49 protein-coding genes and 1 tRNA gene (2 of these 50 only partly in view) are annotated in these 57,245 nt (G+C 65.0%); 18 read left to right on the top strand and 32 right to left on the bottom strand.

Annotated elements, in window-relative coordinates:
* From ACVCNR_RS05020 to ACVCNR_RS04985, 8 genes are all read left to right on the top strand, one after another.
* On the top strand, positions 1-33 hold the end of the coding sequence (locus tag ACVCNR_RS05020) for a GMC family oxidoreductase (protein WP_447074002.1). The gene continues 1,569 nt to the left of window position 1, outside the view; the window shows 33 of its 1,602 coding nt (coding positions 1,570-1,602); its start codon lies beyond the left edge, outside the window; the stop codon is at positions 31-33.
* 25 nt (positions 34-58) lie between these two features.
* Entirely contained in the window at positions 59-1,363 is a 1,305-nt protein-coding gene (locus ACVCNR_RS05015) for an MFS transporter (RefSeq protein ID WP_447074001.1), read from the top strand.
* Positions 1,364-1,535: 172 nt separating this feature from the next.
* Positions 1,536-2,483 (top strand): LysR family transcriptional regulator, encoded by a 948-nt coding sequence (locus ACVCNR_RS05010; protein WP_354194068.1) that lies wholly within the window; start codon positions 1,536-1,538, stop codon positions 2,481-2,483.
* 135 nt (positions 2,484-2,618) lie between these two features.
* Positions 2,619-3,404, top strand: coding sequence for a 5-formyltetrahydrofolate cyclo-ligase (locus ACVCNR_RS05005; RefSeq protein WP_354194070.1), 786 nt, complete (start codon positions 2,619-2,621; stop codon positions 3,402-3,404).
* A gap of 52 nt (positions 3,405-3,456) precedes the next feature.
* Entirely contained in the window at positions 3,457-4,473 is a 1,017-nt protein-coding gene (locus ACVCNR_RS05000; protein WP_354194072.1) for a BMP family protein, read from the top strand.
* Between the two features lie 88 nt (positions 4,474-4,561).
* Entirely contained in the window at positions 4,562-6,094 is a 1,533-nt protein-coding gene (locus ACVCNR_RS04995; RefSeq protein ID WP_354194074.1) for an ABC transporter ATP-binding protein, read from the top strand.
* Entirely contained in the window at positions 6,091-7,215 is a 1,125-nt protein-coding gene (locus ACVCNR_RS04990; RefSeq protein WP_354194076.1) for an ABC transporter permease, read from the top strand. Before ACVCNR_RS04995 ends, ACVCNR_RS04990 begins: the two co-directional genes overlap by 4 nt.
* A complete protein-coding gene (locus ACVCNR_RS04985; RefSeq protein WP_354194078.1) occupies positions 7,216-8,154 on the top strand; it encodes an ABC transporter permease in 939 nt (312 codons plus the stop codon). It begins immediately after the preceding gene.
* 200 nt (positions 8,155-8,354) lie between these two features.
* Here ACVCNR_RS04985 and ACVCNR_RS04980 read toward each other — a convergent pair.
* Positions 8,355-8,431, bottom strand: a tRNA-Met gene (locus tag ACVCNR_RS04980).
* 227 nt (positions 8,432-8,658) lie between these two features.
* On the opposite strand from ACVCNR_RS04980, the gene ACVCNR_RS04975 reads away from it, so the two are divergent.
* Positions 8,659-9,621, top strand: coding sequence for a Gfo/Idh/MocA family protein (locus ACVCNR_RS04975; protein WP_447074000.1), 963 nt, complete (start codon positions 8,659-8,661; stop codon positions 9,619-9,621).
* A gap of 37 nt (positions 9,622-9,658) precedes the next feature.
* Here the strand turns inward: ACVCNR_RS04975 and mnmA are convergent, their stop codons facing one another.
* Positions 9,659-10,846 (bottom strand): tRNA 2-thiouridine(34) synthase MnmA, encoded by a 1,188-nt coding sequence (gene mnmA, locus ACVCNR_RS04970; RefSeq protein ID WP_447073999.1) that lies wholly within the window; start codon positions 10,844-10,846, stop codon positions 9,659-9,661.
* Positions 10,847-11,140: 294 nt separating this feature from the next.
* Here mnmA and sciP point away from each other — a divergent pair, with 294 nt between their 5' ends.
* Positions 11,141-11,416, top strand: a complete 276-nt coding sequence (gene sciP / locus ACVCNR_RS04965) for a CtrA inhibitor SciP (protein ID WP_183831664.1) — start codon at positions 11,141-11,143, stop codon at positions 11,414-11,416.
* A 287-nt stretch (positions 11,417-11,703) separates the two neighbouring features.
* Here sciP and ACVCNR_RS04960 read toward each other — a convergent pair whose 3' ends face one another.
* Positions 11,704-12,081, bottom strand: a complete 378-nt coding sequence (locus ACVCNR_RS04960) for a flagellar export protein FliJ (protein ID WP_447073998.1) — start codon at positions 12,079-12,081, stop codon at positions 11,704-11,706.
* A 444-nt stretch (positions 12,082-12,525) separates the two neighbouring features.
* On the opposite strand from ACVCNR_RS04960, the gene ctrA reads away from it, so the two are divergent.
* Positions 12,526-13,221 carry a response regulator transcription factor CtrA gene (ctrA, locus tag ACVCNR_RS04955; protein ID WP_035028413.1) on the top strand — a complete coding sequence of 232 codons (696 nt, stop codon included), beginning with the start codon at positions 12,526-12,528 and terminating at the stop codon, positions 13,219-13,221.
* A 72-nt stretch (positions 13,222-13,293) separates the two neighbouring features.
* Here the strand turns inward: ctrA and ACVCNR_RS04950 are convergent, their stop codons facing one another.
* Entirely contained in the window at positions 13,294-13,665 is a 372-nt protein-coding gene (locus ACVCNR_RS04950; RefSeq protein ID WP_447073997.1) for a response regulator, read from the bottom strand.
* A 254-nt stretch (positions 13,666-13,919) separates the two neighbouring features.
* Entirely contained in the window at positions 13,920-14,549 is a 630-nt protein-coding gene (gene chpT / locus ACVCNR_RS04945) for a histidine phosphotransferase ChpT (protein WP_447073996.1), read from the bottom strand.
* Between the two features lie 301 nt (positions 14,550-14,850).
* Here chpT and ACVCNR_RS04940 point away from each other — a divergent pair, with 301 nt between their 5' ends.
* Both ACVCNR_RS04940 and ACVCNR_RS04935 read left to right on the top strand, forming a co-directional pair.
* Entirely contained in the window at positions 14,851-15,432 is a 582-nt protein-coding gene (locus tag ACVCNR_RS04940) for a DUF1134 domain-containing protein (protein WP_354194220.1), read from the top strand.
* 194 nt (positions 15,433-15,626) lie between these two features.
* Complete coding sequence (locus ACVCNR_RS04935) at positions 15,627-16,760, top strand: coiled-coil domain-containing protein (RefSeq protein WP_447073995.1); 1,134 nt, start codon at positions 15,627-15,629, stop codon at positions 16,758-16,760.
* Positions 16,761-16,791: 31 nt separating this feature from the next.
* Here ACVCNR_RS04935 and ACVCNR_RS04930 read toward each other — a convergent pair whose 3' ends face one another.
* The 5 genes from ACVCNR_RS04930 to ACVCNR_RS04910 all read right to left on the bottom strand — a co-directional run bounded on the left by ACVCNR_RS04930 (position 16,792) and on the right by ACVCNR_RS04910 (position 20,580).
* On the bottom strand, positions 16,792-17,610 hold the full coding sequence (locus tag ACVCNR_RS04930) for a TrmH family RNA methyltransferase (RefSeq protein WP_447073994.1): 819 nt from the start codon (positions 17,608-17,610) through the stop codon (positions 16,792-16,794).
* Between the two features lie 122 nt (positions 17,611-17,732).
* Positions 17,733-18,056: an ArsR/SmtB family transcription factor gene (locus tag ACVCNR_RS04925; RefSeq protein ID WP_354194226.1), complete on the bottom strand. Its 324-nt coding sequence runs from the start codon at positions 18,054-18,056 to the stop codon at positions 17,733-17,735.
* Positions 18,057-18,278: 222 nt separating this feature from the next.
* The gene (locus tag ACVCNR_RS04920; protein WP_447073993.1) at positions 18,279-19,067 is read right to left on the bottom strand and encodes a HugZ family pyridoxamine 5'-phosphate oxidase; all 789 of its coding nucleotides are present in this window, start codon (positions 19,065-19,067) and stop codon (positions 18,279-18,281) included.
* Positions 19,068-19,172: 105 nt separating this feature from the next.
* Positions 19,173-19,934 (bottom strand): 3-hydroxyacyl-CoA dehydrogenase, encoded by a 762-nt coding sequence (locus tag ACVCNR_RS04915; RefSeq protein ID WP_354194230.1) that lies wholly within the window; start codon positions 19,932-19,934, stop codon positions 19,173-19,175.
* A 136-nt stretch (positions 19,935-20,070) separates the two neighbouring features.
* A complete protein-coding gene (locus ACVCNR_RS04910) occupies positions 20,071-20,580 on the bottom strand; it encodes a GNAT family N-acetyltransferase (protein ID WP_354194232.1) in 510 nt (169 codons plus the stop codon).
* Between the two features lie 258 nt (positions 20,581-20,838).
* On the opposite strand from ACVCNR_RS04910, the gene ACVCNR_RS04905 reads away from it, so the two are divergent.
* Positions 20,839-21,819: a glutathione S-transferase family protein gene (locus ACVCNR_RS04905; protein ID WP_447073992.1), complete on the top strand. Its 981-nt coding sequence runs from the start codon at positions 20,839-20,841 to the stop codon at positions 21,817-21,819.
* 5 nt (positions 21,820-21,824) lie between these two features.
* Here the strand turns inward: ACVCNR_RS04905 and ACVCNR_RS04900 are convergent, their stop codons facing one another.
* Positions 21,825-22,325 (bottom strand): NUDIX domain-containing protein, encoded by a 501-nt coding sequence (locus ACVCNR_RS04900; protein ID WP_447073991.1) that lies wholly within the window; start codon positions 22,323-22,325, stop codon positions 21,825-21,827.
* An 81-nt stretch (positions 22,326-22,406) separates the two neighbouring features.
* Between ACVCNR_RS04900 and ACVCNR_RS04895 the strand changes: the two genes are divergently transcribed.
* Positions 22,407-23,342: a metallophosphoesterase family protein gene (locus ACVCNR_RS04895; RefSeq protein WP_447073990.1), complete on the top strand. Its 936-nt coding sequence runs from the start codon at positions 22,407-22,409 to the stop codon at positions 23,340-23,342.
* Here ACVCNR_RS04895 and ACVCNR_RS04890 read toward each other — a convergent pair.
* The 17 genes from ACVCNR_RS04890 to rpsU form a co-directional block, all read right to left on the bottom strand.
* Positions 23,332-23,946, bottom strand: coding sequence for a hypothetical protein (locus tag ACVCNR_RS04890; RefSeq protein ID WP_447073989.1), 615 nt, complete (start codon positions 23,944-23,946; stop codon positions 23,332-23,334). The genes ACVCNR_RS04895 and ACVCNR_RS04890 overlap by 11 nt on opposite strands.
* A gap of 100 nt (positions 23,947-24,046) precedes the next feature.
* Positions 24,047-25,753, bottom strand: a complete 1,707-nt coding sequence (locus ACVCNR_RS04885; RefSeq protein WP_447073988.1) for a tetratricopeptide repeat protein — start codon at positions 25,751-25,753, stop codon at positions 24,047-24,049.
* Between the two features lie 133 nt (positions 25,754-25,886).
* Positions 25,887-27,602 (bottom strand): 2-isopropylmalate synthase, encoded by a 1,716-nt coding sequence (leuA, locus tag ACVCNR_RS04880; protein WP_447073987.1) that lies wholly within the window; start codon positions 27,600-27,602, stop codon positions 25,887-25,889.
* 302 nt (positions 27,603-27,904) lie between these two features.
* Complete coding sequence (locus ACVCNR_RS04875; RefSeq protein ID WP_447075641.1) at positions 27,905-28,957, bottom strand: AbrB family protein; 1,053 nt, start codon at positions 28,955-28,957, stop codon at positions 27,905-27,907.
* Between the two features lie 187 nt (positions 28,958-29,144).
* Positions 29,145-29,438 (bottom strand): putative quinol monooxygenase, encoded by a 294-nt coding sequence (locus tag ACVCNR_RS04870; protein ID WP_354194246.1) that lies wholly within the window; start codon positions 29,436-29,438, stop codon positions 29,145-29,147.
* A gap of 122 nt (positions 29,439-29,560) precedes the next feature.
* Entirely contained in the window at positions 29,561-30,484 is a 924-nt protein-coding gene (locus ACVCNR_RS04865) for a cation diffusion facilitator family transporter (protein WP_447073986.1), read from the bottom strand.
* 38 nt (positions 30,485-30,522) lie between these two features.
* Entirely contained in the window at positions 30,523-32,712 is a 2,190-nt protein-coding gene (locus ACVCNR_RS04860) for an anthranilate synthase (RefSeq protein WP_354194250.1), read from the bottom strand.
* 282 nt (positions 32,713-32,994) lie between these two features.
* The gene (locus ACVCNR_RS04855) at positions 32,995-35,175 is read right to left on the bottom strand and encodes a TonB-dependent hemoglobin/transferrin/lactoferrin family receptor (protein ID WP_447073985.1); all 2,181 of its coding nucleotides are present in this window, start codon (positions 35,173-35,175) and stop codon (positions 32,995-32,997) included.
* 472 nt (positions 35,176-35,647) lie between these two features.
* On the bottom strand, positions 35,648-37,327 hold the full coding sequence (locus tag ACVCNR_RS04850) for a formate--tetrahydrofolate ligase (protein ID WP_447073984.1): 1,680 nt from the start codon (positions 37,325-37,327) through the stop codon (positions 35,648-35,650).
* Between the two features lie 137 nt (positions 37,328-37,464).
* A complete protein-coding gene (locus ACVCNR_RS04845) occupies positions 37,465-38,598 on the bottom strand; it encodes a DUF2333 family protein (protein ID WP_354194256.1) in 1,134 nt (377 codons plus the stop codon).
* A gap of 324 nt (positions 38,599-38,922) precedes the next feature.
* A complete protein-coding gene (locus ACVCNR_RS04840; protein WP_354194258.1) occupies positions 38,923-39,966 on the bottom strand; it encodes a cytochrome-c peroxidase in 1,044 nt (347 codons plus the stop codon).
* A 131-nt stretch (positions 39,967-40,097) separates the two neighbouring features.
* Complete coding sequence (locus ACVCNR_RS04835; RefSeq protein WP_354194260.1) at positions 40,098-41,396, bottom strand: DUF6638 family protein; 1,299 nt, start codon at positions 41,394-41,396, stop codon at positions 40,098-40,100.
* A gap of 136 nt (positions 41,397-41,532) precedes the next feature.
* On the bottom strand, positions 41,533-41,946 hold the full coding sequence (locus ACVCNR_RS04830; protein WP_447075639.1) for an endonuclease domain-containing protein: 414 nt from the start codon (positions 41,944-41,946) through the stop codon (positions 41,533-41,535).
* Positions 41,947-42,036: 90 nt separating this feature from the next.
* Complete coding sequence (locus ACVCNR_RS04825; RefSeq protein ID WP_447073983.1) at positions 42,037-43,950, bottom strand: AAA family ATPase; 1,914 nt, start codon at positions 43,948-43,950, stop codon at positions 42,037-42,039.
* A 168-nt stretch (positions 43,951-44,118) separates the two neighbouring features.
* Complete coding sequence (locus ACVCNR_RS04820; protein WP_447073982.1) at positions 44,119-45,264, bottom strand: hypothetical protein; 1,146 nt, start codon at positions 45,262-45,264, stop codon at positions 44,119-44,121.
* A 31-nt stretch (positions 45,265-45,295) separates the two neighbouring features.
* Positions 45,296-46,384 carry a hypothetical protein gene (locus tag ACVCNR_RS04815; RefSeq protein WP_447073981.1) on the bottom strand — a complete coding sequence of 363 codons (1,089 nt, stop codon included), beginning with the start codon at positions 46,382-46,384 and terminating at the stop codon, positions 45,296-45,298.
* 306 nt (positions 46,385-46,690) lie between these two features.
* Positions 46,691-46,957 carry a 30S ribosomal protein S21 gene (rpsU, locus tag ACVCNR_RS04810; RefSeq protein ID WP_354194302.1) on the bottom strand — a complete coding sequence of 89 codons (267 nt, stop codon included), beginning with the start codon at positions 46,955-46,957 and terminating at the stop codon, positions 46,691-46,693.
* 340 nt (positions 46,958-47,297) lie between these two features.
* On the opposite strand from rpsU, the gene ACVCNR_RS04805 reads away from it, so the two are divergent.
* The 3 genes from ACVCNR_RS04805 (at position 47,298) to choV (ending at position 50,526) form a co-directional block, all read left to right on the top strand.
* Entirely contained in the window at positions 47,298-48,242 is a 945-nt protein-coding gene (locus ACVCNR_RS04805) for a choline ABC transporter substrate-binding protein (protein ID WP_447073980.1), read from the top strand.
* A 251-nt stretch (positions 48,243-48,493) separates the two neighbouring features.
* Entirely contained in the window at positions 48,494-49,348 is an 855-nt protein-coding gene (gene choW, locus ACVCNR_RS04800; protein ID WP_354194270.1) for a choline ABC transporter permease subunit, read from the top strand.
* On the top strand, positions 49,345-50,526 hold the full coding sequence (gene choV, locus ACVCNR_RS04795; protein WP_447073979.1) for a choline ABC transporter ATP-binding protein: 1,182 nt from the start codon (positions 49,345-49,347) through the stop codon (positions 50,524-50,526). The genes choW and choV overlap by 4 nt, the downstream gene beginning before the upstream one ends.
* 320 nt (positions 50,527-50,846) lie before the next feature.
* Here choV and ACVCNR_RS04790 read toward each other — a convergent pair whose 3' ends face one another.
* The 4 genes in view from ACVCNR_RS04790 to ACVCNR_RS04775 are tightly spaced (at most 51 nt apart) and all read right to left on the bottom strand, a layout consistent with a single transcriptional unit that may run on beyond the window.
* Positions 50,847-52,925 carry a hypothetical protein gene (locus tag ACVCNR_RS04790; protein WP_354198749.1) on the bottom strand — a complete coding sequence of 693 codons (2,079 nt, stop codon included), beginning with the start codon at positions 52,923-52,925 and terminating at the stop codon, positions 50,847-50,849.
* An 18-nt stretch (positions 52,926-52,943) separates the two neighbouring features.
* Positions 52,944-55,775, bottom strand: coding sequence for a DUF4159 domain-containing protein (locus tag ACVCNR_RS04785; RefSeq protein ID WP_447073978.1), 2,832 nt, complete (start codon positions 55,773-55,775; stop codon positions 52,944-52,946).
* 51 nt (positions 55,776-55,826) lie between these two features.
* A complete protein-coding gene (locus ACVCNR_RS04780; protein ID WP_447073977.1) occupies positions 55,827-56,744 on the bottom strand; it encodes a DUF58 domain-containing protein in 918 nt (305 codons plus the stop codon).
* Positions 56,744-57,245, bottom strand: partial view of an AAA family ATPase gene (locus tag ACVCNR_RS04775; protein WP_354198744.1) — the final stretch only. The gene runs 503 nt beyond the window's last position; the window shows 502 of its 1,005 coding nt (coding positions 504-1,005); its start codon lies beyond the right edge, outside the window; its stop codon occupies positions 56,744-56,746. Before ACVCNR_RS04775 ends, ACVCNR_RS04780 begins: the two co-directional genes overlap by 1 nt.

Genomic DNA, 57,245 nt, shown 5'->3' with positions numbered 1-57,245 from the left:
GGGGAGAGATTGCCCGAATTTCTCAAGGAATAGGTTTCTGGCCAATGGGAGGAGAGCCATGATCAAGAAACAAAGAACCGAAAGTGAAAAGGAAGTAAGGCGAGTCGTATTCGCGTCGCTGATCGGTGCGACCATCGAGTGGTACGACTTCTTCCTGTACGGCGTCGTTGCCGGCATCGTATTCAACCAGCTCTATTTTCCGACCACCGACCCGTTGGTTTCGACCGTCCTGGCTTATGCGACCTTTGCCGTGGGCTTCGTCGCCCGGCCGCTCGGTGGCGTGGTCTTCGGCCATTTCGGGGACAGGATAGGGCGCAAGCAGATGCTGGTCCTCACCATCCTCATCATGGGCGTCGCGACGGTCCTGATCGGCCTGCTTCCGACCTACGCGCAGATCGGGGTCGCCGCACCCATAGCCCTGCTCATCCTGCGCATCGCGCAGGGCATCGGCATCGGCGGGGAATGGGGCGGCGCCGTGCTGATGGCCTATGAGTTCGCGCCGGAAAACAAGCGCGGCTACTATGCCTCGATCCCGCAGATCGGCCTGGCGCTCGGCCTGTGCCTGTCGTCGGGCGTCGTGGCGCTTCTCAGCCTGCTGCCCAACGAAGCCTTCATGGCCTGGGGATGGCGCGTCGCCTTCGTCGGCTCCATCGTGCTCATCGTCGTGGGGCTCTACATCCGTCTCAAGGTGACCGAGACACCCGCCTTCGCCGCCGTCAAGGAGGAGCAGGAGGAGGTCAAGATCCCCTTTGCCGAGATGATCCGCAAATACCCCAGGAACATCCTGCTGGGCATGGGCGCGCGCTATATCGACGGCGTGTTCTTCAACGTCTTCGCGGTGTTCTCCATCGTCTACCTGTCGAAATACGCGAATGTCGAGCGCACCACCGCACTGGTGCTGGTGTGCCTGTCGGCAATCGTCATGGTCGTGTCGATCCCGGTCTTCGGCAAGCTGTCGGACCACTGGGGACGGCCGAAGACCTATGCCATCGGCAGCCTGCTTCTGGCGCTGGTGACCTTCCCGGCCTTCATGATGATGGGCAGCGGCAACCTGCTGTGGATCGGGCTGGCGCTGGTCGTGCCGTTCGGCATCATCTACGCCATGTGCTACGGCCCGGAGGCGGCCCTGTTTTCGGACCTGTTCGACGTGAAGGTCCGCTATACGGGCATTTCCTTCGTCTACCAGTTCTCGGGAATCTTCGCGAGCGGCATCACGCCGATCATCGCGACCTACCTGATCGACTTCGGAGACGGCACGCCCTGGCTGCTGGCGGGCTATGTCGTGTTCGCGGCGCTGGTCTCGATGGTTTCGGCGATGCTGATCCGGCCGCTGGACGTACCGGAACTCGCCTATCAGCGGTGACGCCAGACCTTCGACCCATGCCTGCGGCATTGCCTCCACGGTGATGCCGCAGGCGGTCCTGTCTTGCAGGCTGCTTAGGCAGGTTCCATGCGGGTTGGTGATACGAGTGCGCTTCGCATTGCCATGACCTGGCGGGAGTGTCATTTAGATCGCCAGGCTTTCGGAGACCCGCGTGCTCAAGTCCGAAGACAAGCAAATCGACGCCCGGCAATTGCGCATTCTGCTGACGCTGATCGAGGAGTGCAGCGTCACCCGCACGGCCGAGATCCTGAACCAGTCGCAGCCCTATGTCAGCCTGGTGCTCAAGCGCCTGCGCGAACTGGTCGGTGACCCGCTGCTGGTGCGCAGCGGCGCGAAGCTGGTGCCCACCGAAAGGGCGAGAAGCATGGTCGAGCCCATCCGCGCCGTGCTTGCCGGTATCGAGCAGGTCGTCAGCCCGGCCAGGACCTTCGTGCCGGCCGAAGCGAGCGGGACCTTTCACATCGCCTCCGCCGATTGCATGGAGGCGTTCTTCCTGCCCCGGCTGATCGCGCAGATGCGGACGGCCGCGCCGGGAATCCGGCTGACCATCCGCTCCATCGAGCAGGGCTACGACTATGCGGCGGCGCTGGAGCGGGGCGAGCTCGATGCCGTCATCGGCAATTGGCCGAGCCCGCCGCAGAACCTGAAGACCGTGCATCTCATGGCCGACGACATCGTCTGCCTGATGGGCGAGCAGCACCCGCTCGCGGCGGCGCAATCGCTTTCCATGGCCCGGTATCTCGAGGTGGAGCATCTGGCGCCGGTGCCGATGTCTTCGGCCGATCCGGGACCGATCGACGGGCGGCTGGCGGAACTGGGGCTGAAACGCGATATCCGGGTGATGGTGCCGGAGTTCAACCTCGTGCCCTATGTGCTGCTGTCGTCCGACCTCGTCTTCACCAGCAGCCGCCATTTCGCCCAGCACTATTCGGCCTTCCTGCCGATCCGCACCATCGACGCGCCCGCCGAGTTCGGCAAGATGCGGTTCTACCTGCTGTGGCATGAGCGGGCCCATGCCGCGCCCGAGAACAATTGGCTGCGCAACCAGATCATCGGGGTGGCGCGCGCCCTCGCGACCCGTCCGGCCGCAGTACTATAATCGAATCGATATAAACTTCTTTCGCTGCATGCCACTTTCGATATGCGGGTGGGGGTGCCACCTTTCTCCTGTTGCTGCAGTGACCAATTCGGGCCGTCGGCCGTGGCCTCGACACGATGGAAACAGGAGATTCACATGCAGGTTAGCGAAACGGAGAAGCTCGGCCGATGGGCCGGCCGCAACACCGACAAGGACGTGTTGCGCGAAGAGGTCTGGGGGGCGCTTGAGCGCGGCAACTACAATGTCGGCCCGGTGTGGAGCCGCATCCCCAATTTCGTCGGCGCCGACGAGGCCGCCAAGCGGCTGTCGGAGCTGTCCTTCTGGAAGAAGGCCAAGGTGGTCAAGTGCAATCCCGACCCGCCCCAGATTCCGGCCAGGCTGCGTGCCCTCTATGACGGCAAGCTGCTCTACACGCCGGTGCCGGAACTGGTGAAAGGCTTCCCCTTCGTGCTGCTCGATCCCGAGAAGCTGGCGAAGAACAACGTCCAGTTCGAGCTGGCCGCGACGTCCCAGGGCGCGGTCGAGCATGGCGAGCCGGTGGCGTTCGAGGACATGATGGAGCTCGATGTGGTTATCGTCGGCTGCGTCGGCGTTACCCGGCAGGGCGGACGCACCGGCAAGGGCGGCGGCTTTGCCGACCTCGAGCTCGGCATCTTCCGCGAACTGGGCAAGGTCTCGCCGGACACGCCGATCGTCACCACCGTCCATTCCACCCAGGTGGTGGACGACGACCGCATCATCATGCTCAAGCACGATTCGGCGCTGAACTGGATCGTCACCGAGAAGGAGGTCATCGAGACCCGCTCGCCCTATCCGCAGCCCACCGGCGTGGCCTGGGACGTGGTGCAGCAGGACCAGCTCGACGACATCCCCTTCCTCAAGACGCTCAAGGAGAACCTGCTGGCCCGCCGCGCCGGATAGAAGCCGCTGGAAGCCTGCAGTCTTGCCAACACCAACAAAAGAGGGGTTCGAAATGCTGACACGCAGGAATTTTCTCAAGCACACCGCATTGACGGCATCCGCGGCAGCCTTGGGGCTGGCGGGTTCCGTGAAGCGTTCGGCCGCCGCGGACCCCGTCCGCGTCGCCCTGATCATGACCGGGCCCATCACCGACGGGGGATGGGCCCAGCCGGCCTACGAGGGCCTGACGGCGCTGGGCGAGACCGGGAATTTCGAGGTCGCCTACGCCGAGAACGTCACCCAGGCCAAGATTCCGCAGGTGGTCCAGGGCTATGCCGATGACGGATACGATCTCATCATCGGCCATGGCTTCGAATTCGGCAGTGCGTTCATCGAGATCGCGCCGGACTATCCCGACCAGAAGTTCTTCGCCTCCACCTTCAAGCCCGAGGGCGAGGTGCCGGAGAATGTGCGCTATATCGACCTTGCCTATTTCCCTGCCGCCTATGGCGCCGGCACGCTCGCCGCGCTGATTTCGAAGAACGGCAAGGCCGTCGGCTTCGTCGGTGGCGGCGACAACCCGACCCAGCAGCGGATGATGAAGTGCTTCATCGCCGGTGCCGAGAAAGCCGTGCCCGCCATCAGGGGCCTCGGCGTCGTGACCGGCGACTATGAGAATGCGGCGCGCGGCAAGGAGGCGGCCGAGACCATGGTCGCCAATGGCGCGGACGTCATCTGGCATGGCGCCAACGTCACCGGTCTCGGCGCCATCCAGGGCGCGGTGTCCGGCGGCGCGACGGTCATCGGCTGCTATTCGGACCAGACCGAACTGGCACCCGACAAGATGGCCACCAGCTTCGTGATGAACCTGGCCTGGATGGTCAAGGAAGTGGCCGGCTCGGTCGCCGACGGAAGCTTCGAGGGCGGCGTCGAGTGGAAGCCGAAGGTGACGGAGATGTGGGCGCCCAGGGCAGCATCGATGGGCGACTACAATCCCGGTCTCGTGTCGGATGACAACTGGCAGAAATTCCAGGCTGTATGGGCAGAGCTCGGCGAGGGCAGCATCGACGTGGCCGCGCTCGTGCCGTGATATCGAAGGCCCGTTCGGCTATAGGCCGGGCGGGCCTTTTCGGCCATGAGAGCCGAGGGGAAGCTGGCACCGTTGCAGGGAGGATAAGATGGCGCCGTTCCTGACCGCCCGGCAGATCGTCAAGCGATTTGCATCCGTGGTGGCAAACGACCGTGTCGACTTCGATGTCGGGCGCGGGGAGATTCATGCCTTGCTGGGCGAGAACGGTGCCGGCAAGAGCACGCTCATGCAGATCGTCTATGGCCAGTATGCCATGGATTCTGGCGAGATCCTGATCGAGGGCCAGCCGGCGCGCATCCGCCACACCCGCGATGCGATCGACCGTGGCATCGGCATGATCCACCAGGAATTCATGCTGGTGCGGCGTTTCTCCGTGGTGGAGAACGTGGTGATGGGCCTCGATGCCGGCAAGGGGCCGATGGTCGACCTCAAGGCCGCGGCGGTGCGGCTGAAGGAGCTTTCACAGCGCCATGGCCTTCAGGTCGATCCCTGGCAGCTTGTGGAGCACCTGCCGGTGGGCGTGCAGCAGCGTGTCGAAATCCTCAAGCTGCTTTACCGTGACGCGCGCCTGCTCATTCTCGACGAGCCCACGGCGGTGCTGACCCCACAGGAGACCGAAGCGCTGTTTTGTGTGCTGCGCGAGCTTGCGGCCGATGGGCGCTCCATCGTCATCGTCACCCACAAGCTCAAGGAAATCATGGCCATCAGCGATCGGGTGACGATCATGCGCGACGGCCGGGTCGTGGCCTCCGTCAAGACGTCCGAAAGCTCGGAGGACGAGCTCGCGCGGCTGATGGTCGGCCGCGACGTGTCACTGAGGGCCAGCAAGGCCGCGCGGCCGGCGGGCAGGGACGTGCTGCGCATCGAGGGGCTGCATGTCGCCGATCATCGTGGGCACAGCGCCGTCGCCGGTGTCGATCTGACGGTGCGCGAGGGCGAGATTCTCGGCCTCGCAGGTGTCGACGGAAACGGCCAGTCCGAGCTTGCAGAGGCCATCATGAACCTCAGGCCGGTGCGGCAGGGCAGGGTGCTGCTGGGCGATATCGACCTGACATGCGCATCGCCGGCGGAACACCACCGGCACGGCCTTGCCTATGTGCCCGCCGACCGGCGCCATGTCGGCTCCCTGACCGACCTGTCGATCGGGCGCAACGCCATTCTCGGCCGCCAGGGTGCCTTCACCAACGGCATGGGGCTGATGGACGAGCAGAAGATCGCCGGCTTCGCCTCGGGGCTGATCGAGCGCTTCGATGTCCGGCCGCGAAACCCTGCCTACATCGCCGGCAAGCTTTCTGGCGGCAATCTGCAAAAGGTCATCCTCGGCCGCGAGGTGATGCGCGACCCGGCGGCCATCATCGTCGAGCAGCCGACGCGCGGGCTCGATGTCGGCGCGATCGAGGCGGTCTGGCGCGAGATCATCGCCCAGCGCGATGCCGGCAAGGCGATCCTGCTGATTTCCGCCGAACTGGAGGAGATCCTCAACCTCGCCGACCGCATCGCCGTCATCTATGAGGGCCGCATCATGGGCATCGTCGAGGCAAAGGACGCCTCGCTTGCCTCGATCGGCATGATGATGGCCGGCGCCGGCCAGGCTGACGCCGATCTGGAGAAAGCATCATGAGGAAACTGATCGAGCGCCGGACCACGCCGGCGGCGTCCTTCACCGCGGTGGCGCTTGCGACCGGTCTGTCGGTGGTGCTGGCGCTGGTGATCGGCGGGCTTCTGTTCCTGCCCTTCGGCGCCAATCCGTTCCAGGCCTATGGGGCGCTGTTCGAGGCCGGCTTCGCCACGTGGCGCGGCTTCGGCTTCACGCTGGTCAAGGCCGCGCCGCTGATCCTCATCGGTCTCGGCACGATCTGCGCCTGGCGTACCGGCTTTGCCTATCTGGGCTTCGAGGGTTGCCTGCTGGTCGGGGCCGCCAGCGCCACCTGGTTCTCGCTCCAGGTTGCCGAGGGCGGTGCGATCGGGCCGCTGCCCTTTGCCGTCTTCCTGCCGCTGGCCGTTCTCGTCGCGATGCTGACGGGTGCCGTCTGGGCGGGAATCGTCGGCCTGTTCAAGAGCCGTTTCGGCGGCAACGAGGTCATCACCTCGCTGATGATGAACTATATCGCCATCTTCCTGGTGCAATATCTGGTGTCGGGACCGCTGCGGGCGAAGGGCGAGCTGCCGGCCAGCCCGCGCCTGCCGCAGGAGACCTGGCTGCCCGTGATACTGGAGGGAACGCGGGCCCATGCCGGCATCCTGATCGCCATGGTTGCGGCGGTTGCGGTGTGGCTGCTGCTGCTTCGCAGCCGTGTCGGCTACGAGCTGGTGGTGACCGGGCTGAACCCGAAGGCGGCGCGCTATGGCGGCATCAATGTCGGCAGCCGGCAGATCATCGCCGCCCTGCTGGCCGGCGGGCTGGCATCGCTCGCAGGCATGGTCGAGGTGCTCGGCGTGCACCACAGGCTGGTCGACGGCCTGTCCGAAGGCACCGGCTTCATCGGCATCGTCACGGCGCTGCTGGGCAAGCTCCATCCGCTCGGCGCGGTGATTGCCGCCCTGCTCTATGCCGGAATGTCGGTCGGCGCCGACGCCATGCAGCGGCAGGCGGGGTTGCCGGCTTCGGTGATCTTCATCGTCCAGAGCCTGATCGTGCTCTTCGTGCTGGCCAGCGACCTGCTGCGCTACTACGCGATCAGATGGCCCTCGACCCCGTGCCGGCCGGGTCGTGTCATCATGACGGAAGCCGGGAGGAAGTAGATGGAATCGGATCTCGTCCTCTCCACCTTTCTCGTCGCCTGGCTGGCGGCCGCCGTGCGCCTTGCCGGGCCGCTTTTGCTGTCGGCCCTGGGCGAGATCTTCGCCGAGCGCTCGGGCATCCTCAATGTCGGCATAGAAGGCACCATGCTGATCGGCGCGGTCGCCAGCTACCTGGTCGCGCTGCAGACCGGAAGCCCGGTGATGGGCCTGCTGGCGGCCATGCTGGCCGGCCTTGCCGCCAGCCTGTTCCTGGCCTGGATGTATGTTTCGGTGCAGGCGAACCAGGTGGTTGTCGGCATCATTTTCAACATCTTGGCGCTCGGCCTGGCGAGCTACTTCTACCGGCTTTTCATGGGCGGGGTTTCGGGGCCGCAGAAAATCGTCATGTTCGAGCCGATCGCCATACCGTTCCTGTCCGAGATTCCGTTGCTTGGGCCCATCCTGTTCAGGCATACGGTGTTCCTCTATGCCGTCATGCTTCTGGTGCCCGTGGCCGGCTTCGTGCTCTACCGCACCAAGCTCGGGCTGAGGCTGCGCGCGGTCGGGGAAAATCCCCGTGCGGCGAGCACGGCCGGGATCAGCGTATCGGCCATGCGCTATGTCGGCGTGCTGATATCCGGCGCGGCTGCCGGGGCGGCGGGCTCGTATCTCATTCTCGCGCAGGTCGGCCTTTTCCGCGAAACGATCATTGCCGGCCAGGGCTTCATCGCGCTCGCCATCGTGATTTTCGGCCGCTGGAACCCGTACAAGGCGGCACTGGCGGCATTGGTGTTCGGCGCCGCGGATGCGCTGCAACTGTCGTTGCAACTGTTCCAGGTCGGCCTGCCGCCGCAATTGCTGCTGGCCCTGCCTTATCTGCTTACGGTGATCGCCATGTCGGGTCTTCTGGGCAAGGCCAACCAGCCCGACGCGCTGATGATGCCCTATCGCAGGGAGTAGGCGGCACCGCCTTCCGGAACAAGGCGGCACAAATCCAACGGAAGGCGGGCCTGCATGAAGCGGCGGCCGTTGTCGGCCGGCCGAATGGGAAGTCCGTACCGTGGCATTCCCACGCATATTGGCATGAAACGAAGTACGGCCCGGAGCTTTCCGAGCCTGTTAACCGGTCAATTTTCGTGTAAAATCAAAAACTTAAAAAATGGTAGCGGAGGAGGGACTCGAACCCCCGACACAAGGATTATGATTCCTCTGCTCTAACCGACTGAGCTACTCCGCCCCGGTGCTTGGGATTCGATTTGCAGCGCGTCGCCGCCGAACCCCTCGCCAAGGTCGCGCGGATATAAGGTGGCCTTGGCGACCGTGTCAAGCGCGCAAACGACTTGTTTGGGAAGCCGGGCAACCTATTTTCAGCGTGCCGCGATCTTGCCTGCCTGAACGGGCGGGGTTGAGTTCGGACCGGCCCGCCGCTATGTGTCAGCCACGAAATTTTCGAGTCCACGATTGATGAAACCGCGTATTGCCGTCCTTGGATGCGGATACTGGGGCAGCAACCATGTCCGCACCCTCAAGGCGCTTGGAGCCCTCCACGCGGTCTCCGATGCGAATCGCGACCGCGCCGAAGGCTTTGCCAGCGAGCAGGAATGCCTGGCGCTGGCGCCCGACGAGTTGTTCGAGCGTGACGATGTCGATGCCATCGTCATGGCCTTGCCCCCCCAGTTCCATGCCGACACTGCCATCCGGGCGGTCAATGCGGGCAAGGATGTGCTGGTCGAGAAGCCGGTGGCGCTTACGGTCGAGGATGCCGAGCGCGCGGTGAAGGCGGCCCGGGACAACAAGCGCGTCTACATGGTCGGCCATGTGCTGCGCTTCCATCCGGCCTTCGAGAAGCTGAAGGCGCTGGTCGATGCCGGCGAACTCGGCGAAATCCGCTATATCCATTCGCACCGGCTGGGCCTCGGCAAGTTCCACACCGAAAACGACGCGCTGTGGGATCTCGCCCCGCACGATCTGTCGATGATTCTTGCCATTACCGGCGCCGCGCCGATCGAGGTGCATGGGGAAGGCGCGGCGATGCTCGACCATCTCAGCGATTTCGCCCATCTGCACATGCGGTTTCCCGGCAATCTGCGCGGCCACCTGTTCGCCTCACGCCTCAATCCCTACCGGGAGCGGCGGCTGACGGTGGTCGGCACCAAGGGCATGGCCGTGTTCGACGATGTCGAGCCGTGGGAGCGCAAGCTTGCCGTCTACCACCACTCGGTGTGGCAGGACAGCGGCCAGTGGGCGTTCACGGCCGACGAGCCGCATTATGTCCCGGTCGAGCAGGGCATGCCGCTGACGCGCGAACTGGAGCATTTCATCCAGTGCATCGAGACCCGCGCCGAGCCGCGCACCGATGGAGAGGAGGCAATCCGGGTGCTGCAGGTGTTGACCGCCGGCACGGTGCGCCATCAGGGCGCGTTATAGGAAGCGCTTCGCTCCTATCCTGGTTTTTGCTGTTTGATCAGCCGTGGGCCTGGGCCGGCGCGGCGCCCAGGCGCGACAGCATGGCTTCGGCCTCCGCGCCGCGTTCGGAGCGGCCGATGAAGCCGCCGCCCAGCACGCGCGCCTCGTTGCCGTCGTCGGAATAGAGCACGCAGGCCTGGCCGGGAGCGACGCCGGATTCGCCGTCGACCAGTTCGACCACGGCCGTGCCTTCGTGCTGGCGCAGTACCGCCGGGCGGGGAGGGCGGGTGGACCGCACCTTGGCGAACAATTCCACGCCTGCGGCCGGAATTTCCGAAAGGGGGCCGTCGCCCAGCCAGTTCATGTCGCGCAGATAGACCCTGTGCGTTTCCAGCGCCTCGCGCGGGCCGACGATGACGCGCGAGCGCTCGGCGTCGAGATGGACGACGTAAAGCGGCTCGCCCGACGCCACGCCGATGCCCCGGCGCTGGCCGATCGTGTAGCGCAATATGCCTTCGTGGCGGCCGAGCACGCGGCCGTCGATATGGACGATGTCGCCGGAACTGGCCGCACCGGGCTTCAGCTTGGCGATGATGTCGGAATATTTGCCCTGCGGCACGAAGCAGATGTCCTGGCTGTCCTGCTTGGCGGCCACCGAAAGCCCCATCTCCTCGGCCATGGCGCGTACGGCGGGCTTGGGCAGGTCGCCCAGCGGAAAGCGCAGATAGTCGAGCTGCTCCTGGGTGGTGGCGAACAGGAAGTAGCTCTGGTCGCGGTCGGCATCGAGCGGGCGGTAGAGCGCGCGATGGGCGCCGTTGGGACGCGAACGGATATAGTGGCCGGTGGCCAGCGCGTCGGCGCCCAGCTCCTTTGCGGTGGCCAGCAGATCGGCGAACTTGACCGTCTGGTTGCACGCCACGCAGGGGATCGGCGTCTCGCCATGGACATAGCTTTCCGCGAAGGGATTGATCACGGCCTCGCGGAAGCGCCGCTCATAGTCGAGCACGTAATGGGGAATGCCCAGCGTCTCGGAGACGCGGCGAGCATCGTCGATGTCCTGTCCGGCGCAGCACGAGCCAGGCCGGTGCGTGGCGGCGCCATGGTCGTAAAGCTGCAATGTCACGCCGACGACGTCATAGCCCTCGCGTTTGAGCAGCCCCGCCACCACCGAGGAATCGACGCCGCCAGACATGGCGACGACGACGCGCGTGTCCTGCGGGCGTGCGGGAAGGTCCAGGCTGTTCATCTCTTCATTCCAAACAGGATGCGGCCGCGATTGCATTCCGGTGTGCCGGAAACGGGCCAGTCAGGCAAATATAGGGCAGGCTTCGATGGCTTGCCAGACCGGTTTTCATGTCCGGCACGAGATCGGAAAGCAGCTTTACGGCATTTGAACCATATTTGAAGCAAACGCCAGAGCATTTCCTAACGTGACGTTCATGTTCGTTACCTATCCATTAGGGACCGCTTAGGCAATTTTTAAAGCTGTGGCGGTAGTGTGGCAGCGATTGGTTCTTGCGTGTTTTTAGTAGAGAGTATGATGACCGATCTTGTTAGACCGCGAGTCAAATACGTAATCGGGCCCGACGGCAGCCCGCTTACAATTGCCGATTTGCCGCCGACCAACACACGGCGCTGGGTTATCCGGCGCAAGGCCGAAGTGGTCGCGGCCGTTCGCGGCGGCCTTCTGAGCCTCGAGGAAGCCTGCCAGCGTTATGCGCTGACCACCGAGGAGTTCCTTTCCTGGCAGGCCTCGATCGACGAATACGGGCTGGCGGGGCTGCGCACCACCCGCATTCAGCAATACAGGCACTAAAGCGCGTCGCGATCCCGCTTTCGGGCGACATGCTCCACTCGCCGCGCGTCCTGATGGGCGCTATCGGCAATTCATCCCTTTTCAATGGCGGCCCGGAATAGCTTTCGGCGCCCTGGCTTATCGCTGAACCATCATAAAAAGGCCTCGACCGGACAAGGTCGGGGCTTTTTACATTCCGACGTCGAGAAACCGGGCGGCAGGATCGGCGGATCCATGCGCCTGCAATGCAAAACGGCCCCGCAGGACAATCTGCGGGGCCGTTGAAGTCTTCGGAAGTGCCAGGAAAATCAGCCGATCATGGCGCTGCGCGGGCCGGTGTCGACATCGCGGGCCTTGCCGTCGCGCATTTCCAGCATCTCGGCCTTGGAAAGCTCCGCTTCAGCTTCGATGAGTAGGGTTTCGGCCGTGGCCCGCTGCTTGGCGAGGTCGGATTGCGAATCCCTCAGGTTGTCGCGCCGCTGGCGCGCGGCCTTGGCGAATGTCGGATAGGCGAAATGGTTGATATCGGTGATCCCGGCCTTCTTTTCCTCGGCGGTGATCTGCAGTTCCAGCTCGGTGGCCATGCGATCGAATTCGGTGATCATCGCGTCGAGCTGCGCCAGTTGCCGCCGTTTCTCGTTCACCTGGAACTGCTTCAGCCGAACGAGGCTCTCACGTGACTTCATGACCCTCAACTCCGCACATACTCTTTACGCTCGCACTGTTGTGGCGAGACGGCCGGGGCCGTCATCCCCCTTGTCCTCCATTGAGACCCTCCAATGGAAAACAAAGTCCTAAGATTTTTCGCGCCCGGTAACCATTCGTTTACGGGCATTGTTAATCATACGGGGCAGGGCTTAAGACCCGGTAAAAATTCCGATGCGGATTGTGCCGGCGAGAGAGTCCGATGAATCACTTACGTCTGTTTTTTGACGTAGTGGATGAATTTGGGCTTTTCCCGAATCATCTTTGGATTCAATAGGGTGTGGAAAGAGGTTAAAAATTCTGATATCGTCCGAAGCACGAAATTAGGATTTGTTAACCATTCGGTGGCAGTTTTGATTCAGGCAATCGCTGCCGCGGACCAGGACGGGTCGTAAAGAGGTTCGGCGGCAGAAAAGGGGAATGAGATGCGCGTTCTGCTGATAGAAGATGACAGTGCAACGGCACAGAGCATCGAGCTTATGCTGAAGTCTGAAAGCTTCAATGTCTACACCACCGATCTTGGCGAAGAAGGTGTGGACCTCGGGAAGCTGTATGACTACGACATTATTCTCCTCGACCTGAATCTTCCCGATATGTCGGGGTACGAGGTCTTGAGGACACTTCGCCTGTCCAAGGTGAAGACGCCGATCCTGATCCTCTCCGGCATGGCCGGCATCGAGGACAAGGTGCGCGGCCTCGGCTTCGGCGCCGACGACTACATGACCAAGCCGTTCCACAAGGATGAGCTGGTTGCCCGCATCCATGCCATCGTGCGCCGCTCGAAAGGCCATGCGCAGTCGGTCATCACCACCGGCGACCTGGTGGTCAATCTCGACGCCAAGACGGTGGAAGTCGGCGGACAGCGCGTGCACCTGACCGGCAAGGAATACCAGATGCTGGAGCTGCTCTCGCTACGCAAGGGCACCACGCTTACCAAGGAAATGTTCCTCAACCACCTCTATGGCGGCATGGACGAGCCGGAACTCAAGATCATCGACGTCTTCATCTGCAAGCTGCGCAAGAAGCTCGATGCCTGTTCGGGCGGCCAGAACTACATCGAAACGGTCTGGGGCCGCGGCTACGTGCTGCGCGAGCCCGAAGACATCCGCGAAAGCGCCTGACGGCAGCTTCGTCGCAATGAAAAACCCGGCAATGCCGGGTTTTTTGCGTTCGGAAGTGCTTCCCGGCCAAAGTCAGGCGGCGATTTTCAGGGTACGAAAGCTGTCCAGAAGCTGGCCACGGTCAAAGGGCTTCAGCAGATAGCCGTCGGCGCCGGCACGCCTGGCGCGCATGATCGCACCGACGTCCATTTCCACGAGTGAAATCAGGAGCTTCGGAGCGGCAGGGTCATCGATGGCGCGGATCTGGCGAATCAGGTCCACAGCGCTCATGTCCGGCAGGTTGGTGGACACGACGATGACATGCGGCATCGTCTTCCGGCACATTTCCACGGCCTCGGCGCCGCTGCCGCTTTCGAAAACGGTCATGTCGGGGGTGGCGAGAATCCGCTTGGCGACCCGGCGAACCACGCTCGACGCGTCAACGAACATGCAGCTTTGCTTCATCTGTCTTTCCCGAACGGCGCGTTGCCGGAAGATGGCGTCGCGAGGCTTCGGCCATGCTAGGCGCAATCGGTAAAGAAGCGGGAAACCCGCCGGCTAAAATTTGCCTCAAGCTGTCGGGAATGGGCAGGCCCGGAAAGGCCAGGCCTTTGAATCGGAAACCGGCAAGCGGTTTCGGACTATTTCGACGATCGGTCGACATGTCGGGTCGCGCCCTCCCGGCTTCAGGCGGGCAGGGCGCATGAACGGTGAATATCTCAGGCGGCGGTGAGGGTGATCTCATCCGGCGTGGCGCGGATGGAGATGGTCATTCCGGCTTCGCGCGCCAGCAACAGCGTGTAGTAGGGCTGCACGGCATGGGCGTCGATCGGCTCTTCCGGCTTGTTTCCGGAGTGCAGTTCCAGGAACTTCGGCGGCACCCGCAGCATCGGGCCGCTGGACGAAATGACGAAGCGCGGCGCCGTCTCGACGTTTTCGAGCACCACCGCGATGCGGCCGCCGCGCGGGATGGCGGCGTTGGCGACGAGGATGAGGTTGAGCAGCAGCTTGACCTTGTTCTTGGGCAGGAGCACGCGGCCGCCCGTCCAGCTCAGGTCCGGCTTCTCGTTCTTCAGGAAGGCTGTCGCCACGGCTTCCGCGTCGCCCGTATCGATCTGCATGCCGGCCGAGCCTGCGGCGCCGAAGGCGATGCGCGCGAATTGCAGCCGGGCCGACGCGTTGCGGGCGCTCTGGCGGATGAGGTTCATGGCGTCTTCGTCGGCGCCGCCTTCATCGAGCAGTTCCAGGCCGTTGTTGATGGCGCCCACAGGGGAAATGATGTCGTGACAGACGCGGCTGCACAAAAGGGCGGCAAGATCAGGCGCGGAAAGCGTGAAAAGGTCTGTCATAAGCGGTAATCCCTGCGAATCAGTCTGTCGACGTGCATACGCCACCTTGCGCCGCCACCCTATACCTTGCGGTGTCGATGCCGGCGGCGGGTGCCGGCATGGCTGCAAAACGTGGCGTGGTGGCGCAGGCGGATGTCCCCAAAGGGCAGTTTCGGCCTTCGAACTGCCACGTTCATGTGAAAGCTTAATGGTTGAAAAAGGATTACGGCATAATTTGCCGTAATTGGCATCATAAGTGGTCGGCACAGAATCACGGATGCCCGAGGCGCAGGCAAGGTGCTCCGTTACGGAGATTGACTGCATGTTTTCCCGAATCCTCGAGCTGGGTTTCATCCGTGCTCTTGCTGCGACCATCATCCTCGCGAGCGCGCTCGCCGTTTCGGTGTCGGCGTCGCGGGCTCAGGAATACACGGCGCAGGAGATCGTCGAATCCGGCCATCGCTTCTTCGGCTCCACGTCGGGCGGGCTCGCCAGCGTGGTGGAGAAGGTGTTCGCCTCCTACGGCCTGCCGAACGGCTATGTCCTCGGCGAGGAGGGCTCCGGGGCGCTGATCGGCGGCCTGACCTATGGCGAGGGCACGCTCTATACCAAGAATGCCGGCGACCATAAGGTGTTCTGGCAGGGGCCTTCCCTGGGCTGGGATTTCGGCGGGCAGGGCTCGCGCGTCATGGTGCTGGTCTACAATCTCGACGATGTCAGCAATCTCTACACCCGTTTCGGCGGCGTCGCCGGCTCGGCCTATGTGGTGGCGGGCGTCGGCTTCAACGTGCTGAAAGCCAACCAGATGCTGCTGGTGCCGATCCGCACCGGGGTCGGCGCAAGGCTCGGCATCAATATGGGCTATCTGAAGCTCACCCAGGCGCCGACCTGGAATCCCTTCTGAGGAAACAGCGTTCCGGCAGGAGCCGAATCCGTCTTGCCGGGGCAGCGGATTTGGTTCATGCCTAGGCCCTGTCGCCCGAAAGCGGGAACCGGTTTCGGGGCAAGGACATGCTTAAAGGCAGGAAGCTGAAGCGCGGCCACGCGCTCTCGCCTGCTATGGCCTTCGGTGAAGGCGTGGGGAACGGATAGCGTATCTTGGTCCAGTCGATCCTTTTCTTCCTGCTCGGTTTTCTGTGCGCCGGCTTCATCGCGCTTCTGCTGGCGCCGCCGATCTGGCGGCGCGCGGTCACGCTCACGCACCGGCGGCTGGAGGCGGCGCTGCCGCTCACCCAGGCCGAGCTTCGCGCCGACAAGGACAGGGTGCGCGCCGAATTCGCCATGCAGGCCCGGCGCCTGGAAATGACCATCGAGGCGCTGCGGGACAAGGAGGCCGGCCACAAGGTCGAGATCGGCCGGATGCAGGAACAGGCCCGGATCGTGGATGCCGACAAGGCCGAACTGTCGCGCACCATTTCCGACATGGAGGCCCGCAACGCAGCGCTTGCGGCGCAGCTCGAGGAAGCCGGGGCCAAGGCCGCCAAGCAGGAGGCCGATCTGGCGCAAGTCAGGCAGGAACTCGTCCGGCGCGACGAGGAGCACGCCAAGGTGTCGCGTATGTATGAGGAGGCTTCCTTCCTGGCCAGCAGCCGCCAGATCGAACTGGTGGCGCGCGAATCCGAGCTGGAGCGGCAGTCGACCGATATCGGGCAGTTGCGCACCCAGATCAGGCAGCTGGAGCAGGCCAATCGCGACAGCAAGGCCGAATCCGACAATGCGCGCGAGGCGCTCAAGGTCGAACAGAAGCGGGCCACCGACCTTGACGACCGGGTTCAGCGCCTGCTCGGCACCGTGGCCGATCGTGACGAAAAGCTGGAACGGCGCGAGCGCGAGCTTGCCCGGACGCGGGAAAAGGCCAAGGGAGCCTCGCAGGGCAAGCGGGCGGCAGGCAAGGCTTCCGCAAAGCGCCAGGCCGTGGTGGATGGCGAGGAGGTGACACTGGCGCGCCTCAAGGCCGACCGCGACCGGCTGGAGCGGCGGCTGATACAGAACAAGGGCACCGAGGCCGGAAGCGCCATCGAGCTGCGCGAACAGATGGCGGCGCTTGCGGCGGAAGTGGTGCATATGACCGCGCTGCGCGAAGGGACCGGCTCACCCATCGCCAAGCTGCTCGCCGTCAAGGAAGGCGAGGCCATCGAGGAAAGCGCGGCGGCCAAGGACGGCGGGCAGGCCGGCGTGATCAGCCTTGCCCAGCGGGTCCGCTCGCTACAGGATACCCAGGCGGGCAGTTGAACCGCAACGAATCTGAAAGTCTCGACGCCTCTTAACCCTCGCCAGCCTGTTGCGCTTTCCTTGCAAAGGCGTGCAAGGCGATGGCCGAGGCTGCGGCGACATTGAGGCTGTCGAAGCCGGGCGCCATGGCGATGCGGGCGGTCTGCAGGCGTTCCAGCAGCGCTTGTGGCAAGCCTTCGCCCTCGGTCCCCAGATAGAGTGCCAGCGGGCCGTCGCACCTGGCGTCGCGAATGTCCGTCTTGCCGCGCGGCGAAAGCGCGAACTGGGTGAAGCCTCTCGTATCCAGCATGTCGGCAAGCCCGGCCGCATCGTCGAACAGGGCAAACGGCACCTTGAGCGCAGCACCCACCGAAACCCGGATAGCCTTGCGGTAGAGCGGATCGCAGCTCGTGCGGTCGAGCAGAACCGCATCGGCGCCGAAGGCGGCGGCATTGCGGAAGATGGAGCCGACATTATCGTGGTTGGAGATGCCGACCAGAACGGCCACCAGCGCCGCGCGGGGCAGGGTGGCGACGAGTTCGGCGGCCCCCGGCAGTTCGCCCCGCCGGCCGATGGCCAGAATGCCCCGGTGCATGTGGAAGCCGGCGATACGGTCCATCACCTCGGCGGAAACGACATAGACGGGAACGGACTGCGGCAGGCGCTCCACGATGGGGCGAACGCCGGCCAGGCGGTTTTCCAGCACCAGCACCGATTCCACCTCGAAGCGCCGCGTGGCCGTCAGCACATCCAGGACCACCTTTCCTTCCGCGACGAACCGGCCCTGCCTACCGACGAGATCGCGCTCGCGGATGTCGAGGAAGGCCGAGACGCGCTCGTCCTGCGGATCATCGATGCGGATCGTTTGCATGGCGCCTCCGTTTCATTCCACCGTGGCATAGAGCATCGGGCCGGGAAGGGGAATCCGGTTCAGGCGGATGTTCAAACGGCAGGGACCGGCCGCCGGCACGTGGCAAGGCGGGGCGGGGAGGATCAGGTGCCGGTGCGCAGGCCGGAGCTGTCCTTTTCCTCGATGAACAGGTCTTCGAGCAGGTACAGCAGGCGTTTGACCGCCTGCGAGCGGCAGGAATAATAGATCGTCTGGCGATCGCGCCGGGTCTCGACCAACCCGCTGTTGCGCAACCGTGCCAGATGCTGGGAAAGCGCGGATTGGCTGAGGCCGACCAGATCGGCAAGCGTGTTGACCGAAAGCTCCTTGTGCATGATCAGCGTGAGGATCTCGATCCGCTTTCCATTTGCCATCAGCGCCAGGAAAGCGGCGGCCTGTTCCGTCACAATTCCCTTTGTCGCTCGCATGCGCCCTCCCCAGATCGCCTTCCGTTCCCGTGAACGCCAACGATCTCTCGCCTCGTTCGAACATCGGATTTCCCCGCAGATCGGATTCCGCTTTCGGTCCGATGCTCTTGCGTGACCTTGCCTCATGGGGGCGATGGGGCAAAGGTATCGCTTGCAACAGCCATGCCGCCGCGGCGGCACGTTGCTGATCCCACTGGAAAACTAGGGCATTTGCGTCAAATCTCAAGATCGCTCGGGCGAGGTCTGGCCGGCTTCTGCGGCGCGGCCGGCTTTCGCCATCTCCACCAGGACCAGGCGCAGGTCCTGCGCCGAGGCCAGCGGCTGGGGAAAGAACACCCGCAGGCACTGGTCGCCCGAAGCGAGGTCCATGCCCTCGGCATCGAAACCCGTCACCACCCAGTCATCGCCCTTGGCCTTGCCGAAATGGCGCGCATAGATGGCGATGGCGTCGCGGTGGTCCTCGTTCATGTGGTCGATCGCCGATTGCTCGCGGGCGGCGAACTCCTCGTTTTGCGCATTTTCGGTGACGAGTTCGGCGCGGTCGAGCAGATAGGCCTTGCCGAAGCCGCCGTTCATGCTGGCCCGCTCCGCTTCGAGGCGGAAGAAGGCGAAGTCGCCGAGGCCGACATAAAGCTTCGCCTTGGGATTGCGGTTGAGGTAGCGGCGCGCGATGCGCTCATGCTCGGGCGTGTCCCGCGCGATGCGCCGCGCCCGGCAAACGAGGCTAATGCGCGGATGGGCCATGGCGTCGCCCTTGCCGGGTTCGCCCACCAGGAGGGCGCAGCGCGCATCGGCCTCCAGCGCCTGCGTGTGGGCCGAAAGGCCCGAGATGAGCGTCACCGGCGTGCCGTCGATGTCGGTGGCGATGCCGATGCGGCTGATCATCGGCACGCCGGTGCCTTTCTCGTTGAAGGCAAGCGCGCCGAAACGGGCGCTGCGCATCAGCGTTTTCGCCAGCCGGATCGCGTCGGCATCGGTTTCGCGGATGATGTCTTTCTTCTTCTCTTCCAAAGCCAGTCTCCTGCAACAGGGCGCTGCGTCAGGAAATGCCTTCAGGGTTTTTCCTCTTGAAGAAGCGCAGTCTCGAATGCGGGCGCGAAGTTTTGCGCGCCCGGCCTATTTGGGGGCCATGCGGATGGCGCCGTCAAGGCGGATCGTTTCGCCGTTCAGCATCTGGTTTTCCACGATGTGGAGGGCGAGGGCCGCATATTCGGAAGGCTCGCCGAGGCGCGGCGGGAACGGCACGGCTGCACCCAGCGAATCCTGCACCTCCTGCGGCATGGCCGCCATCATCGGCGTCTTGAAGATGCCGGGCGCGATGGTGCACACGCGAATGCCAGAGCGGGCGAGATCGCGGGCGACCGGCAGCGTCATGCCGACCACGCCGCCCTTGGAGGCGGAGTAGGCGGCCTGTCCGATCTGGCCGTCATAGGCGGCGACGGAAGCGGTGTTGACGATCACGCCGCGCTCGCCGCCGGACAGGGGCTCGAGCTTCGCCGCGGCATCGGCGAACAGGCGGATCATGTTGAAGGTGCCGATCAGGTTGATCTCGATCACCCGGCGGTACTGGTCGAGCGGATGCGGACCTTCCTTGCCGATGGTCTTCACGCCGATGGCGATGCCGGCGCAGTTGACCAGTATGCGGGCCGTGCCCAGCTTCTGCTCCACCTCGGTCATGGCCGCCACGCCGCTCTCGGCGCTGCTGACGTCGCATTTGACCGCGATGCCGCCGATGTCGGCCGCGACCGCCTGCGCCCGCTCCATGCCGACATCGAGGATGGCGATGCGCGCGCCCCGGGCCGCCAATGCGCGGGCGGTGGCCTCGCCAAGGCCGGAGCCTGCGCCGGTTACGATTGCGATCTGGCCTTCGGCGTTCATGGACGGGCTCCTCTTTGCAGGACTGCGCCTGCTTTACGAGGTCGGCCGCGCGTCCGCAACCGTGGCGGCATTCGACTAAAGCATGTCGCCCGAAAGCGGGGTCCGGTTTCGGGACACTGCCATGCGTGGCCCCGGCCTATCTGGCGAGCGCCGCGTGGGTGACCTCGCCGGTCAGGCCGGCCACCGCACCCGGCACGATCTCGTGGACCAGCAGCCGGTCGGGGTCGACCGGCCGGGGCATGGAGAGTTGGCCGTAAGGAATCCTGGCAAATCCCAGCGGGCCGTAATAGGGCTCGTCGCCGACCAGGATCACCGAGGACCAGCCGGCCTTTGCCGCCGCCTCCAGGGCGATCGCCACCAGGCGCCGGCCGATGCCGAGGTTCTTGTGGGTGGGGCGCACCGCCAGCGGCCCCAGCATGAGCGAGCGGCCCTTGCCGGCGGCAATCGGCGTCATGCGCACCGAGGCGATGACCGCATCGTTCCTGACCGCGACGAAGGACAGGGCGCGTTCATGCGGTCCGCCTTCGCGGATCTTGTAGGCGGCGCGCGCGAAACGGCCGGGGCCGAAGGCCTCTTCGTTCAGGATGTCGATCTCGGGGTCATGCGCCGGGGTTTCCGGCAGGTATGCGACGTCGGCAAGGCTCATGTCTTTGCAGTCCGGTATGCGGGGAAAGGGGCCGCCCAAGGCGGCGTTCGCCAGTGCGCTCAGGCGCGGGCGTCCTTTCGTCGTCGGTCGAACCGGATGGCTGCAAAGAAATCCAACATGGTGGCTCCGGCTAGCATCAAAAGCCGGCCGCTGCAATCGGCCTTTTGCGCGGATACGGCGGTTGACGCACTGTTTCCGGCTTTGACGGTGCCGGCGGCGCCGTTCCGTCCTATATCGGAGGCAACGAAAGGATATGTCATGGGATTGCTGGTCGAAGGAAAATGGCAGGATCGCTGGTACGATACGACCCAGAGCGGGGGGCGGTTCGTCCGCTCCCAGTCGCAGTGGCGTGACTGGATCACGCTCGACGGCGTGCCGGCCCCAGGCCGCGAGCGCGGCTTCAAGGCCGAGCCGGGACGCTATCACCTCTATGTTTCGCTGGCCTGCCCGTGGGCGCATCGCACGCTGATCTTCCGCGCCTTGAAGAAGCTCGAGGACGTCATCTCGGTCTCGGTCGTGCATCATTTCATGGGTGAGAACGGCTGGACGTTCAAGGCCGAGGACGGCGCGACCGGCGACGCGCTCTACGGCCTCGATTTCCTGCATCAGATATACACCCGCGCCGACCCAGCCTATTCGGGGCGGGTAACAGTGCCGGTGCTGTGGGACAAGCAGCAGCAGACCATCGTCAACAACGAATCTTCCGAGATCATCCGCATGCTCAATTCGGCATTCGACGAATGGGGCGACGCGAGCGTCGATTTCTATCCCGAACCGTTGCGGGCAGAGATCGACGCGCTCAACGAGGAGATCTATCCGGCGGTGAACAACGGCGTCTACCGGGCCGGCTTCGCCACCACGCAGGAGGCCTATGAAGAGGCCTATGGCGAGGTGTTCGCCATGCTGGACCGGCTGGAAGACCGGCTCTCAAGCGAGCGCTACCTGACCGGCCAGCGCATCACCGAGGCCGACTGGCGCCTGTTCACCACGCTGGTGCGCTTCGATCCGGTCTATGTCGGCCATTTCAAGTGCAACCGGCAGCGCATAGCCGATTATCCGAACCTGTCAAATTATGTGCGCGACCTCTACCAGGTGCCGGGCGTGGCGGGCACGGTGAACCTGCACCACATCAAGGCGCACTATTACGGCAGCCACAAGACGATCAATCCGACCGGCGTCGTCCCGCTCGGCCCCAAGGTCGATTACGCGGCGCCGCACGATCGCGCCCGTTTCGGCTAGATGGATTACCAGTAGGGCGAGGGCGGCGCGCCGTCGAACACCTCGGCGAGGCGGCGGCGCGTAGCCGGCGTCGTTGCCTGCGGCAGCGCGTCGAGCGCGAAGAAGCCGACTTCGGCGATTTCCCTGTCCGGCTGCTTGGGAGCGGGCTGGCTGAACCGTTCGATCAGGTAGAGGCCGACATGGTCGCGCGGGCTGGACTGGCGGTTGAAATGCATCGACTTCAGCAGCGGGACGCCGGTCAGGACGATATTGCCTTCCTCGGCCAGTTCGCGTTCCAGCGCCTTTTCCATGGTTTCGCCGACCTCCACGCCGCCGCCCGGCAACTGCCAGCCCGGCAGATAGGTGTGGCGCACCAGAAGCACGGTGCCCGCCTGCCTGTCATGGACGAGGCCGCGCACGCCCAGCGTCATCGGCCGGCGCAGCCTGAAATAGAGATGGAACAGCCGCACCCGCAGGCTGGGGCGGTCGTTTTCAAACGTCATGATGTCCGGATCGGAACCGTGCATTGAGCTTTCCGTTTCCCGCAGGCCCGTTTTTTCGCGGTCAGTGAGTGGAAAGAGGCGCAGGCCTCGCATAAGAAGGCGACCATGTTCAGGCTTGCGCATCTGTCCGACGCCCATCTGGGCCCGCTTCCCGATGTAACCTATCGCCAGCTCGCCTCCAAGCGGGCGGTGGGCTACATCAACTGGCAGCGCAACCGCCGCCGCCATTTGCACGATGCCGTCATCGACACCATCGTCGACGACATGAGGGCCAGCGGGCCTGATCATGTCGCGGTCACCGGCGATCTGGTCAATCTGGCGCTCGATGCCGAGATCGAGCTGGCGCGCCAGTGGCTGGAAACGCTGGGCAAGGCCGAGGATGTTTCGGTGGTGCCGGGCAATCACGATGCCTATGTGCCGGGCGCGTTCGACAAGGTGTGCCGCCTGTGGGCGCCGTGGATGACGGGCGACGGGGCGACGCAGCCGGTGGATCGCGACGCCTTTCCCTATCTGCGGGTGCGCGGGCGCATTGCCCTGATCGGCGTCTCGACGGCCCGGGCGACGGCCCCGTTCATGGCCAACGGCTATCTGCGCGAGGGCCAGGGGCGACGGCTGGCCACGCTGCTGGAAGAGACGGGCGCCCGGGGGCTGTGCCGGGTGGTGATGATCCACCATCCGCCGGTGCGCCATGCCGTGCCGCAGCACAAGCGCCTGTTCGGCATCAGGCGCTTCGGCAGGATCATGGCCCGCCATGGCGCGGAACTGGTTCTGCACGGCCATTCGCATGACCCGTCGCTGTATTTCCTCGCCGGCGCCAACGGCCCGGTGCCGGTGGTGGGCGTCGCGGCAGCCGGACAGGCGCCGGGCGGCAAGAAACCGGCCGCGCAGTACAACCTGATCGATATCGAGCCGGACGGAGAGCGCTGGCACCTGAAGCTGACGCGGCTCGGGCTGGAAGGGCCTGCCCTGCCGCCGGCGGATATCGAGGTGCGGGAGCTTACGGCATCCGTGCTGGAAAAGGTGCTGTCGGTCAGAAGGTGAAGCCCATCGCCTTGATGCGGTCCCAGAACAGGACCAGCGACAGGACGAGGCCGGCCAGGGCGCCGGCCGCCACGAATGCAAGGCCGGAGAGCAGGCCGGCCCAGCGCCTGCTGCGCCGGGACGCCCGCGTCTGCCGCTCCGGCGCTTCGCCGGATTGGCCGATTGCGACATGGATTTCGCCGCCGGCGTCCAGCATGCGCTGGCGCTCGACGAGACGCTCGGCGATATAGCGCGTCACCTGGTCGGCGACCGGCTTGATCTCGGCGGATTCGGCCAACACGACGCGTCCCAGCCTTGTGTCGCGCACGAAGCGGTAGGTGCGGCGGTCGCGTCCCATGGCGATATGGGCGACGGCATCGATCCACAACCGCGGTTGCAGGCCGGCGGAAATGGCGAAGTCGAACATGTCGATTTCGTCGGGAACTTCGGCGAAGACCGGAGCCAGCTCCGTGGCCATCAGTTCGAGGCGCATACGATGCGCCTCGCGCATGTCGACCACCACGTCGTCACGGTCGGCAAGGCTGTTCTTGACCTCGCGGATCGCGGTGGCGAGCTTGTGCGGCACCTCTTCGGCTGGCGCGACGTTCTCGCTGGCATCGTTCATCGGCTTCCCGCCCACGCTTGGTTAAGGCAGCCTTAACATAGCAACGTCTCCCGAAATTGGGAGCCGGTTTCGGGGTGATGGAGGGCGGCGATTCGCCCCTTCAGCTCGCCTTGCCGAGGCCGGCGGCGCGCAGCGCCTCCACCAGCCTGTCCACCATGTCGGGCGGATATTCCCGTTGCTCGAAAACCCGGCGCGGATTGGCGACGAAGCGCGGATATCGCCTGGCCAGTTCCGCGATCAGCCGGTCGCGCGCGGCCGCGTCGTTGGCGTAGTCGGCGGCGATCAGCCGTGCGGCGAGATAGTGGGAGCGCGTCGAGGCGGGCTTGAGCGCTTCGGCCGCGCTGGCCGCCTTTTTCATGTTGCCGAGCATGAATTGCCCGAGAAACAGCCCGAAATCCCACCAGGAAGGGCGGGAGCTGGAGGCCTCGACGGCGCGCGCCATGATCGCCGTGCCCTGGACATAGTCGCCGGCGAAGACGAGGCCGTAGCCGTAGGCGGCCGCCATGGACAGGTCATAGGTGTTCAGCTCATAGGCCTTGCGCATCCAGCGGATGGCTTCCTCGGTGTTGCCGAGGCGTGAGTTGAGATAGCCGTAGGCGCGGTGCGCATAGGGGCTGGTGGCGCCCATCTGCACCGCGCGATGGGCCATGGACAGCGCCTTTTCGGGCGTCGCATCCTTCGGGTAGTCGTAGCGGCTGGTGACCGCCTGCAAATGCAGCACCGCCATCTCGGAATAGATGAGCGGCGATTTTCCGCCTTCCGCGATCAGTTGCTCGAAGCAGCTATAGGCGGCCTTGTGCACCGAGGGGATAGGGTCCTGATAGTAGTCGTCATTGAGCAGCAGGCAGCGCGCGAGGCCGGTCTGGATGCCGGCCTGCTCGATATAGGCGTAGATGGTGCCGGAGGCGGTGGTGGTGGCGCTGAGCATGCCGGCCACGCTGTCCTCGATGCGGGCCGGGCTCATGTCCTCGGGGTTGAAGGTTCTGGAAATGAGCACGCGATCGGTGCCGATGTTCTGAATTTCGACGGTGATGCTGTCGGCTTCCGCCCCCGGCGCCAGCTTGAAGACGAAGCTCATCGCCTGGGAGACGGGATTCGGGCTGCCCTCGAAATCGCGGCCGATGAAATCGATCGTGTCGAAGCCCGACAGCCCGCTGCGCAGAGTGGCGAGCATGGTGGCCTGCCCCGGCGTGTCCGCGGCGGTGCTGATGTAGATCACCGGCAAGGTGTCCGGCGCCAGCGTGCCGATGCTGCCGGTGCGGGTGGTCTCGGCGGGCGCTTCCGCATGCTGCCCGACCAGTATCGTCTGGCGCAGGAACAGCACGGCAAGCATGACCGAGACAAGCCCCATGGCCGCCCACATGAAGCGCATCTGGCGCGAGAGGGAGGACGGGATCGCCGGCGCATCCTGTGCAGGCGCGGGAAAGGGAGCGTCTTCAGCCGCCTCGGCCGGGGCGGGCTGCGGCCCGTTGGAGACATAGGCCGGGATATAGCTGCCGCGTGGAATGACGATGCGGACAGGCTCCGCTGCGCCCTCGGTCGCGAAATACTGTTGCAGGAGATCGCGCAGCCGCCCGGCCTGGACGCGCACGACCGCATCCGTGGAGGGGTCGAAATCCGCATCCTTGCCGAACACGTCGACAGCGATGGCAAAGCCCTTCAGGCGGTCGGCTTCGCCGGCCTGCTCACGTTCCACCAGATATTGAAGGAGGTCGCGGGCGCGCTCCGAGCGGCTGAATGTGCTGCTGGCAAGCACTCGCTCCAGCGTCTTGCGCACTGCGGGGGCAGCAGGCGTCGTGGATTGCAAATGACGAACCTCTCCATTCGGCCGGCGGGAGGTCGATCATATAGAGTTCTGGCTGCCTCGGACAAGCGTTGGCTAAGGGAGCGGCGGCGGTCCGGGCCGGTTACCTTCAGGGCAACCGGCCCAGGGTTAACGATTACTTACCGGCTATGATGCGGTTTGCGGCGGAAACCACCGCTTCGAGCGAGGCACCGACGATGTTGGTGTTGATGCCGACGCCGAACAGGCGCCCGCCCGGATGCTCCATCTCGACGTAGGAGATGGCCGAGGCGTTGGAGCCGCGTTGCAGCGAATGCTCGGAATAGTCGAGCACCGTCATCGGCACGCCGATATGGCGCGAGAGCGCATCGACGAAGCCGTCGATCGGGCCCGTGCCGATGCCCTCGATCTTGGTCTCCTTGCCGTTGTCCACGATGGTGGCCTCGAGGATGCGCCGGCCCTTCACCTCCGTGTCGGGGTAGGTGTGGTGGTCGACGAACTTGAAGCGGCCTTCGGGCTGCTCGACATAGAGCTTGCGGAACTCCTCATGGATGCGCTTCGAGGGCAGTTCCTTGCCTTCGTTGTCGGTGATCTCCTGGATCACGTTGCGGAATTCCACCTGGAGGTTGCGCGGCATGTTGATGCCGTAGTCGGTCTGCATGATGTAGGCGATGCCGCCCTTGCCCGACTGCGAGTTGATGCGGATGATGGCCTCGTAGGAGCGGCCGACATCCTGCGGATCGATGAGCAGATAGGGCACTTCCCAGACCGGCGAATTGGCCGTCTTGAGCGCCTTCATGCCCTTGTTGATGGCATCCTGGTGCGAGCCGGAAAAGGCGGTGTAGACCAGTTCGCCGACATAGGGGTGGCGCTCGGGAATCTTCAGCTGGTTCGAATATTCGTAGACGTCCTTCATCCGGTTGATGTCGGTGCAGTCCAGCTCGGGGTCGACGCCCTGCGTGTACATGTTGAGCGCCAGTGTCACGATGTCGACATTGCCGGTGCGCTCGCCATTGCCGAACAGGGTGCCCTCGACGCGGTCGGCGCCGGCCATCAGGCCGAGTTCTGTGGCCGCGATTCCGGTGCCGCGGTCGTTGTGGGGATGCAGCGAGACGATCAGGCTGTCGCGGCGGTCGAGATTGCGGCACATCCATTCGATCTGGTCGGCATAGATGTTGGGCGTGTTCATCTCCACCGTCGACGGCAGGTTGATGATCAGCCTGTTGTCCGGGGTCGGATCGACGATCTCGATCACGGCGTTGCAGATTTCCAGCGCCACTTCGAGTTCGGTGCCGGTGAAGCTCTCCGGCGAATACTGGAAGCGGTAGCCGCCGCCCGCCTTGGCGGCCATGTCCATGATCATCTTCGCCGCGTCGGTGGCGATCTGCTTGATGCCGGCGACATCCTTGGCGAACACGACGCGGCGCTGCAATTCGCTGGTCGAGTTGTAGAAATGGATGATCGGCGTCCTGGCGCCTTCCAGCGCCTCGAAGGTGCGGGCGATCAGCTCGGGCCGGCACTGCACCAGCACCTGCAGATCGACGTCATCGGGCACGTTGCCTTCCTCGATGGCCCAGCGGCAGAAGTCGAAATCCGTCTGCGAGGCGGAGGGAAAGCCGATCTCGATCTCCGGGAAGCCCATGTCCAGCAGCAACTGGAACATGCGCGCCTTGCGGTCGTGTCCCATCGGGTCGATCAGCGCCTGGTTGCCGTCGCGCAGGTCGACCGAGCACCATACCGGCGCCTTTTCTATGCGCCTGGACGGCCATGTGCGGTCGGCGAGGCTGGGGATTGCAAAGGGCTGATATTTGCGTGCCGCCTCGGGCATGCCTTTGCGGGCCGAGGTTGCGCGAATGTCTTGTCGTGCGTTCATCGTCGTCTTCTCCCGGCTCCCACTGCCTGCCTCGCGGCTGCCATCGGGTCAGGGGTGCCTTACCAAAAAAATTGAGTCGTCGAATGTAGGTTTGCCAAGGAGCATCTTGCCGGACGGCTGTATCGACCGCCGGGTGCTCCTTCAGCGAGCCCGGCGATCGCCGATAAGGCCGAGAAGAAGGAGGGTAGAGGCAAGCGCGCGCAACGTCTCGCCGGAAATGCCGGTCGGACGGTTGGAAGCGGATGCGGAGCGCCTGTTCATGTGCGCTCTCTTACAGGAGCCGCCTGCCCGAGGCAAGCCATTTACGCGGCCACGGTGCGGGCGAAGAAGCGCGCCAGCGGCGGCCCGACGAGGAGGACGAGCAGGAAACGCGCCGTTTGCAGGGCCATGACGAAGGACATGTCGACATTGTGGGTGGCCGCCGCGATGATGGCGATGGTCTCCATGGCCCCGGGGCTGGTGGCCAGATAAGCGGTCATCGGATCGATGCCCAATGTCCGGCTCATCAGCCAGCCGAGGGCGCCGCAGAAGATCAGCAAGGCGGCGATCGAGCCGATCATCTGGGGCAGGGCGCGCATGGCATGGTGCAGCACCGGCCGGGTGAAGCCGAGGCCGATATGCCAGCCGATCAGGGCATAGCTCATGCCGAGCAGCCATTGCGGCAGGTCGAAGTCCAGCCCGATGCCGAGATGCAGCAGCATGCCGAGGATCATCGACCCGAGGAAGAAGGGTGAAGGCAGGCGCAGCAGCCTGCCGAGCTGTGAGCCCAGTATGGCCACTCCGAGCGTCGCGGTGAGCCCGAGGGCGTCGGGCACCGGGAACCAGACGATGTCGGGCCGGCTCATCTGGGTGGTGTCCACCCACAGGCTCGCCACCAGCGAGGCCGAGACCGAGATGATGATGACGCGCAGATATTGCATGACGGCCACCAGCCGCTGGTCGGCGCCGAAGGCACCGGCCATGAGCACCATGGCGGCCGCGGCTCCGGGCGTGGAGCCCCACAGTGCCGTGGTGCCGGGCAGGATGCGCCAGCGGCTGATCAGCCAGCCCAGGAAGCTGGATGCGGCGAGCGTGGCCAGGACCGCGCCCATGATCGGCGGCCAGTGCACATAGAGCAGGGGGAAGATGTCGGCCGACACGGAACTGGCGATCAGGCAGCCGATGATGCCCTGCCCAACGCTGAAGGCGGGCAGGGGCACGCGGGCTGTCGCCCCGCTCACGCCCATGGCGATGCCGCCCAGCATCGGCCCGATCAGCAGTGCGGCGGGCACGCCGGCAAGCTCGAGCGTGCCGATCAGGGCAGCCGAAACGGCAAGCAGGATGAACCATTGCAGGGCCGGGGCCGCTCGGCTCATCCATGGACTGTCGGCTTCGGCTTGCGGCGGTTCGATGGTCTGGTTCACGGGCAAGGCTTCGCGCTGGGATTGTCAGGCGCAGCGACGGGCCGCGCCCAAACGTGGCGCCGCCGGACTCGGGGCGGCCAGCCGTTGATAAAGCCGATCAGCCGGGAAGCGAACCCCTCCAGGGCAGGATTCTTTTGGCTCAAGGCAGCCCGACGCCGCCCGCCGGCTCCGTCTCGATCTGGAACTCGAAGCCGGAAACCAGCGGCCTGGCCTTGGCGATGGTTTCCTGCACATGCGGCAGTTGCAGCGAGGCCTTGTGGCTCTCGGCGTCGGTCCACACCTCCGTCACCCACAGCGCCGAAGTGTCGGCGGGGTCGCGCGCGACGATGTAGCTGAGGCAACCGGGCATCGAGCCCGTGGCCTGAAGGATCAACTCAAGAAGCTGGTCGCGCTTGCCGGGCAGTGCGCGCAGTTTACCGATCAGCCCATACATGGAACCCTCCTCAGCCTGTCCGGTCTCGTTCCAAGCCCTGCGGCTTGCAGGATCGTGCAGCTTGACCGAATGCGCAAGCATAACCCTTACAAGGCGCTACGGGTTCCGGTTGAGATCGCGATTCAAGCGAAGGGGACCGCAACGCTGCCCTTGGGCAGTTTCGCCTCGTCGTCGGGCTCGACATGGATGGTGACGCGCACGGACGGGTCGTCCGCCTTCAGGGCGTCCTCTATGCGGTCGCAGATGACATGCGCCTCACCGACCGGCATGTCGGAATCCACGACCATGTGGAATTCGATGAAGGTCGCCCGCCCGGCGATGCGGGTCTTGAGATCGTGGACCTCGAGCGCGCCCCTGGAGTTGACGGAGATGATGTCGCGGATGCGCATCTGCTCTTCCATGTCGACGCTGCGGTCCATCAGGCCGTTCAGCGATTCGCCCATCACCTTCCAGCCCTGGTAGAGGATGTTGAGCGCCACGATCAGCGCCAGCAGCGGGTCCAGCACATGCCAGCCGGTGAACACGGCGGCGACCAGGCCGATGATGACGCCGGCCGAGGTCACGACGTCGGTCATGATATGCTGGCCGTCGGCGACCAGCGCCGGGGACCTGGCGGAACGGCCGGAGCGGATCAGGATTGTCGCCCAGGCCCCGTTGATGACGGCCGCCACGCCGTTGACGGCGAGGCCTTCCCAAGGCTGTTCCATAGGTTGCGGCGCGCGGATGGTGTCCCACACCTGCGCGATGATGAGCAGCGCGGCCACCACGATCAGCACGCCTTCGAGCACGGCCGAGAAATACTCGGCCTTGTGATGCCCGAACGGATGGTCGCTGTCCGCCGGCTTGTGGCTGACGTGGATGGCCCAAAGTGCCGCGCCGGAGGTGATGACGTTGACGATGGATTCCAGCGCGTCGGAATAGAGCGCGACCGAACCGGTCATGCGCCATGCGACAAACTTCAGCCCCATGACGCCGAGCGCGACGGCGATCGACCAGAAGGCGAGGGTTCGCACCCTGCGCTTTGAAGCGTCCCTGTCGTGATGCACTCTTTCCATCTCCATGTCGGGGAACCGGCGTGGAGGCCTCAGGCCGCCTTTTCCCTTGCCTTTCGGGGCAGGTGGACCACCACGTTCTCGATCATGCGCATGCCGGCGTCGCCGCCCAGGCTCATGATCGATTCGGGGTGGAATTGCACGGCCGCGACCGGTTCCTTCGCATGTTCGAAGGCCATGATGGTGCCGTCCTCGCTGGTGGCGGTGACCTCGAACTCCCGCGGCAGGCGGGCCGGATCGGCAAAGATCGAGTGATAGCGCCCCACGGTCACCTCTTTGGGCAGGCCGGAAAAGATGATGCCCGGCTTCGACACGCGGATGCGCGAGGGCTTGCCGTGCATGGGAACGGCAAGCTGGCGCAGTTCCCCGCCATAGGCCTCGGCCAGCGCCTGCAGGCCGAGGCAGACGCCGAAGATCGGCAGCTTGCGCTGGCGCGCCTTCCTGATGGTGGCGGCGCAGTCGAAGTCCTTCGGTGTGCCGGGGCCGGGCGAGAGCACGACCAGGTCCGGCTTCAGTTCGTCGAACACGGCGTCGGCCACCGGCGTGCGCACGGTCGACACCCTGGCGCCGGTCTGGCGGAAATAATTGGCCAGCGTGTGGACGAAGCTGTCTTCATGATCGACCAGCAGGATGTTCAGCCCTTCGCCGACGCGGGCGGCCGCCCGTTCGACGGCGGCGCTGTTGCCGGCCTTGGCTTCACGGATGGCGGAGAGCATGGCGGATGCCTTCAATTCGGTTTCGGCTTCCTCGTCCTCGGGGACGGAATCGAACAGCAGCGTGGCGCCGGCGCGCACTTCGGCAATGCCGTCCTTTATGCGGATGGTGCGCAGGGTCAAGCCGGTATTGAGGTCGCCGTTGAAATGCACCATGCCGATGGCCCCGCCATACCAGGCGCGGGGGCTCTTCTCGTTCTGCTCGAGAAAGCGCATGGCCCACAATTTCGGCGCGCCGGTGACGGTGACGGCCCAGGCGTGGCTGAGGAAGGCGTCGAAGGCGTCCATGCCCTCGCGCAACCGGCCCTCGATATGGTCGACCGTGTGGATGAGGCGCGAATACATCTCGATCTGGCGCCGGCCGATGACCCGCACCGAGCCCGGCTCGCACACCCGGCTCTTGTCGTTGCGGTCGACGTCGGAGCACATGGTCAGCTCGCTCTCGTCCTTCTTGGAGTTGAGCAGCTTCAGGATCTGTTCCGAATCGGAGATCGCATCCTCGCCGCGCTTGATGGTGCCGGAGATCGGGCAGGTCTCGACGCGGCGGCCGCTGACCCTGACGAACATTTCCGGCGAGGCGCCGATCAGATATTCGCCGTCGCCCAGATTGATGAAGAAGGAATAGGGCGAGGGATTGGTGGTCTTGAGACGGCGGGCGATGTCGGAAGGCACGGTCTCGCAGCGCTCGTAGAAGGTCTGGCCGGGCACCACCTCGAACAGGTCGCCACGCTTGAAGCTGGCCATGGCGTTGCGCACCAGCGCCGCATATTCGCCGGGCTGGTGGTCGCCCCGCGGCGGAATGCGGTCGGAGGGCGTGAAGGGCGCGTCGGGGGTTTCGCGGGGCAGGCCTTCGGTCGAGAAGCCGTTGCCGGCATAGTCGTAGCGGTCGGTCCAGGCCTTGGCCAGGTAGTGGTCGACGACCAGGATCTCGTCCGGCAGGAACAGCACCAGGTCGCGCTGGCTTTCGGCACGCTCCAGCCTGTATTCGACCGGGTCGAACTGGAAGGCGAGGTCGTAGCCGAACGCCCCGTAGAGGCCGAGATTGCTGTCGTCGTCGGTGCGGAACAGGGCGGTGAGGGCGCGCAGGACGCTGAACACGGAGGGCGCGCGGCTGCGCTCCTCCTCGGTGAAGATGCGGTCCGGCTTGTTCACCTCGAGCAGGATCAGCCGGTCGTCCGCCTGGGTGACGCGGATGTCCTCCAGTTCCGATACGGTGGCAAGCAGCGTCGGCAAAAGCGCCTTGCCGCGCGCATTGAGCGCCTCGACGCGCATGGAGCGGCCACGGGCGGAAATGACCAGCGGCGGATCGACGATGGCCGTGTCCCAGCGCGTGTAGCGGCCGGGATATTCGTAGTTGGAGGAGAACACCGCGCCGCGCCGCGAATTGAGACGGTCGATATAGGCCTCGATCGCCCCGGCATAGGGCTGGTCGTGGCGCTGGCGGGTGATCGCGACGCCCCCCGCCGTGATGAAGCGCTCCGCCCCGTTGTCGAGAATTTCCACCGTCATTGCCGTCTCCGTTCGTCTTCAGGCAACGGACCTGGGGCTGAAACGTAAAATGGCCGCCCGGAGATCCGCTGCGGCCACCCATCATTTTCACGCGCACGCGCTCAGAAGGCCGCTGTCAGCAGGCCCACCACCACGCAGAGTTCGAGGAACGCATGTTCATGGCACTTCCATAGCGGCCTTCGCATGGGCCGGCAAGCGGTTTCGATTTTGGTGAGAGGGAAAAGCGGCGGGAGGAAAAAAGCAAAGGCGGCACCGGGGCCGCCTTTGCTTGTCGATGCCCGCTCAGAACCTCTGCGTCAGCGAGATTTTGAAGGACCGGCCGGGCTCGGAGTAGAACTCGGACGGCTGGGTGCCGCCTGTCCGGACGCTCGAATAGTCATAGTAGGTCTTGTCGAAAACGTTGAAAATCCCGGCATTGATCTTCAGGCCATTGAGCTGCTCGGGTTCCCACCACGCGCTCAAGTCCACGATTCCATAGCCGGGGGTGGCAAAGTAGGTGGTCGAGGTGCCAGAGGTGATGGTGGTGCCCCGCGCCTTCGCAGCGCCAACGAAATCGACACCCACCCCCCAGGTTTCGGTGTCGTAAGCGAGACCTATGACACCCTTGAACGGAGCCACGGAAGGAAGGAATTCACCGGTATCGGTGTTGTCGCCTCTGGCATAGGCAAGGCCGGCCCTGACACTGAAGCCGTTGTCGAAGCGCTTGTGAACCGAGGCCTCGGCGCCATAGATGCGGGCGTTCGGTATGTTCATGGAGCCCGTAATGCCGAATGGATAATTGGCCGGATCGTATCCAAGCGCCAGGGCTTCATCGGCGGTCAGGCTCCGGGCTTCGATGAAGTTCTTGTATTTGTTGTAGAACAGATTGACGCGTCCGCCGAAATTCTGGTCGCCGAGTTTTGCGCCGATTTCAAAGCCGTTGCTGGTCTCGGTTTCCAGGTCGGGATTGCCGATGCGCACATAGGTGCCGGGTCCGCCGTAGCTGCTGTAGAGTTCGCCGGCTGTCGGCGCGCGGAATGCCATCGCCCATTGGCCGAAGAATTCGAGCTTGTCGTGCGGCCTGTAACCCAGCCTGAGCTTGGGGGACACGCCGGCGTCGCTGAACCCCGGGGGCAGTGCAGGGCCGGTGGCATTGTCCGCGAACTCCGGCGTCATCTTCGGCGAGTGCTCGAGCCAGTCGAACCGGATGCCCGGCATCACGTAGAAGGGGCTGTCGCCCATGCTGATTTCATCGTCGATAAAGAAGCCGAAGCGCTTGCTGTCCACCTTCGGCGTGTCCGCCTGGTTGGTGTGCAGGAAATTGCACTGGTGGAAGGGACCATAGAAGGGCGGACAGTTGTCCACGCCGGATGAATACTGCACGGATGTGCTGGAGGCGATGTCAATGCCGGCCGAAACCAGATGATTGAAGCCTCCCGTGTCGAAGCTCCTGCTCCCCGAACCTATAAACCCGAAGGTCTCCTCATCCATCTCGTTGTCGCGGGAAATGAAGCCGAGCGGATCGGTCGTGGTTCTTATGCCGGCATAGCCGTTGTTCCTGACCTGCTTCATCCAGTAGAGCGAGCCGACGGCACCATCCAAGACGCCTGCACTGCCGTCATAGGAGTAATCGAGCGAGATACGGTCGCGCGCGGAATCTTCGTGAGTATCGTAGTTGCCCGGCCGGTAGTTCCCGGTCAGGGACTGGTTCGTCCTGGCATCCGTATCGCGATCCTTGCGGAAACGTTCTGCGGTCAGGCCAAGTACGTGGCCGCCCTCAAGCGTCTGGCGAAGCTTGAAAAGGAGGTTGTGCTGGTCGTAGTCGGACGGGTTGGGCAGCGTCCTCAGCGGGCCATAAGCCTCGACGGTGCCATTGTTTTCGCGTTCGTTACCCTGCTTGTATCCCCCCTGGAACAGGACGGATGTGCCGCCAAACCGCTTGGCCACGGCTACCGAGCCGGCAATGCTGTCGTCGGAGCTGTCATAGGTGCTTTTCAGCACTCCGCCCCAATCGCGGCCGTTGCTGATGAGGTCTTCCGGCTCGAGCGTGGACAGGCCGAGGACGCCACCGAGGGCGCCTGCACCTGCGCGGCTCGAATCCGCGCCGCGCATGATGTCGACGGCGGACAGCGAGGAGAAATCGAAAGCGTCGACGCCGCCACTGGCGCCGCGCGTCACATCGTAGAGATAGGGAACCGGAATTCCATCGATGGTGGTCAACACGCGGCTGCCTTCGAGGCCGCGGATATTGATCGCGCCGGTGTTGCGGTTGAAATTGACACCGGGTTCAAGGCTGCGCCCCAGGTCTTCTATGCTGGTGACCTGCTTATCCTCTATGGCCGCTGCATTGACCGTCGTGGTCAGCGGGCTGTCGGTTGCAGCCCCGGCCTTCTGCTTCTTGCCCTTCACGGTGATGGTTTGCAGGACCGTCGGCTCCTGGGCGCTGCTCTCCTGGGCGGTGACAGGGGCGGCGGCATAGAGCATGGCCGTGCATGCCATCAAAGCCGAGGGTGAGCGCCAGACCTTCATGCCAGTTCCTTCTCCGTTTCAGGGCGCAAAAAAGGGTGCCGACAGGCAAGCCATGCCGACCGTTGGCGCACCGCGATTTTCGTCAGAATGGGGTAGGCCCGACCGTTCCCACCTTATTTCAGGCGTTTAGAAAACATGATTGCCTGAGTCAAGAATTAAAAGGTGAGTCTTTGAATCAACTATTTAGCAAAACCGAATGTGTGGGAAAATTAACACACCAGCCGGGCTGGACCGGCATGGCCGCATCGGCAAGAAAAGCAGTTCCGGCTTTCCCCTGCGGGTGCATGACAAAAGCCCCGGCGCCGGGAAAGGCGCCGGGGCTTTGCCGTGTTGGGCGCGCCGGCGACGCCGGCGGCCAGTCTGATGTGCCGCCTTCATCCGAAGCCGGTTGCCCTGACTCGCAAGATGCCGACGCGGGGAGAAAGCCTCAGCTGAGGCCTTCGATATCGCCGTTTTCGTTGAGGTAGATGTTTTCGGAGGAGGGTTTGGAGGGCAGGCCGGGCATGGTCATGATCTCGCCGCAGATGGCCACGACGAAGCCGGCGCCGGCCGACAGCCGCACCTCGCGCACCGGCACGGTGTGGCCGCTCGGCGCGCCGCGCAGGTTCGGGTCGGTCGAGAACGAATACTGCGTCTTGGCCATGCACACCGGCAGGTTGCCGTAGCCTTGCTTCTCCCACTGGTGGAGCTGGTCGCGCACGGACTTGTCGGCGATCGCCTCCGAGCCGCGATAGATGCGCTTGACGATGGTGTCGATCTTGTCGAACAGGCCAAGCTCGTCGCCATAGAGCGGGGCGAACTGCGAGCGCCCGGATTCGGCCAGCGCCACCACCTTGTGGGCCAGCTCCTCGATGCCGGCCGAGCCCCGGGCCCAGTGCTGGCACAGCACCGCTTCCTCGCCCATGGTGGCGACATAGTCCTTCACCGCCTGGATCTCGGCCTCGGTGTCGGTGTGGAAGTGGTTGATCGCCACGATGGCCGGCACCCCGAACTGCTTGACGTTCTCGATGTGGCGGCCAAGGTTGGCGCAGCCCTTCCTCACCGCCTCGATGTTCTCGGCGCCGAGGTCCTCCTTCTTGACCCCGCCGTTCATCTTCAGCGCCCGCACCGTGGCCACGATGACCGCCGCGGCCGGCTTCAGCCCCGCCTTGCGGCACTTGATGTCGAAGAACTTCTCCGCGCCGAGGTCGGCGCCGAAGCCGGCCTCCGTCACCACATAGTCGGCGAGCTTCAGCGCCGTCGAGGTCGCCATCACCGAGTTGCAGCCATGGGCGATGTTGGCGAAGGGGCCGCCATGCACGAAGGCGGGGTTGTTCTCCAGCGTCTGCACCAGGTTGGGCTGGATGGCGTCCTTGAGCAGCACCGCCATCGGCCGGTGCGCCTTGAGGTCGCGGGCGAAGACCGGGCTCTTGTCGCGGCGGTAGGCGATGATGATGTCGCCCAGCCGCTTCTCCAGGTCCTGCAGGTCGCGCGCCAGGCACAGGATGGCCATGACCTCGGAGGCCACGGTGATGTCGAAGCCGGCCTCGCGCGGATAGCCGTTGGCGACGCCGCCCAGCGACACCACGATCTGGCGCAGCGCCCGGTCGTTCATGTCCATGACCCGCCGCCACGCCACCCGGCGGGTGTCGATGCCCAGCTCGTTGCCCCAGTAGATGTGGTTGTCGATCAGCGCCGACAGAAGGTTGTGGGCCGAGGTGATGGCGTGGAAGTCGCCGGTGAAGTGCAGGTTCATGTCGTCCATCGGCACCACCTGCGCATAGCCGCCGCCGGCCGCCCCGCCCTTCATGCCGAAGTTCGGGCCCAGCGAGGCCTCGCGGATGCAGATGATCGCCTTCTTGCCGATGCGGTTGAGCCCGTCGCCCAGCCCCACCGTCGTCGTCGTCTTGCCCTCGCCGGCCGGCGTCGGGTTGATGGCGGTGACCAGGACCAGCTTGCCGTCCGCCTTGCCCTGCACCGACTTGATGAACTCGGCCGAAACCTTCGCCTTGTCGTGGCCGTAGGGCAACAAATGCTCCGACGGAATCCCGATCTTGCCCCCAACCTCCTGGATCGGCTGCTTGCGTGCCGCGCGGGCAATCTGAATGTCGCTCTTGATCTCGGCCATTGTGCGTTCCTGTTTTCGACTGGTCACCGCAGGCGGCTGCCCGGAGCATGGATAGAACCCGTCAGGAACATGCTTCGCCGTTCCAAAACAGGCGTGCAATAAACAAAAAACGACAGGGCGCGGACGCCCCGCCGGCGTTACCGGTCGAGGACGGACCGCAGCTCGACGATGTTGGAGCGCACCTGCAACAGGTTGAAGCCCATCGTTGCCAGGTGCGAGGGGAAGAAGGCGCTGGATTCGTTGCCGTTGGAGATGATCCAGGGTTGCACGTTGAGCGAGGCGCGCAACTGACCTTCCATGCGCGTCCACAGCGCCGTCAGGTTGCGCTCCGCGATGATGGCGGCGAAGTCCGAGCGGGTGGCGACGAGAATGCCGTAATAGGCATAGAGCTGGCCGTAGGCGAACCAGAAGCGGTCGTCGGCGCGCAGGTCGAACCAGCCGGCGTCGGAAACCTCGATGCGCTGGCGCAGGATGTCCGAAGTCGAGCCGATGTCGCCGGCGATGCGGTCGAGGAACTGCATCAGGTTGTCGGCGCGGGCGTCGAAGGTGGCCTGGCACCTCTCGAGGCTGGTGTTGAAATTGCGCAGATTGGTGATGGCCTCGCGGTAGACGCTGGGGGTCGGGCGGGTAGGGCCACGCCAGCCGATGTACCAGGCGGTCTCGCTCCAGGCCAGGTTGGTGCGGGCATTCTGCAGGTTCTGGTCGATCTGCGAGGTGCCGCGCACGCGGCCGAGCGTGTCGACCAGCTCGGTGGTGGTGCGGCGCATGACCTGGTTGATGCCGAGCTGGAAGGCCGCCTTGTTGTCGAAGAAAGGGGTGTTGCGCCACTCGATGCCGAACAGGCCGAGCTTGGACAGCACCATGGAGGAAATCCAGGCGTTCTGGTTGACGTTGAAGTCGATCAGGTCGGCGGAGGTGCCGGCAATGGCGGAAGGCTTGCAGGTCGGCTCGGGTTCGCCGGCGACGGTGGCGGAAATGGCGTCCGGCGTGACGGGGTCGCCGGCCCCGGTGCTCTCGCGCGCCTGGGCGAGGGAGGCCGGGTAGTCCGGGTTGAAGCCGGTCCAGAACTGGGTGACGTAGAAGAAGTAGCCGTACATGACCACGATGATGGCCAGGATCGCGCCCACAACCGCCTTCAGGATCAGGCCACGCTGGCCATACCAGCGCCCGACCCACATGAACGGCCACAGGACGATGCCGACGAGAAAGCCGATGCCCCGGCCGATCCACTGGAAAATCCGGGTGATGAAGTTCACGATCGGATCAAGCATGCTGCGTCACTTTCTGCCCTGGAGTGTTCGGCTTGTCCCACAACCGCGGAAGCGCCCCATCTTCCTGATTTGACGCAACCGTCGGTAAGAAAACCAGCATCTGGAGCCCCTGTGGCGCACTCGATCACGCGTACCGCATATGGACAGATATGCGTTTTTGGCAGTCTCGACAACATGGTAGCGGAATGCAGATGCCGCGCGCCCTCGCGGACGCGCGGCACCGGTTGCGGACAGCGGTGGGCACGGGAGCGCCGCGCGTCGTTCCGCATATGCGAAGGACGCTCCAGCGCTGTGATCGACCGGCCGTGACCGGGCGGCGCACGCTCAGCGTATGTTGCCGTCCGGACGCGGGGTCGTGCCGGTCTCGGAAGGCAGCACCGGCACGGTGACCGCCGGCGGCGTTCCGGTCAGCGATTCCAGGAAGGCGACGATCTGATCGGCCTCGGTGTCGGTCAGTTCCTCGCCGAGCTGCGAATCCGCCATGATCTGCACCGCGGTCTTCAGGTTCCACACCTTGCCGGTGTGGAAATAGGGTGCGGTCAGCGCCACGTTGCGCAGCGGCGAAGCCCGGAAGACATAGGAATCGTCGACGGTCTGGGTCACTTCGAAGCGACCCTTGTCGCCTTCCGGCAGGATCTCGGCGCCCGGCTTTTCGATCAGGCCGAACGGATAGTAGCCGTTGCCGCCGACATTGACGCCGCTGTGGCAGGCGGCGCAGCCCTTGTCCATGAACAGGGCCAGGCCGAGCTTCTGGTCGGAGGTCAGGGCATCGTCATCGCCCTCGAGGAAGGCATCGAAGGGGGCGGGCGTGTTCAGCGTCGTCTCAAAGGCTTCGATCGCCTTGGCCAGGTTGTCGAAGCTGACCTTGTCGCTGTCGTCGGGAAATGCCTTGCCGAAGCCGTCGACATAGCCCGGCATCGAATTCAGCGTGGCGATCACCTGGTCGGGCGTGTTGGCCATTTCGACGCTGGCCTGGATCGGGCCCTTGGCCTGCTCCTTCAGGTCTTCGGCGCGGCCGTCCCAGAACTGGGCGATGTTGAACACCGAGTTGAAGACGGTGGGGGAGTTGCGCGGCCCCTTCTGCCAGCCATGGCCGATCGAGGTTTCGAGATTGTCGTCGCCGCCGGTCGCCAGATTGTGGCAGGAATAGCAGGAGAAGACCCCCGAGGCCGACAGGCGCGGATCGAAGAACAGCATCTTGCCGAGCTCGATCTTCTCGGGCGTGATCTTGTTGCCCGGAAGTTCCGGAGCGGTTTTCGGCAACGGCTCGAAAATGCCGAGCGCCTCCTCGCGCAAGGCGGTGTCATCGGCGGCGAAGGCCGCCGATGACATGGCCGCGAGGCTGGCCGTGAGCAATACCCTCAACATGGATTCTCTCCATCTGGTTGGTGTTTCGGGTAGTGTCGCCCGCTGCGGGCACAGGGCCTTGATCCAGGTCAAGAACCGGCTGGAAGGATTGGGGAGATGGAGCGATTGAGCGCCTCGGCGCGCTTCAAGGATCAGTCGGTCAGGCCGTAGAGGCGGGCGCGGAAGGCGGCCTTGTCCTTGAGATATGCGGTTTTCAGCACGTCAACGACGTGGGCGCGCCAGTTCTGGGTGAAGTCCTCATAATCGGCATAGAAGCCCTGCTTGTTGAAGACGTAGCGCGACACGAAGTCCGAGGGCACGAAATCCGAGATCAGGCGGTTGGTGAGCCATGCGTCGGGATGGCCGGGCCTTGCCCGCACCACGAGGAAGCGCTGGTTCGGCGGCACCTCGTCAATGCGCAACTGGCCGAGTTGGTTGATCTCGCGCTTGGCGGCGTTGAGGAAAGGAAAATTGCCATCCTTGTTGATGCGCTCGGCATTGTTGTGGATCCAGGTCTGGAGCCAGACCTTGTCCACGTTCGACAGGTTGCGGTCGGGCTCGGCCTTGCGGATCAGGTCGCGCACAACCATTTCGGCCCGGTGTTCCAGATAGCCGGAAGATTCGATCCAGGAGGCACGCGGCAGTTCCAGGCGGCCGGTCTCGGCAAGGAAGCGGAACACGCGGTCGGCATCGAAGATCGAAAGATAGCTGACCTGCCATGGCCGCGAACGGCGGAAGCCCGGCGCGGACGGATCGCAGATCACCGTGGTCGTATCCCGGTCGATGAACACGTAGAGGCCGCCGAAATGGCTGGTCCAGTAGGCGTTGTGGCGGAAGATCACCTGGTCGGGCACCAGCGCGTTCTCTCGGATGTCGCCGCACACCTTGGCAAGCTCGACCATGCGGTTGAGCATGTCGTCGTCGCGCCAGGCGTCGGGCTCCTGCTTCAGCCGGTCGACCAGCTTGCCGAGTTCCGCCGCCTTGCCGAGCACGTCCTCTGCCGACAGCACGCGGAACTCCACCTGGTTGATCGACAGCAGGTCCTCGATGTCCTCGACCATGGAGACCGAATCGTCGATCTCGCCGTAGATCACGTCCTTGATGGTGAGCGCGTTGATGGCCCGCTGGTTGCGGCTCATGAACTCGAACATCAGTTGCGAAGTGTTTGAAAACGCGGTGTGAACCACGGGCAGGTCGATCTGCGCCGGCGTGAGGATGATGAAGCGCCGATTGACGCCGTTGGGGTCGAGATAGGACAGGTCGCCCAGCTCCTCGGCGATCTGCGGCGAGAAGCCGGTGCGGTCGATCTCGAAGGATTGCAGGTCGGTGGGCGGCAGGCCGAACGCCTTCAGCGCCTTGTTGTAGCGCTCGATCAGATGCGGCTCGTCCACCGTCAGCAGGCGGCCGTAGATCAGCGCGCTGTCGCGCAGCAGGGGGAAGCGGGAGGGCATCAGCTTTGCCTCTTCGTCTTTCCCCACCCGCGTAGAAAGAGGAGTGTCAACGCGGACGAACCCCTCTCCCCGCATGCGGGGAGAGGGTAAGGGTGAGGGGCATGTTGAAGATGCAGGTGAGGGGCGACGCTACTTGTCACGATGCGGTCTCCCGGTAATTCGGAGCGGCGATGAAGCGCAGGTTCGCGGTAACAACCGGATCAAGCCTTCGCTCCAGCGCCGCGAGGATGGTATCGAGCACGGCGTCTCGTTGCAAAAGCGCATCGGTGTTCCAGAACCGCAGCACTGACCATCCTTCATGGACCAGGAAATTGTCCCGCAGCCGGTCGTATTCGCTGCCGATGTGCTGGCTGCCGTCCACTTCGACCACCAGATGGCTCTCCCGGCAGGCAAAGTCGGCGAAATACGGGCCGATGGGAAGCTGGCGGGTGAATTTTGCGCCTGCAAGCCGGCGGCCCTTCAGATCGGACCACAAAGCGCGTTCAGCGTCATTATCGGTCTTGCGCAGCGAGCGGGCGCGCTCGGTTCGCAAGCCATTGGGGCCGCGCATGACGATGCCCCTCACCCTTACCCTCTCCCCGTGAAGAACGGGGAGAGGGGGGCTTCGACGTTGGCAAACTCTTCGGCTGGCGGAATTCCTCTAGGCATTCCACAGCCCCTTCTTCTTCAGTTCCTCCATCTCGCGGGCGGCGCGTTCGCGCAGGCGGGCGTCGCGCAGGAGCTTGTCCACCGCCGAGTCATCGGACTTGTCGGCGTAGCGGAATTCGGAATCGGCGTAGCGGTTGATCTCCTGCATTACCATGTCGAGCGAGAACGGCCCGCGCAGCTCCTCGATCATGACCTTCTTGTCATCGTAGGGCTTGTGCATGAAGGTCTCGGGCTTCTCGAACCACTCGTCCGGCAGTTCGATGTCCATGGCGCGCATCTTGATCGCGTCGGTGACGTTCTTGATGGCGCGGCCGGTGAAGCGGGGCTCCGCCTCCTTGATGCGATGCAGGTAGTCGCCGATGTCGGCCAGCGTCTTGGGCTCGCCGTTCTCCTTCAGGTAGCGCTCATAGACCCGCGCTAGCCCGTCTTCCTGCGGCCGGGCATGGCCCTCATAGGCTTCCGCCACCGCGCGCTGGATTTCCTGCGCGGCGTAAAGCTCATGCTCGCCCAGCGGGATTTTGTGATTCTTTCCAGCGAGTAGCACGAAGATGTCAATGTAATCCGCGCGCGTCTGCGGCCCGTCCACCAGCCAGCGCGCGCCGGCCCGCTGGCGCAGCGCGTCGTCGACATTCTCGGGATAGTTGGAGAACATGCCGAAGGAGCAGTTGCCGCGCACGACGGTGGCCGCGCCCGCGAAGGCGTCCATCAGCACGCCGGTGATTTCCTGCTGGCCGGCCGAGGCGCGGTCGTCGGAGCGCCTGGCCGCCACCTGATCGATGTCGTCGATGGTGCCGAAGCCGATGGCGCGCGGGTTGAGCACGTTGTTGATGAACTGGCGGCAGTTCTGGCCGGACTTGCCCTGATAGGAGGAGATCTGGTCGACGCCGAAATTCTCGTAGATGAATGGGTAGCCGGCGATCTGGCAATAATCGTTGACGAGGCCGGCGATCATCTGGATCAGGGTCGTCTTGCCGGTGCCGGGCGCGCCGTCGCCGATGAAGGTGAACAGGAAGCCGCCCAGTTCGACGAACGGGTTCAGTTCCCGGTCGAAATCATAGGCCATCAGCATCTTGGCGAGCTTGACCGACTGGTATTTGGCGATGTGGTTGCCGACCACTTCCTCCGGCTTCTTGAAGGTCATGACCAGCGGCTTGGCGCGCTTGCCGGGCGCCACGTCGAAACCGTCGAGGGTGAAATCGTCGGCATCGATGCGGATGTGACTGCTCTCGAACGGCCCGAGCGTGCCGTCCAGCCGACCCTTGCGTTGCAGGAGCCCGTCGATGGCGACACGGGCGAAAGAGCGGGCGCGCGTCATCAGGTCGGCGTCGTCCTTCGCGCCGGTGAGCGCCCGGTCGAGCCCGGCCACGATCGACTTCACCGCATCCTGCGGCGAATCGAACAGGAAATCGGGCTCGGCGATGTCGTTCGGGGCCTCGCCGTCGCTGTCGATCAACTGGTAGAGATAGGCGGCGAAGCTGAACGCCGCGATGTAGGCGGAGGACGACAAGAGCTTCTTGAAGCGCGCGGCATCGTCGCCCTGCAAGGGCGAGCGGGCGTTCTGGGCTTGCAGGCCCTCAAGGTCGGAGCCCTGCGCGAACACCTCGGCGATGGCCAGCGCCACGGCAATGCCGCGCCGCGCGCGATAGAGCAGCGTGTGCTGGGGAATGGACAGCAACTGGTCGTCGGGGTGGACCGCGCCGACGGTCTTGACCAGCTCCACCTCGCGCGTGCGGCGCACGGAGCCGGTGGAGACCGTTGAGACGAAGCGGCGGTTGGTGCCGGCCAGCGCCGTGCCGCCGGCATGGGCCGGGTCCTCCAGCACCACGATGCGGGTGATGAAGCTCTGCGCCGTGGCGCGGTGCTTCTCGATGGTTGCTTCGGGAATGGCGGTCAGGCCGGTGTCCATAGCGTTCCCCGTCGTTTGATGCGCAGGCATGGCCCCTCACCCTTACCCTCTCCCCGTGAACGGGGAGAGGGGGATTTCAGCGTTGCGGACAACCTCCTTCTTCCCGCTTGCGGGGAGAAGGTGCCGGCAGGCGGATGAGGGGCAGCGCCGACGCTGGACAAGATTGCTTTAGACATCGCTGATCACCTGTCCGTTGGACAGTATATGAACCTTGTAGCCCGCGAAGATTTTCTGCGTCTCGCCGGCGGCGTAGAGCGCCTGATAGGCCTCGTGCGGCACCAGCGCATGGTTCTCGTAGGCCGACACGCCCTGGCGCGTGGCTTCGAGATCGTCGGTGTCGATGTGGAATTCCTGCGTCGTCTTGGAACTGGAGAACAGCCCGCGACGGCCCGGCTTCTCGCCCTTGGAAAACACCTCCTGCACCGTCCAGGTCAGCAGCCAGGCGTTGTCCGGCTTGCGCACGCGCTCCAGCACCTCGTTGACGACCGAATTGTTCTCGGTGATGCCGGCCGAATAGAACGGCCCCAGCACGACGCGGCGCAACTGCTTGGGGTGCAGCGTCTCGAAATCCTTGTCGAGATTGCTGGCGATGGTGATCGGCGACAGCGAATAGGCCGAGTTGCGCTCGGTGAAATCGTCGAACCGGTGCGCCAGCTCGGGATTGAGCAACCCGTCGACGGGCAGGGGGATTTCCACCTTGCCGTTCAGCTTGCGGTTCTTGTCGACCAGTTGCCGCACCATCGGATCGGAGGAATCCTCCACCGTCGCCATGTAGACCAGCGGCAGGTTGGCGGCGCCGTCGAAGCTTGCCCAATGGACGAGATAGTAGGGCAGGCCGGATTTCGGGTTGACCGAGACCTTGACGGTCTGGGCGAGCGTGAACGGCCCGAAGGTCTCCTTGCTTTCCACATCCTCCAGATAGAGGCGCTCGGCCATGGAGCGCTGCAACGCTTCCGGGAATTCCTTGTTGCGCAGGATGAAATCGGCCATCTCCTGCCGCAGCTCGTTGGCCTGCGGGATGGTGGCGAGGCGCGACTCGGCCTGGCGGCGGTCGTTCTCTAGCTCCAGCACGTTCTGGAACACCGGAAAGCCGCTTTCGGCGCGGGAGATGCGGAAGCTCTCCTGGAAGCCCAGCCGGTTGCGCCAGCAGGAAAAGGATTTTTCCAGCCGGGCGATATATTCGGCCACCACGGAAGCGATGATGTCGTGCCGGTAGAGCGGCGAGCGATCATCGCGCAGGAACACCTCCAGCCCGTTCAGCGCCGCCGCGATGGAGGAGAAATAGCGTGCGGCGGCGTCGGTCTCGGCGTTCATGTAAGGCCCTGTCCTATGCCTTTGTTCCGCCCTATGCCTTCACATAGTCCGCGGCATTGTGCTTGCGCAGCACGTCATCGAAGCGGCGGGCGAAGGCGTCGTCGGCCAGCTTCTTGCGGCGCTGGATGTCGGCCGTCGCCACCATGTTCTTCTCGTGCAGTTCGAGCAGGTCGCCGATGTGCTTCTGCGCCGCAGCCCCGATGCCGGCCATGGTCTCCTCGGCCGTGGTGTCGACGCGGGAGCCCAGCGTGTTGATCTTGTGGGCGACGTCCTGCTGGGCGGCCGTCTTCAGCGAATCCTCCAGCGCCTTGTAGAGCACGATGCGCTGCTCGGTATCGATGGTCAGCTTGTTGATCAGCGTCGCCTGCGCCGCGATCTGGTTGTTGAGCGAATCGACGAAGGTCTGGAACATGGAGGTGTAGCGCTCCAGCGTCTGGCTCTCGGCCAGCAGTTCCTGTTCCTTGGCCTGCTTCTCGTTGTACTCGGTCGCCAGCTTCGAGCGTTCACCCTCCAGTTCGGTGCGCTCGGTCTGGTTGGTGGAGGCGGCGATGCGGTTCTCGATGTCGAGCAGCAGCGGGTTCAGTTCCTCGATGCGCTTTTGCGTGGCGGTGAGGTTCTCGATGGTCGCCTTGCGGCGCTCGATCACCGTGGACAGGCTGGCCTCCGAGGTCTTGTAGCGCTGGTCGAGCACTTCCCTCTGCGCCTTCAGGATGCCGACGATAGTGTCCGACTTGGTCAGCAGTTCCTGCAGATTGCCGGCCAGCGACATGTTGCGCACGCGCTCCGAGCGCATGCGCTGCTGGCGCTGGCGCGAGAAGATGCCGACGAATTTTTCCCAGCCCGAGTAGTTCTTCATGCTCTCGAACTCGGTGCCGAAGACGTTGGTGGCGTCCTCCAGCCCGATGATGAGGTCGGCGATATTGGCTTCCATCACCTTCTGCTGGTTGAGCACGTCCTGGATACGGGCGTTCTCGATGTCGAAATTGGCGTCGCCGATGGTCTTGTCGGCCTGGGCCAGGGTCTCGAGCACGGAGCCGGACTGCTCGATGCGGGAACGCATGTCCTCGACGGCCTGCTTCGTCTTCGCAATCTCGGCGTCGAAATTCTGCAGTGTCGCCATTCGGCCCTCCGGCGTTGAAAGGTGCATTCGCGTTTTGCGAGCGGCGAATATAGGCAGGGGCCTTTCCCATGGAAAGGCGCAAGGCGGCCGATTCCACGAAAAAACAGGGCCTTGCGCCGTGAAGCCGAAGGGCACGCGCATGAAAACGCCCGCCTGCGGCTGGCGCGAGGCGGGCGAGAGCGGACGGTTATGACCGCTTTGCGCCTGGAGCATCGGACCGAAAAGCGTACGCGGTTTTCGGGTTATTCCGATGCTCAATCAAAGTGGTAGAGCGCCCATTGTGCGTCCGAACGGGCGCACGGCGCTCTAGGAGGCGGCGGCGGGTCGGGCCGGGCGGGCCTGCGGGCGCGGCTTCTTGGCCGGGCCGGCAATCAGGCCTTCGCGAATGGCGAGCTTGCGGGCCGCCTTGCGCGAACGGCGCACGGCTTCGGCCTTTTCACGGCCGCGACGCTCGGAAGGTTTCTCATAGGCGCGGCGCGCCTTCATCTCGCGGAAAATGCCTTCGCGCTGCAATTTCTTTTTGAGGACCCGGAGGGCCTGGTCGACATTGTTGTCACGAACAAGAACCTGCAATGAACTTCCTTCTTTCTGTAGATGTTGAAACGGATGGGATCGGATAAAATCCGGCGGGCACGATGCCGCGCAACATCCCGGCGAATTGCTTCTATATAGGATGAAATCGGCAATTGTGAACATTTCTGCCGATTTATTGCCGGTTGTGTGGAAAGCGCATGTGCCGCGCCGCCCCGCCGCGCTCCCGTGCCGGTGGCGATGCATGTCGTGGATCGGCCAAAGAGCGGCGTTAGCGGCAATGTGTTAGTGCTTGAATGCAAACGAGAATAATGTTTGGCTTGAATAAATCATAACCGCGGGCCTTCCGGCGCCGCATGCAAGCCAGAAATGGGAGAAGGCAATGCCCAGCTTGAAATCAATCGCGGTTTCGCTCGCCCTGACGGCGGCCGTCAGCACGGGTGCGCTCGCCGCGGAACCGGAAAGCTGCAAGACCGTCCGCTTCGCCGATGTCGGCTGGACCGACATCACCGCAACCACCGCCACCGCCTCGGTGGTGCTGGAGGCGCTCGGCTACCAGACCGACGTGCAGGTCCTGTCGGTGCCCGTCACCTATACCTCGCTCAAGAGCAAGGACATCGACGTCTTCCTCGGCAACTGGATGCCGACCATGGAGGCCGACATCAAGCCCTATCTGGAGGACAGCTCGGTCGAGAACGTGGTGACCAACCTCGAAGGCGCGAAATACACGCTGGCCGTGCCCACCTACACCTATGAGGCGGGACTGAAGAGCTTCCAGGACATCGCCAAGTTCAAGGACAAGCTCGGCAACAAGATCTACGGCATCGAAGCCGGCAATGACGGCAACCGGCTGATCCTCGACATGATCGCCGACAACAAGTTCGATCTCGGCGGCTTCGAACTGGTGGAAAGCTCCGAGGCGGGCATGCTCGCCGCCGTGCAGAAGGCTGTGCCTTCCAAGCAGGACATGGTGTTCCTCGGCTGGGAGCCGCACCCGATGAACGCCAATATCGACATGAAATATCTGGAAGGTGGGGACGATGTGTTCGGGCCGAACTATGGCGGCGCCACGGTGCTCACCAATGTGCGGGCGGGCTACACCACCGAATGTCCGAACATGGGCGCCTTCCTGAAGAACCTCGTCTTCTCGCTGGAGATGGAAAACGAGATCATGGGCGCGATCCTCAATGACGGGGCCGAGCCCAAGGCGGCTGCCACCGCATGGCTCAAGGCCAATCCCGACACCATCACCCCCTGGTTGGAGGGCGTGACCACGTTCGACGGAGGCGATGCCTCCGCTGCGGTGAAGTCGGCCCTGGGCCTTTGAACGCGGCAGGCCGCATATCGGACGGCGACGGCGGACGATCCCGGGCGGTCGGCCGCCGTCGCCCTGTCCGCAATTGCGGGAGGCAGGGGCGTTTCCGCATTTCGACGTAGGGCGGAAACGTTCCGGGGCATCGGGCCGAAAGTGGACTCCGGTTTTCGGTATCTTCCGGTGCATGGCAATGAAGACCCGAAGCGCGACGCGCCAATCCGGAAGATCGCGGCGCCTTCGCAGACAGAAACGAGAGGGACGCAATGGATCCGGTCTCGGCATTGATCGCCAGTTTCAAGATTCCAATCGGGCAGTGGGGCAGGTCGTTCTTCACCTTCCTCACCACCAATTTCGAGTGGTTCTTCGATGCGATCGCCGACGGCGTGACCTGGGTCCTGCAAGGGCTCATCGACCTGCTTCTGTGGGTGCCGCCGGTGATCGTGGTGCTTTTGATCGCCGCGCTCGCCTGGTGGCTGCAACGCTCGTGGAAGCTGGCGCTGGCCGTGGCGCTCGGCCTCGGCTTCATCATCAACCAGGGCCTGTGGAAGGACACGGTGGAGACGCTGGTCCTCGTGGTCGGCGCCACCGCCGCCTCCATGGCCATAGGCGTGCCGGTCGGCATCTGGGCGGCGCACAACGAACGCGGCTACCGCATCCTGCAACCCATCCTCGACCTGATGCAGACCATGCCGACCTTCGTCTATCTGATCCCGGTGCTCATCCTGTTCGGCCTCGGCATCGCGCCGGGCCTCATCGTCACCGTCATCTTCGCCTCGCCGGCGCCCATCCGCCTTACCTATCTCGGCATCACCTCGGTGCCGAAGCCGATGATCGAGGCAGGCGAGGCGTTCGGCGCCACCAGGCGCCAGCTCCTGTGGAAGGTGGAGCTTCCGGCGGCCTTGCCCACCATCATGGCCGGGCTGACGCAGTGCATCATGCTGTCCCTGTCGATGGTGGTGATCGCCGCCCTGATCGGCGCCAACGGCCTCGGCAAGCCGGTGGTGCGGGCCCTGAACTCGGTCAACATTCCGCTTGGCCTCGAAGCCGGCCTCGCCATCGTCATCGTGGCCATCATTCTCGACCGCATGAGCCGCGTCAGGACAGGAGCCGCCCGATGACCATCGCCGTCGATTTCCGCAACGTCGATATCGTCTTCGGCAAGGATACCAGGCGCGCCCTCGAAATGATCGACAAGGGCGCCTCGCGCGACCAGATCCTGGCGGAGACCGGCGCCGTGCTCGGCTGCGCGGGCGCCAATCTCACCGTCAAGGAAGGCGACATATCGGTTCTGATGGGGCTTTCGGGCTCGGGAAAGTCCACGCTGCTGCGCGCCGTCAACCGGCTGAACGTCGTCAGCCGGGGCGGGGTCATGGTGCATGACGGGGACCGCATGGTCAATGTCGTCACCTGCGACGACGCCACCTTGCGCCGCCTGCGCCAGAAACAGGTGGCCATGGTGTTCCAGCAGTTCGGCCTGCTGCCCTGGCGCACGGTGGAGGAGAATGTCGGCTTCGGGCTGGAACTCGCCGGCGTGCCCGACGCGGAGCGGCGCGAGCGCGTCGCGCGCCAGCTCAAGCTGGTCGGGCTCGACCAGTGGGCGAAGAAATATGCGCATGAACTGTCCGGTGGCATGCAACAGCGCGTGGGGTTGGCGCGCGCCTTCGCCACCGAGGCGCCGATCCTTCTGATGGACGAGCCGTTCTCGGCGCTCGATCCGCTGATCCGCACCAAGCTTCAGGACGAGCTGCTCCAGCTCCAGGAGAAGCTGAAGAAGACGATCATCTTCGTCTCCCACGATCTGGAGGAGGCGCTGAAGATCGGCACCAGCATCACCATCATGGAAGGCGGGCGCATCGTGCAGACCGGCGCGCCGGAGGACATCGTGCTCCAGCCGGCCAACGAATATGTGCGCGACTTCATCGCCAACGTGAACCCGCTGTCGGTGCTGACGGCGTGGAACGTGATGCGCATGAAGAACGAGCTGGAACACGATGCCGACGGCTGGGTCTGGCTCGACCGGCGCGCCACCACCCGCTTCAAGCTGGACGACCAGGACCTTGTGGTCGCCGCCGAGCGCAACGGCCAGCCGGCCGACTGGGTGTCGTGCACCGATGTGGAGCGACTGCCGGAAGGCGGCTCGCAGGTGTTCTGGGCCACGCCCGGCACCTCGTTGAAGACCGTGATGCTGGCCATGCACCGCTCGCAGACCGCACCGGTGGCGCTGTTCGACGAGCAGTCGCGCTTCGTCGGCTCGATCGGCATACGCGACGTGCTGAACGCGGTTCTGCGGCGGTAGCAGCCGCTTCGCGCCAAATCCCGTTCGCGTCATCCCGGAGGCCGCAGCGAAGCGGAGGCTATCCGGGATCCATTCCGGAACCCTGCAAGGTCACGGCATGGATACCGGCTCGCGGTCGCTACGCTCCCTTGGCCGGTATGACGAAACGGGGGGCAGGGCCATCCGCCCCGGATTCCGGGATACCGTGGCGCGCCTATGGTGACGATGCCCAGAACTTTTCACGCCTCGTCGGAAACGGCCCCTCATCCCCCTGCCGGGACCTTCTCTCCGCTTGCGGGGAGAGGGTAAGGGTAAGGGCGATTCAGGGCAAAGATGAAAGCCTACCGCCCTTCGCGGTACCACATGCCGCCCAGCGCCAGCAGCAGCAGGCCGAGGCCGAGGAAGCCGCCGAACAGGGGCACGCTGCTGACCGATTTCAGCACGCTGTCCTCGGTGTTGCGCAGGCCGATCCAGTCGCCGCCGGAGGCTTCTCCCGATGCGCGCACCGGCACGACCGAGGGCAGGTTGACGCCGCCCGGGTCGGAGCCGGCCAGCCGGCGCACGCTGCCGCCAACCGCCTCGGCCGCCGGTTTCAGCTTGTCGGTGGTCGAAACCACGTCGGCGAATTCCGGGGCGTTCACCGGGCCGACATGGGCAAGCGTGGACAACTCGCCATTGGTGATTTGGTAGAGGCCGATCTCGTCGGTCTCGATGCTGCCGGTGAAGATGCCGGGCTCGGATTGCGCAAGCCGCACCTGCACCTTCTTGCCCGATGGCGTGGTGACTTCCGCGGGGCCGGGGTCCTCGCTCATCGTCTGGCGGCGGATGTCGAGCGCCATGCCGCGTCCGTCGGCGGTCAGCCGCTCCTCCTCCAGCTCCGGTTCCTTCATCAGCCAGTGGGCCAGCCTGCGATAGAGCTGCACATGCGGGCCGCCGCCCTCGTAGCCGCGCGCCCACAACCAGCCCTGGTCGGACAGCAGCATGCCGACCCGGCCTTCGCCCTTGCGGTCGAGCAGAAGCAGGGGCTGCTCGTCGGCACCCTTCATCACCACCTCGCCTTGCGGGTCCTCGATGCGTACCGTGCGGAACCACCGGCCCCAGCGCGGCGGCTCGCTGGCCGAACCGTCGAGGCCGCGGGTCACCGGGTGGCGCTGGCCAAGCTCGGTCAGGCGCGGATAGAAGGCCTTGTCGATCACCTCGCCGGTGGGCATGGCCGGCAGGGCGGACATCAGCGGCGTGTTGGCGATGGTGCTGTAGCCGGCATATTCGGGACCGGCGGCGATCAGCAGCGCGCCGCCCTTTTCCACATATTCGGCGATGTAGTCGTAATACAGGATCGGCAGCACGTCGCGGTGCTGGTAGCGGTCGAAGATGATCAGGTCGAACTCGTTGATCTTCTCCACGAACAGTTCGCGGGTGGGGAAGGCGATCAGCGAAAGCTCGTGGATCGGCGTCGAATCCTGCTTTTCCGGCGGGCGCAGGATGGTGAAGTGGACGAGGTCGACCGAGGCGTCGGACTTCAGCAGGTTGCGCCAGGTGCGCTCGCCGGCATGGGGCTCGCCCGAGACCAGCAGCACACGCAAATTCTCGCGGATGCCGTCGACCAGCGCGATGGCGCGGTTGTTGGTGTCGGTGAGCTCGCCTTCCTCGGTGGGAATGGACAGTTCGACGATGTTGCGCCCGGCATTGGGCACGATGATCTCGAGCGGCATTTCCTGGCCGATCAGCGCCTGCTGCGTGCCCACGGTCTCGCCATTGACGGCGATGCGCACATCGACCGACCCCGTTTGCCCGTCGGTCGCGATGACGCGGTAGGTCATGTCGAGCGGCTTGTCGACGAGGCCGAAGCGGGGCGCCTTCTCGAAGCGGACGCGGCGGTCCTTCTCGCCCTCATGGCCGGTGACGAGCGCATGAAGCGGCGCCCCGAACTCGGGCGCGGTGGCGGGCACGTCATGCACCTGCCCGTCGGTGATCATCACCGCGCCGGCGATGCGGGAGTTCGGAACGTCGCGGAAGGCACCTTGCAGCGCCGAGAACAGGCGCGTTTCGGTGCGGTCGCCGGCAGCGGCATCGTTGCGGCCGGTCTCGACCACGCGCACGTCGAACTGGCCGAAGCGGGCGAGGCGCTCCTTCATGCCGGCCAGCGCGGCGTCGGTCTGCTGCTCGCGCTCGCCGATCGACTGGCTCTGGCTGCGGTCCACCACGAGGGCGACGACGCTTTGCAGGGGATCGCGCTCCTCGTCGAGCAGGACGGGGTTGAGGAGGGCGGCGGCAAGCGCCGCCAGCGCCGCGAGCCGCAGGACGGCGCCGCGACGGCGCATCCACAGGCCGGCCAGCGCTAGCAGCGCCAGCGGGATCAGCACCGCCACGAGCATGGGCAGGGAGAGCAGCGGTTCGAAGGACAGCGACCAGTTGTTCATGACATCACCGCTCCAATCCTACTGGCCCAGCCGTTCGAGCAGGATCGGCACATGCACCTGATCGGATTTGTAGTTGCCGGTCAGCATGTACATCATGATGTTGACGCCGCCCCGCAGCGCGTAGATGCGCTGCATCGGGTCCGGCGGCACGGTCGGCAGCAGCGGGCCGCCATCGGCGTCGATGGCCCATGCGCCGGCGAGGTCGTTGGCGGTGATGAGGATCGGCGACACGCCGTCGCCGGTGCGCACCGGCCGGTTGTCGGTGTTGGAGGCGTCGAGCGAGGCTTCCACCCACATCGGGCTGCCGTTGAAGCGGCCGGGAAACTCGGGAAGCATGTAGAAGGACTTGGTCAGCACATGGTCGGCCGGCACGGGCTCGAGCGGCGGCACGTTGAGATTGCCGAGAATGTCGCGCAGGCGCTGGGTGGCGGGGCTGGCCGAACCTTCCCCGAAGCCGCTGGAATACTGGTCGCGCGTGTCGAACAGGACCGTGCCGCCCTGGCGCATATAGGCGTCGATGCGGGCGATGGCGGCCTCGTCCGGCATCGGGCCGGCGGGGTCGATCGGCCAGTAGATCAGCGGGTAGAAGGCCAGTTCGTCCTTGGCGATGTCGACGCCGGCCGGCTCCCCGGGCTCCAGCGCGGTCTTGTCGACGAGGAAGCGGGTCAGGCCCTGAAGGCCGGCGCGGCTGACCGCATCGACGCTGGAAACGCCTGTGATCACATAGGCGAGCCGGGTCGTGGACACGGCCTCGATGGAAATGGCGTCGTCGGGCCTGGCATCGTCCGGGTTGGCATCCTGCGCCAAGGCATTGCCGGCAAGCAGCACGGGCAGGGCGAACAGGACGAACATGGAGGCGGCGGTGGCGGCGTTGCTGCCGCCGCGCGACCGGCGGGCCATGACGCCACCCATCCAGAACACGGCCAGCGTGTCGAGCGCCATCAGCGCCAACGCGGCGGCGATGAGCGGGCCCTTGAGCGGGCTCGATTCATCGAAGGCATAGCTGATCTGCGTCACCGGCACCTGCGCCTGCGGGGGCTGGATCGGCGCAAGCCGGCTTTCGGAGGAAAGCAGGTTGTGGGCCAGCACACCGGCTTCCGAACCGTAGAGACCGGGCGGATTCTCCATCGTCACTGCATTGCGGGCGCCCGGCGTCAGCGGCCGCGCCTCGGGCGAGGGCGGCACCAGCGCGCCGTCGGCGGCGATCATGCGATAGGGGGCGAGCGCTGCGGCCGTGGTGTCGGCGGAAGCCTCGACATTGCCCTGGTTGCGCGACAACTGCACCACGCGTTGCAGCATTTCCACGAAGCTGCCGGAAATCGGCAGGTTGGACCATGTCGCCGTCGGGGCGATGTGGAACAGCACGATTGAGCCCTTGCCCCGCTTGGCGCCCGTCACCAGCGGCGTGCCGTCGGCGAGGCCGGCCCAGGTGCGGTCCACGATGTCGGGCGAGGGCTCGGCCAGCACCTGCCGGCTCACCGTCACCTCGCGCGGCGGGGCGAGGTCGGCGAAGGGGCCGGAGGCGGGGAAGTCCGCCACCGCCTGCGGCGTGGTCCAGGACAGCGCGCCGCCGAAGCTGCGCTCGCCGCTGCGCAACCGTACCGGCAGCAGGTCGTCGCTGCCGGCATTGGCAAGGCGCGGGCCGGCGAAGCGCACCAGCGTGCCGCCGCCCTCGACCCAATCGGTGAGCCTCTGCTGCGCCTGCTCGGGCATGGTGCCGACGTCGGACATGACGATCATGGCCGGCTTCTGGTCGAGGATTTGCGGAATGGCCTCGGCAAGATCGGGGTTGGAGGGCTCGATCAGGTCGGCGAAGGGCGAGAGCGCGCGGCGGATATAGTAGAGCGGCGACAGCAGCGGCTGCGCCTGGTCGGCCTCGGCCTGCGAGATCAGCCCGACGCGGCGGCGCTTGGAGCTTTCGTCCAGCACCCGCACCGCACCGGCGTGATGCTCGCCGTCGAGCGCGATGGAGGCGAAATCGTTGCGCAGTTCGAACGGCACCGTCATCGTCGCCGTCGCCGCATTCTCGCCGGCGTTGAAGATCAGCGCGGCGTCGGCGATGCGGCGCCCCTTGTCGTCGAACGCGCCGGCCGTGAGCCGGGCCGGGGCCGGATTGCCGGGTGCGCGGATCGCCGTCAGCGAAAAGCCGTCCACTTCGTTTTCCGAAGCGGTCAGCGCCACCGGCACGATGCGGTCGGGCGCCGCCCAGACGAGGTTCGCCGCACCGCGTTCGAGCAGCGTCCGGAAGGCCTGCTCGTCGCCCGGCGCTTCCAGCCCGTCGCTCAACACGGCGATGCTGGCGTCGGGCATCGAGGCCAAAGTCTCGGCGACACGGGCATAGACCGCCTGCCGGTCGGTCGGGATCGGCCGCGGCGTGGTCGCGCGCAGCCGGTCCAGCGCGCCGTTGGCGTCGAACGGGCCGATATCGGCATTGGGCTTCTCGGCGGTGAAGGCGATGACCACGGGCAGGTCGGAGGCGCCGGCATCGGCGATCAGGCGCTGCGCGGTGGCGACGCGCTTGTCCCAGTCCGGCGCGGAGGCCCAGCCATTGTCGATGACCAGCGCGAGGCCGGCCCCGCCCGTCGCCATCTTCTCGCGCGGGTTCAGCACCGGTTCGGCCAGCGCCATGATGACGAGCGCGGCCATCAGCAGGCGCAGCAGCGTCAGCCACCACGGGCTTTGCTGCGGCGTTTCCTCGCGCTTGAGGACGCGGGCGAGGATTTTCAGCGGCGGGAACAGTTCCGTCTGCGGCTTGGGCGGCGTGAAACGCAGCAGCCACCAGATCACCGGCAGGGCCAGCAACCCGAACAGCACCATCGGTGCGCCGAAGGAGAGCGGCAGCCAGCTCATGCCGTCCTCCTTGATGTCTGGCGCTCCCGGGAGTTCTTCACGCGCTGCATCTCAGATTCGCGCCCCCATTGGATAGCCGCCCGCCGTGCTGAGGGCCGCATGCAGGCGCACCAGCGCCTCGGAGGCGGGGCGGTCGGTATGGTTGACGGTGAAGCTCCAGTCGTGGCGCTTGGCGTGGGCGGCAAGCTCTTCGCGCCGGGCCACGTAAAGGTGGCGGTAGTCGGCGGCCAGCATCTCGGCGCGGCCGGCGGTCAGCCTGTCGCCGCTTTCGGGATCGGTGAATTCGGTGCGGCCCGCATAGGGGAAGGTTTCCTCGGCCGGGTCGGCCACCTCGATCAGATGGGCGCGCACGCCGTTGCGGGACAGAACGTCCAGCCAGGCGAGCGTTTCTTCCACCGGATCGAGGAAATCGCCGATCAGCACCACGTCGCAGAAGCGGCGGATGCCGGAAAGGTCGGGCCTGTCCGGCAGGGCGGACGCGTGTGCGAGCTGGGAGGCGATGCGCTCGGCGCCGTTGCGGGCGCTGAACGGGTCGGTCAGGCACAGCCAGCCGATGCGCTCGCCGCTGCGCGACAGAAGTTCCGCCGCCGCCAGTGCCAGCACCAGCGCGCGCGCCTGCTTGGAGACGCTGGCGAGCGTCGACTTGTAGAGCATGGAGCCGGACATGTCCGCCCACAACCACACCGTATGCGCGGCTTCCCACTCCCGGTCGCGGATATAGGTGTGATCGTCGCGGGCGGAGCGGCGCCAGTCGATGCGGCTGACGGATTCGCCATCCACATAGGGGCGGAACTGCCAGAAATTCTCGCCGATGCCGCGCTTGCGGCGGCCGTGCCAGCCGGCGGTCACCGTGTTGACGATGCGCCGGGCCTCGATGAGCAGGTCCGGCACCAGGGCCACGCGCTGGCGTGCCCTTGCCAGCGCCTCGCGCGCTTCGGCAGGTGCCTGGAGCTCGCCGATCCTGGGCATCAGATCGCCTTTGCAAGCCTCGCCACGACATCGCGCACGCTCATGCCCTCGGCGCGGGCAGAGAAGGTCAGCGCCATGCGGTGTTGCAGGACAGGCTCGGCCAGTGCCTTCACGTCGTCGACGGAAGGGGCGAGGCGGCCGTCATAGAGGGCGCGGGCGCGGGCGCACAGCGTCAGCGCCTGGCTGGCGCGCGGGCCGGGGCCCCAGGCGACGTCGCGGTCGGTTTCGGTCACGCCCTGGCCGGGGCGGGCCGAGCGCACCAGCTTGAGGATCGCCTCGACCACGCTTTCGGGCACCGGCATGCGGCGGATGAGGGTCTGGATCTCCTTCAGGCGTTCCGGCCCGATGGCGTTCGTGGCCCGGGCCTCGGCGGTGCCGGTCGTCTCCAGCAGGATGCGCCGTTCCGCGTCCAGATCGGGGTAGAGGATGTCGATCTGCATCAGGAAGCGGTCGAGCTGGGCTTCGGGCAGGGGATAGGTGCCTTCCTGCTCCAGCGGGTTC

Source organism: Aquamicrobium terrae (assembly GCF_052978165.1).
Note: the sequence above shows the minus strand (reverse complement) of the source record. Positions and strands in the feature narration are given on the sequence as shown.

Excerpts from the sequence above, each read along its gene's own strand:
- ACVCNR_RS05015 (WP_447074001.1), top strand. The coding sequence starts at position 59 with ATGATCAAGAAACAAAGAACCGAAAGTGAAAAGGAAGTAAGGCGAGTC.
- ACVCNR_RS05005 (WP_354194070.1), top strand. The coding sequence starts at position 2,619 with ATGCAGGTTAGCGAAACGGAGAAGCTCGGCCGATGGGCCGGCCGCAAC.
- ACVCNR_RS05000 (WP_354194072.1), top strand. The coding sequence starts at position 3,457 with ATGCTGACACGCAGGAATTTTCTCAAGCACACCGCATTGACGGCATCC.
- ACVCNR_RS04995 (WP_354194074.1), top strand. The coding sequence starts at position 4,562 with ATGGCGCCGTTCCTGACCGCCCGGCAGATCGTCAAGCGATTTGCATCC.
- ACVCNR_RS04990 (WP_354194076.1), top strand. The coding sequence starts at position 6,091 with ATGAGGAAACTGATCGAGCGCCGGACCACGCCGGCGGCGTCCTTCACC.
- ACVCNR_RS04985 (WP_354194078.1), top strand. The coding sequence starts at position 7,216 with ATGGAATCGGATCTCGTCCTCTCCACCTTTCTCGTCGCCTGGCTGGCG.
- ACVCNR_RS04975 (WP_447074000.1), top strand. The coding sequence starts at position 8,659 with ATGAAACCGCGTATTGCCGTCCTTGGATGCGGATACTGGGGCAGCAAC.
- mnmA (WP_447073999.1), bottom strand. The coding sequence starts at position 10,846 with ATGAACAGCCTGGACCTTCCCGCACGCCCGCAGGACACGCGCGTCGTC.
- sciP (WP_183831664.1), top strand. The coding sequence starts at position 11,141 with ATGACCGATCTTGTTAGACCGCGAGTCAAATACGTAATCGGGCCCGAC.
- ACVCNR_RS04960 (WP_447073998.1), bottom strand. The coding sequence starts at position 12,081 with ATGAAGTCACGTGAGAGCCTCGTTCGGCTGAAGCAGTTCCAGGTGAAC.
- ctrA (WP_035028413.1), top strand. The coding sequence starts at position 12,526 with ATGCGCGTTCTGCTGATAGAAGATGACAGTGCAACGGCACAGAGCATC.
- ACVCNR_RS04950 (WP_447073997.1), bottom strand. The coding sequence starts at position 13,665 with ATGAAGCAAAGCTGCATGTTCGTTGACGCGTCGAGCGTGGTTCGCCGG.
- chpT (WP_447073996.1), bottom strand. The coding sequence starts at position 14,549 with ATGACAGACCTTTTCACGCTTTCCGCGCCTGATCTTGCCGCCCTTTTG.
- ACVCNR_RS04940 (WP_354194220.1), top strand. The coding sequence starts at position 14,851 with ATGTTTTCCCGAATCCTCGAGCTGGGTTTCATCCGTGCTCTTGCTGCG.
- ACVCNR_RS04930 (WP_447073994.1), bottom strand. The coding sequence starts at position 17,610 with ATGCAAACGATCCGCATCGATGATCCGCAGGACGAGCGCGTCTCGGCC.
- ACVCNR_RS04925 (WP_354194226.1), bottom strand. The coding sequence starts at position 18,056 with ATGCGAGCGACAAAGGGAATTGTGACGGAACAGGCCGCCGCTTTCCTG.
- ACVCNR_RS04915 (WP_354194230.1), bottom strand. The coding sequence starts at position 19,934 with ATGAACGCCGAAGGCCAGATCGCAATCGTAACCGGCGCAGGCTCCGGC.
- ACVCNR_RS04910 (WP_354194232.1), bottom strand. The coding sequence starts at position 20,580 with ATGAGCCTTGCCGACGTCGCATACCTGCCGGAAACCCCGGCGCATGAC.
- ACVCNR_RS04905 (WP_447073992.1), top strand. The coding sequence starts at position 20,839 with ATGGGATTGCTGGTCGAAGGAAAATGGCAGGATCGCTGGTACGATACG.
- ACVCNR_RS04900 (WP_447073991.1), bottom strand. The coding sequence starts at position 22,325 with ATGCACGGTTCCGATCCGGACATCATGACGTTTGAAAACGACCGCCCC.
- ACVCNR_RS04895 (WP_447073990.1), top strand. The coding sequence starts at position 22,407 with ATGTTCAGGCTTGCGCATCTGTCCGACGCCCATCTGGGCCCGCTTCCC.
- ACVCNR_RS04890 (WP_447073989.1), bottom strand. The coding sequence starts at position 23,946 with ATGAACGATGCCAGCGAGAACGTCGCGCCAGCCGAAGAGGTGCCGCAC.
- leuA (WP_447073987.1), bottom strand. The coding sequence starts at position 27,602 with ATGAACGCACGACAAGACATTCGCGCAACCTCGGCCCGCAAAGGCATG.
- ACVCNR_RS04875 (WP_447075641.1), bottom strand. The coding sequence starts at position 28,957 with ATGAGCCGAGCGGCCCCGGCCCTGCAATGGTTCATCCTGCTTGCCGTT.
- ACVCNR_RS04870 (WP_354194246.1), bottom strand. The coding sequence starts at position 29,438 with ATGTATGGGCTGATCGGTAAACTGCGCGCACTGCCCGGCAAGCGCGAC.
- ACVCNR_RS04860 (WP_354194250.1), bottom strand. The coding sequence starts at position 32,712 with ATGACGGTGGAAATTCTCGACAACGGGGCGGAGCGCTTCATCACGGCG.
- ACVCNR_RS04855 (WP_447073985.1), bottom strand. The coding sequence starts at position 35,175 with ATGCTCTATGCCGCCGCCCCTGTCACCGCCCAGGAGAGCAGCGCCCAG.
- ACVCNR_RS04850 (WP_447073984.1), bottom strand. The coding sequence starts at position 37,327 with ATGGCCGAGATCAAGAGCGACATTCAGATTGCCCGCGCGGCACGCAAG.
- ACVCNR_RS04845 (WP_354194256.1), bottom strand. The coding sequence starts at position 38,598 with ATGCTTGATCCGATCGTGAACTTCATCACCCGGATTTTCCAGTGGATC.
- ACVCNR_RS04840 (WP_354194258.1), bottom strand. The coding sequence starts at position 39,966 with ATGTTGAGGGTATTGCTCACGGCCAGCCTCGCGGCCATGTCATCGGCG.
- ACVCNR_RS04835 (WP_354194260.1), bottom strand. The coding sequence starts at position 41,396 with ATGCCCTCCCGCTTCCCCCTGCTGCGCGACAGCGCGCTGATCTACGGC.
- ACVCNR_RS04830 (WP_447075639.1), bottom strand. The coding sequence starts at position 41,946 with ATGCGCGGCCCCAATGGCTTGCGAACCGAGCGCGCCCGCTCGCTGCGC.
- ACVCNR_RS04825 (WP_447073983.1), bottom strand. The coding sequence starts at position 43,950 with ATGGACACCGGCCTGACCGCCATTCCCGAAGCAACCATCGAGAAGCAC.
- ACVCNR_RS04820 (WP_447073982.1), bottom strand. The coding sequence starts at position 45,264 with ATGAACGCCGAGACCGACGCCGCCGCACGCTATTTCTCCTCCATCGCG.
- ACVCNR_RS04815 (WP_447073981.1), bottom strand. The coding sequence starts at position 46,384 with ATGGCGACACTGCAGAATTTCGACGCCGAGATTGCGAAGACGAAGCAG.
- ACVCNR_RS04805 (WP_447073980.1), top strand. The coding sequence starts at position 47,298 with ATGCCCAGCTTGAAATCAATCGCGGTTTCGCTCGCCCTGACGGCGGCC.
- choW (WP_354194270.1), top strand. The coding sequence starts at position 48,494 with ATGGATCCGGTCTCGGCATTGATCGCCAGTTTCAAGATTCCAATCGGG.
- choV (WP_447073979.1), top strand. The coding sequence starts at position 49,345 with ATGACCATCGCCGTCGATTTCCGCAACGTCGATATCGTCTTCGGCAAG.
- ACVCNR_RS04790 (WP_354198749.1), bottom strand. The coding sequence starts at position 52,925 with ATGAACAACTGGTCGCTGTCCTTCGAACCGCTGCTCTCCCTGCCCATG.
- ACVCNR_RS04785 (WP_447073978.1), bottom strand. The coding sequence starts at position 55,775 with ATGAGCTGGCTGCCGCTCTCCTTCGGCGCACCGATGGTGCTGTTCGGG.
- ACVCNR_RS04780 (WP_447073977.1), bottom strand. The coding sequence starts at position 56,744 with ATGCCCAGGATCGGCGAGCTCCAGGCACCTGCCGAAGCGCGCGAGGCG.